Annotated in this window: 25 protein-coding genes; 13 read left to right on the top strand and 12 right to left on the bottom strand. The window is 46.7% G+C overall.

What is annotated here, in order from left to right:
* The 4 genes from DDR33_RS25945 to DDR33_RS18175 all read right to left on the bottom strand — a co-directional run.
* The coding region (locus DDR33_RS25945) for a TonB-dependent receptor plug domain-containing protein (RefSeq protein ID WP_158280802.1) at positions 1 to 845 on the bottom strand (845 nt) is incomplete at its 3' end.
* Positions 846 to 878: 33 nt separating this feature from the next.
* The gene (locus DDR33_RS18185; RefSeq protein WP_109417236.1) at positions 879 to 2,552 is read right to left on the bottom strand and encodes a RagB/SusD family nutrient uptake outer membrane protein; all 1,674 of its coding nucleotides are present in this window, start codon (positions 2,550 to 2,552) and stop codon (positions 879 to 881) included.
* A gap of 18 nt (positions 2,553 to 2,570) precedes the next feature.
* The gene (locus DDR33_RS18180; RefSeq protein ID WP_109417235.1) at positions 2,571 to 5,771 is read right to left on the bottom strand and encodes a SusC/RagA family TonB-linked outer membrane protein; all 3,201 of its coding nucleotides are present in this window, start codon (positions 5,769 to 5,771) and stop codon (positions 2,571 to 2,573) included.
* Between the two features lie 380 nt (positions 5,772 to 6,151).
* Entirely contained in the window at positions 6,152 to 10,237 is a 4,086-nt protein-coding gene (locus DDR33_RS18175; protein WP_109417234.1) for a hybrid sensor histidine kinase/response regulator, read from the bottom strand.
* A gap of 190 nt (positions 10,238 to 10,427) precedes the next feature.
* On the opposite strand from DDR33_RS18175, the gene DDR33_RS18170 reads away from it, so the two are divergent.
* Positions 10,428 to 11,348: a LysR family transcriptional regulator gene (locus DDR33_RS18170; RefSeq protein ID WP_109417233.1), complete on the top strand. Its 921-nt coding sequence runs from the start codon at positions 10,428 to 10,430 to the stop codon at positions 11,346 to 11,348.
* Between the two features lie 106 nt (positions 11,349 to 11,454).
* A complete protein-coding gene (locus DDR33_RS18165) occupies positions 11,455 to 12,417 on the top strand; it encodes a YeiH family protein (RefSeq protein WP_109417232.1) in 963 nt (320 codons plus the stop codon).
* A gap of 22 nt (positions 12,418 to 12,439) precedes the next feature.
* Here the strand turns inward: DDR33_RS18165 and DDR33_RS18160 are convergent, their stop codons facing one another.
* A complete protein-coding gene (locus DDR33_RS18160; RefSeq protein ID WP_109417231.1) occupies positions 12,440 to 13,876 on the bottom strand; it encodes an MATE family efflux transporter in 1,437 nt (478 codons plus the stop codon).
* A gap of 311 nt (positions 13,877 to 14,187) precedes the next feature.
* On the opposite strand from DDR33_RS18160, the gene DDR33_RS18155 reads away from it, so the two are divergent.
* From DDR33_RS18155 to DDR33_RS18145, 3 genes are all read left to right on the top strand, one after another.
* The gene (locus DDR33_RS18155) at positions 14,188 to 17,316 is read left to right on the top strand and encodes a beta strand repeat-containing protein (protein WP_109417230.1); all 3,129 of its coding nucleotides are present in this window, start codon (positions 14,188 to 14,190) and stop codon (positions 17,314 to 17,316) included.
* Between the two features lie 166 nt (positions 17,317 to 17,482).
* Positions 17,483 to 17,851, top strand: coding sequence for an RNA recognition motif domain-containing protein (locus DDR33_RS18150; protein ID WP_146198807.1), 369 nt, complete (start codon positions 17,483 to 17,485; stop codon positions 17,849 to 17,851).
* Positions 17,852 to 17,971: 120 nt separating this feature from the next.
* Positions 17,972 to 18,562 (top strand): acetate uptake transporter, encoded by a 591-nt coding sequence (locus DDR33_RS18145; protein WP_109417228.1) that lies wholly within the window; start codon positions 17,972 to 17,974, stop codon positions 18,560 to 18,562.
* 88 nt (positions 18,563 to 18,650) lie between these two features.
* On the opposite strand, the gene DDR33_RS18140 is transcribed toward DDR33_RS18145, so the two are convergent.
* A complete protein-coding gene (locus DDR33_RS18140; protein WP_109417227.1) occupies positions 18,651 to 19,040 on the bottom strand; it encodes a winged helix-turn-helix transcriptional regulator in 390 nt (129 codons plus the stop codon).
* Between the two features lie 80 nt (positions 19,041 to 19,120).
* Here DDR33_RS18140 and DDR33_RS18135 point away from each other — a divergent pair, with 80 nt between their 5' ends.
* Positions 19,121 to 19,924, top strand: a complete 804-nt coding sequence (locus tag DDR33_RS18135; protein WP_109417226.1) for an SDR family oxidoreductase — start codon at positions 19,121 to 19,123, stop codon at positions 19,922 to 19,924.
* 84 nt (positions 19,925 to 20,008) lie between these two features.
* Here the strand turns inward: DDR33_RS18135 and DDR33_RS18130 are convergent, their stop codons facing one another.
* Complete coding sequence (locus DDR33_RS18130) at positions 20,009 to 28,696, bottom strand: Ig-like domain-containing protein (RefSeq protein WP_158280801.1); 8,688 nt, start codon at positions 28,694 to 28,696, stop codon at positions 20,009 to 20,011.
* A gap of 174 nt (positions 28,697 to 28,870) precedes the next feature.
* On the opposite strand from DDR33_RS18130, the gene DDR33_RS18125 reads away from it, so the two are divergent.
* The 7 genes from DDR33_RS18125 (at position 28,871) to DDR33_RS18095 (ending at position 39,277) form a co-directional block, all read left to right on the top strand.
* Positions 28,871 to 29,452 carry an RNA polymerase sigma factor gene (locus tag DDR33_RS18125; RefSeq protein ID WP_109417224.1) on the top strand — a complete coding sequence of 194 codons (582 nt, stop codon included), beginning with the start codon at positions 28,871 to 28,873 and terminating at the stop codon, positions 29,450 to 29,452.
* A gap of 65 nt (positions 29,453 to 29,517) precedes the next feature.
* Entirely contained in the window at positions 29,518 to 30,678 is a 1,161-nt protein-coding gene (locus DDR33_RS18120) for a FecR family protein (RefSeq protein ID WP_109417223.1), read from the top strand.
* Positions 30,679 to 30,837: 159 nt separating this feature from the next.
* Positions 30,838 to 34,197 (top strand): SusC/RagA family TonB-linked outer membrane protein, encoded by a 3,360-nt coding sequence (locus tag DDR33_RS18115; RefSeq protein ID WP_238387853.1) that lies wholly within the window; start codon positions 30,838 to 30,840, stop codon positions 34,195 to 34,197.
* A gap of 15 nt (positions 34,198 to 34,212) precedes the next feature.
* On the top strand, positions 34,213 to 35,679 hold the full coding sequence (locus DDR33_RS18110) for a RagB/SusD family nutrient uptake outer membrane protein (RefSeq protein WP_109417222.1): 1,467 nt from the start codon (positions 34,213 to 34,215) through the stop codon (positions 35,677 to 35,679).
* A gap of 19 nt (positions 35,680 to 35,698) precedes the next feature.
* On the top strand, positions 35,699 to 36,553 hold the full coding sequence (locus tag DDR33_RS18105) for a DUF4843 domain-containing protein (protein WP_158280800.1): 855 nt from the start codon (positions 35,699 to 35,701) through the stop codon (positions 36,551 to 36,553).
* Between the two features lie 26 nt (positions 36,554 to 36,579).
* Entirely contained in the window at positions 36,580 to 38,127 is a 1,548-nt protein-coding gene (locus tag DDR33_RS18100; protein ID WP_109417220.1) for a PKD-like family lipoprotein, read from the top strand.
* A gap of 28 nt (positions 38,128 to 38,155) precedes the next feature.
* Positions 38,156 to 39,277 (top strand): TlpA disulfide reductase family protein, encoded by a 1,122-nt coding sequence (locus DDR33_RS18095; protein ID WP_109417219.1) that lies wholly within the window; start codon positions 38,156 to 38,158, stop codon positions 39,275 to 39,277.
* A 60-nt stretch (positions 39,278 to 39,337) separates the two neighbouring features.
* Here DDR33_RS18095 and DDR33_RS18090 read toward each other — a convergent pair whose 3' ends face one another.
* The 5 genes from DDR33_RS18090 to DDR33_RS27000 form a co-directional block, all read right to left on the bottom strand.
* Positions 39,338 to 40,063 carry a siderophore-interacting protein gene (locus DDR33_RS18090; RefSeq protein WP_109417218.1) on the bottom strand — a complete coding sequence of 242 codons (726 nt, stop codon included), beginning with the start codon at positions 40,061 to 40,063 and terminating at the stop codon, positions 39,338 to 39,340.
* Between the two features lie 74 nt (positions 40,064 to 40,137).
* Positions 40,138 to 40,989 carry an AraC family transcriptional regulator gene (locus tag DDR33_RS18085; RefSeq protein ID WP_109417217.1) on the bottom strand — a complete coding sequence of 284 codons (852 nt, stop codon included), beginning with the start codon at positions 40,987 to 40,989 and terminating at the stop codon, positions 40,138 to 40,140.
* Between the two features lie 71 nt (positions 40,990 to 41,060).
* The gene (locus DDR33_RS18080; protein ID WP_109417216.1) at positions 41,061 to 44,123 is read right to left on the bottom strand and encodes a beta-L-arabinofuranosidase domain-containing protein; all 3,063 of its coding nucleotides are present in this window, start codon (positions 44,121 to 44,123) and stop codon (positions 41,061 to 41,063) included.
* Between the two features lie 163 nt (positions 44,124 to 44,286).
* The gene (locus DDR33_RS18075; RefSeq protein ID WP_146198806.1) at positions 44,287 to 45,339 is read right to left on the bottom strand and encodes a hypothetical protein; all 1,053 of its coding nucleotides are present in this window, start codon (positions 45,337 to 45,339) and stop codon (positions 44,287 to 44,289) included.
* A 236-nt stretch (positions 45,340 to 45,575) separates the two neighbouring features.
* Positions 45,576 to 45,664: DUF2281 domain-containing protein (locus DDR33_RS27000; protein ID WP_202913786.1), on the bottom strand; the 89-nt coding region annotated here is incomplete at its 5' end.

The raw sequence follows: 45,664 nt of genomic DNA, 5'->3' as shown, positions 1-45,664 counted from the left end.
TCTTTAAATAGTCCGTCCTGGTTCACAAAACCTATCGTCGTATAATAGCGGATTCTTTCACCCCCTCCTCCAAGTGCCAGAGCGTAACGCTGGCCCGGTGCGCTGTTTCTTAAAAAGCGGCCTGTGTAATTGTTATCAGGGTAGAGATACGGATCGGTATGATCGCGATAAGCATCTAAAGCTGCTTGAGCATAGGCAGGCGACTGGCCGGCATTGCTCAGGCCCTGGTTATATAACGAAGCGAAATCATACGAATTTAAGGGCTTTATGACATTGTAAGCCTGCTGGAAACCCGCCTGAGCGGTGAAATCAATATAATTCTGATTCGCTTTTCCATGCCGGGTGGTTACCAGTATTGCACCGTTTCCAGCGTTTAATCCATACCAGTTAAGTGCTGCTGCGTCTTTTAAGACCGTGACACTTTCTATTTCGTTCGGATCTATGTTTGATAAATCGCGTTCTACGCCGTCTATCAGAACGACAGGGGAGGATCCCTGTGCGTAGGAAGACTTTCCCCGTACCTGCAATGCAGCATTGCCCGTGCCGGGCTTATTTCCGTTTTGCATAACCAGCAAACCACTTAAGCGTCCACCCAGCACAGAGACCATATTGGTTACCTGTGTTTTGGGAAGATCATCAGCCTTTATTGCACTGTAACCATAGTTTAACTGCCTCCTTGTGCGCTTTGCAAATGGAATATCGATATATTCATCAAAAACAGTGGTATCTTCCTTCATATCCGGAACAGCGCCACCGGATGTCTGGCGTATCTGAGCCTGGTCTTTGGTGCTTGTTAGCATGACAAAGCCGAGCAACACACCTAAACACTTTATATATTTTATCATTTTATTCAGATTTAAATGTAGAAACTATGAGATTTACCACCCCGGATTTTGCTGAAGCTTCCCGGCTGTTTTGTTCATTTCGTTCTGAGGAATGGGATAGAGGTACATCCTGTCAGTAAAAACTTTCTGATAGGCAGGCAGATCCGTTTGAGTATATGTAAAGCTGCCGTCGGCGTTTTTTACTACAAGTATGGCTTTCATGGGCTGAGCCACAATTTCAGGTCCTTTTTTCCAGCGCAGGATATCCCACCACCGCATATCTTCAAATGCAAATTCTACTGCACGTTCGTTCCTGATCCTGTCGCGCATTTGCGCCTGGCTGAGTCCTTCGGGAAGTTTTGGCATTCCGGCCCGTAGCCTGACCGCATCTACGGCATTATAAACTTCGGTGCCGGGACCCGTAGCTTCATTTTGTGATTCTGCAAAATTCAGCAGCACTTCAGCGTAACGATAAAAGACAAAATTCAATAAAGCACTTGCAGTGGAGCCAGCCTTAGCTGTTTCCGGCCATAGCCGTTTCAGGTAATAACTCGTTTTGGTGAATGTACTGGAGGCGTTAATGTCGGTGCCGTAGGTAACCGATCCTGAACTGTTGGGCGCAGTCTGCCAGGTTTGAACAGCACGTCCCTGCCAGGTGGCGCCATTATAGAGGATATTGACATAGAACCGCGGATCGCGGTTCGTGTATGGCTTTTGCGGATCATATCCCGATGCCGGATCGGTGATCGGCTTCCCATTGTTCATTTCATACAGATTGACGTGGTTTTGGGTGACGGACATGTTTGACTGGGCACCGCCATAACTTGTTGGAACCAGGAAGTCGCTGATGTAAGTCCCGATATAAGAACGCGGTGCACGCGGCCATATCCTGATATATTCGTTAGACGTAGAGACCTGCAGCACATTAGCATAACTGGGTTCAAGGGAGAATCTGTTCATATTCATAATCGCCCTGGCAGCGTCAGCGGCCTTCTGCCACCTGGAAACATCATTTGACGTGTTCCAGAGAGGGCTTGCTGCCAGCATGAGCATACGGGTTTTTAATGCAAGTGCTGCTGCACCGGTTGCCCTGTTGGCCTGGGCTGCAGGATTGGGCCAGTCGTTATTCGTTTGCGGCAGTAAAGTAATCGCTTCATCCAGATCGCTCAATATTCGGGCAAGGGTTTCATCAAATGAACTGCGTTCCGGATCACTTGCTGCTTCAGTAAAGCTTTGTGGTTCAGTAAGCAACACCACGCCTCCATAGCGTTTTATCAGTTCCGAATAGAAATAGGCACGGAGGTACAGTTGCTCACCCCGGATATAATTTGCGTTGTACTCTGAAGTCCAAGGTGTTTTATCGAGGTTGGCTAACACGACGTTGGCATTGCGGATACCTTTGTACATCTGCGTGTAAATACTGGTAACATCGGTGGCACCGGGATCGAGAAAGTTTCCCTGGTTCATCGGGGTGATTTCGGCCTGAATGGCATTCGTTATTGATTCATCTGTAAATTCCGATACCATGCCTTTATACCCGTTAAGACGGCCATAGTCATTGAGACTGAAAGTATATGTATTATCTGCGTAGCGTGATGCCTGAAGCGGATTCGCAAACACTTCATCGAGTGTCATTTGCACACCGACGTCGCGCTGAAGGAAATCCTTTTTGCACGCTGAAGCGCATAGTATACTGATGCAGAGGAGTAAAAGCTTAATTGTTTTCATATCAATTTTTTTAAAGCTTTAGAAAGAAAGATTTAAACCCAGATTAAATACCCTGGTTGTGGGCACCACCGTAGTATTGTAGTTATAGGTGCCGCCGGAAATGTTATTTTCCGGATCAACTCCATAGAATTTTGTCCATGTAATCAAGTTCTGCCCGCTTAGTATTAAAGAGAGATTGCTTATTTTATATTTACGAAGCAGTTTAGCGGGAACTGAATAGCTTAACTGTGCGTTGCGCAGCTTGACATACGACGCATCCTGCAGGAAAAAGTCGTTTACATTTTCATTAGGGTTGGGAGAAAGTGCCGGGCGCATGGCGGGCCAGGTCGGATTTGGATTATCCGGCGTCCATCTGCCCATCATCGGCGCGTAGTATTGATTTAAGCCGCCGCTGTAGAAAATGAGGTCAGAACTTACGTGATCAACGGCATTGAACAATACAGATAGCTGGAACCCTTTGTAACCCAGCTGCAGATTCAGTCCGAAATTATACTCTGGAATGTTGGAATATCCTATAGGCATCCTGTCGTTTGTCGTAATCTGCCCGTCTCCGTTAACGTCAGCGAATTTCAAATCGCCCGGAATTGACTTTACGCCCTTTAAGTTGTTAACCGGATTAGCATCAATGTCAGCCTGATCCTGGTAATAACCTAAAACATGATAGCCATAATAGGTACCGATGGGTGTTCCGGTCACCTTTAAATTAGATAATGTACCCGGCGCTTCATCCAGAACCTCGCGTTTATTCCGTGAAAAGCTCATATTTCCTGTAACGGAGTAGGTAAGCTTATGGTCCCGGTTCTGATATGTTGCCGTTGCCTCATAACCATGATTATAGTTTACGCCATAATTTACACTTGGCACTGAAGCTCCATAAGAGCTAAAGCTGGTATTTGAGCGGCTGGTCAGGATATCTGACCTGCGGTCGTCGAATATATCAGCCGTAACGGAAAGTTTATCTTTAAACATGGACAGGTCGAGGCCCAGGTTTCTTTTGAGTGAAGTCTCGAAAGAGACCATCGGGTTTCCATACTGAGTTTGTGTGTAAGTCGGAGCGCTGAAGCTGCTGTTTGGATTGCCGAAGGGGACATTTGAACCAGCACCAAATTTGTCCTGGTAATAGAAGCGCCCGGTGCCCGGACTCGGGATACCTACCCGGCCGACAGACCCTCTTACCTTCAGCATACTTAACCAGGTAACAGAGTTCATGAATTCTTCATTGGCGATATTATACCCGACAGAGAGAGATGGAAAAAAACCGTACCGGTAATCCTTCGCGTAGTTTTCAGAACCGTTATAGGTGGCGCTGCCTGTGAAGAAGTACTTATTGGCATAATTATACATCACCTGCGAAACGATGCCCTGGTTAGCAAACGGAGCGCTTGCATCGGTCGCCCCTCTCAGTTCGCGCTGCCCGATGATGTTGGCACTCACGTTATGCTTATCAAAGCTATGTGAGTAGTTGATGAATAACTGGAGGTTCGTTTTATTATAACCACTGCGTGTGTAGGCCGGATTGCCTAGATAGTCGTTGTATGTGGATGAATAGGGGCTCAGCTGCTTTGTAGAGCGGTCGAGGTTAAAAGAGCCAATGCTTCCGCGCTGGAGCTTGCCTGAAATAAAATTAGAATCATATCCAAACTGTCCTTTTACGGATAGGCCCGGCGTAATGAAGTCGAGTTTTTGATCCAGTGTAAAAACACTTTCCCCGATATTGGTATCGGTGAATGCATAACCGCCGTAGGTGATATAGGAGTATGGATTGTAGCTGTTTGTGCCCAGCAAGGCCATATTCACAATGTGATTATAAGTATTGTCGAGCGCTATAACAGCGGGATCTGTGGAGTTTGTATATTCAGGGAAAAAGGGGAGGCCCCATGCCGGTATCTTCAGCGAACGCCCTACAAGTCCTTCTATGCCGTTGCTGACCACACCGGCAGGATCGTTGTATTCGCTGTATCCCGAAAGACTGTACCTGTGCTCATTACGCCCGGCAAGATTGACCTCGAAATTCGTTGTTTTGCTGATATCAAAGCTCACTCTCGCCCTGAAATTATACCTGTTATAGCTGGGGGTAGTGCTATAATCCAGGGGCGTTTTAAACTCTTTGAAGTTCCCGTCTTCAAACTGATGGCCAAATGATGTAAAATATTTTATTCTGCCCGTACCCCCGGAAACAGTAACATTCTGCTGGTTTTGTGTCCAGCTGTCCCTCACCAGTGCCGAATACCAGTCAACGTTTGGGTATAATAGCGGATCTCCGGTGCCATCTTTAAATATTTGCAGATCCTCATCCGTAAAGTTGCGGGTTTCGCCGATATTTTTCTGACCCTCGGTATACAGCATGGCGCTCTCATAGGCGGGGAGAATGTCAGGCCTCTCAGTGGCGGTTAAGATGCCCTGGTTTATATTGAAGCTGACCCTGGCAGGCCCTTCTTTTCCTCTTTTTGTGGTAATGACAAATACCCCGTTTGCTCCCTTTAAACCATACAGAGCAGTTGAAGAAGCATCTTTCAATACGTTGATACTTTCTATTTCATTGGGGTCGATATCGCCGAAGCTGCTTCTCTCCACCCCGTCTACAATGATCAGGGCTGTAGCGGTCGGGGATACCCGTCCCCGAATATATAAGTTGGCAGAATTAATACCGGCCCGTCCCTGCGATTGCTGCACGATCAGCCCGGGGACAACTCCTGCCAGCGCCTGGGTCACGTTTGTAACGGGTGATTTTAACAGCTCTTTTCCTGAAACGGTACTGATAGCTGCTGTAACATTTGATCTCCGCTGAGATGTATAGCCGTTTACGACTACTTCCGTCAGGGAAGTTTGCAGCGCTTTTAATGTTACATTTATCGGCTGGTTGTCTCTTACCTGGACTTCTTTACTTTCGGAGCCGATAAAGGAGAAGACAAGTACCGCCCCTCTGTCTGCGGCTATTTTAAACTTACCGTTTACGTCTGTTACCGCGCCTGTGGTGGTTCCTTTAATTTTTACACTGGCGCCGGGTATCGGCTGCCCTGTTTCGTCTTTGACCATCCCGGTTATTTCCTCTTTTGCCAGGGATATTGAGAACGATTTTTTTACCCTAGAGAAGGTATCATTACCGGCGTAAAGCCCTGTCGTTGTATAAAGGACTAAAATCAATATAAGGCTTCCGGCCGGCAGGATGTCTTTATAATGGTTGGCCTTTCTACTTTTACTGTTCTGATATATTTCCATTGATATATACCTAAAAGATTAAATGAATGATAGGAGCATCAGAAGGGAATAAGCATATCCCTGCTAATAGCTCAATTGGTTAAATAGTTGTTCAAGAGCGAGAGAAACTGGATCGCTTATTGAAGAAAAGTGACAGATCGTTTGCTGCCTTTAGTAGACACCTCAGGTATCTGTAGATGGTGAAGGAAATTTTCTTTGTAAACCTTTATACATAATTTAGTTTTTAGTTGAAGCAAACATGGCTCTTAATTGCAAAAAAGGAGGGGTACAAATCAAGCAATTATAAGGTATTTTTTAAGCAAAAATACTGTAAAGCCCCGCTGAGGGCATATAAGCGGCTTTTCTCTGCTTTAATAATAACCTTTGTAACTGCCCTTTTTCTAAAGCTTTATGTTAATCCGTTTTTGAAATACAGGTTTATTACGGCGGGCAAAGTCAGAAGGATTGACACCAAACAATTTGACGAACTGGCTGCGGAAATATTTAATATTGTTAAACCCTGTTTCGAGGGCAACCTGGTTGATATTGTAATCTGTATTAATAAGCATCTCTGCTGCCTTTCGTAAACGGATAAGGCGAATAAATGCTGTAACGGTATACCCGGATAAAGACTTAACCTTGCGGTACAAATTTGAATGGCTCATGCCTATTTCTCTGGCCAGCACCTTGATATTAAACTGGGGGTCGGTTAAATGTGCTTCCACCACTTCCATGCATTTTTGCATGAAGGCTTTATACTCTTCGGAGATGGCGACGGAGTTTGTTTTAAGCGTAATTTCGTTGTAGAAGTAGCTGCGGAGGTTATTGCGGATATTTAAAAGGTTAGCTACCCGTGCCACCAGCAAATCTTTTTCAAATGGTTTGCCTATATAGTCATCCGCACCGCAGTCGATGCCTTTGAGCTTATTTTCCGAAGAGAGGCTCGCCGTCAGTAATATGACAGGAATATAGGCGTATGCCGGGTCATTTTTCAGCCAGCTGCACCACTCAATGCCACTCATGCGCGGCATCATGACGTCACAAATTACCAGGTCAGGAGTCTTTTCTTTCACCATTAACATGCCGGTTTCACCATCGCCTGCTTCGTACACGATATAGTCAGGCTGAAAGACTGTATTTATATACCGGCGTATGTCTTTGTCATCATCAATCACCAGTATCGTTTTCCGTTCCGTGAAAATATCATCCGCTTTAAACGTTTCGCCGACGGAACGTTCAGCGGCATCCATGTTACTGTCGTCGGCGAGAAGCTCCTCTAAAATGGGTGATTCTGTTATGGTATCTTCCGAAATCAGATCAGGGTCAAAGTGAGCTTTTCCTTTTTTCAGGGTTAGTGTAAACATTGTGCCCTTATCTACTTCGCTCTTATAATTCAGGCTTGCCTGATGTTTGTTTGCAAACAGGCGGGCGAGGTATAAGCCTACACCGAATCCCGCTTTTTCGGGCCTGCCCTTTGTTCCCGATTGATAGAATTTCTCAAAAATGCTCTCGCCTTCCCGGCCTGCAATTCCACAACCAGTATCCTGAACCTGTATGCTTACAGTGTTTGGCTTTTCAACCACACTCAGAGATACATTTCCTCCCGGCGGGGTAAACTTTATGGCGTTCGAGATAAGGTTAAAAAGGATAATTTCAAGCTTTTCGCGATCACCGAACACCAGGATGTTTTTATCCGTATTCACACGTTCGTAATTTATTCCGTTTGCTTTGGCCTGCTGGCTAAAACAGTGGAATACTTCGGTACAGAGCTCGGCAATGTTCAGGGCGGTCACTCTCATTTCTCCTGCTCCGGAGTCAGCTTTTCTGAATAGAAGGAGCTGGTCGACCAGGCTAAGCAAACGGCGGGCGTTACGGAAAACGATCTTCAGATCTTTATCATCATTATTCTGATCACGCATCATCATATCTTTAACCGGATTGATGATTAAAGAAAGCGGTGTACGGAACTCATGGGTGATGCTTGTGAAAAAGTCGAGCCTGTTATGATAGATCTCCCGTTCCTTTTCCTGCAGCGCTCTCTGTTTCTTTTCATTTTCTCGGGCAATCAGGATCTCATATTTCAGGCGGGTCTGGCGCACACGATAGGTGACATATCCGTAAAGGCAGGCAATAGCGGCAATAATGTAAATGAGATAAGCAAGCCAGCTTTGGTACCAGGGCGGGGAAACAATGATCCGGATAGAAATGCTCTTTTTTTCCCATTGGCCGTCTTTATTGGTGCAATTCACCTGGAAGTCATAGGTGCCCGGATCCAGGCGTGCATATGACACACTTCGTGCGCTACCCCCATTATTCCATTGGTGATCACGGTTCAGCAGCCTGTACCGGTAGTTAATATGTTCTGTATAAGGGAAATCAATCGCGGTAAAATTAAATGTAAAAATTGCCTGGTCGTGTGGTACCCTGATCTCTTTCACCGAGCTGCCGCTCGTTTCTGTGATATATCCGGATAATCCGGCAGGTGTATTATTTATAGACACACCTGTAAAAACAAGGTCGGGATTCGATCTCCTCTGGGATACTTTCTCAGGGTAAAACAGGGTCAGGCCTCTGACATTTCCGAATGCCAGTTCACCAGAAGATAAGGTTGCTGCAGCATTATAGTTGAATTCCTTTTCAGGTAATCCGTCGCCTGTTGAATAGGTTTTAAAAGTCTGACCGGGTATGTCAAACTTTGACAGCCCATTATAAGTGCTTAACCACAGATTGCCTGCCTTGTCGCCCAGGATGTTCATAATATGGTTGTTCGCAAGTCCATCATCGGAAGTATACCTTTTTAAAATCTTATTCTGTTTGCGGTCAAACAGCATCAAGCCACCCTCAGTACCTATCCAGAATCTTCCTTTTTTATCCTCAAAAACTGAGCGTACAGAGTAACCTGTTTTATAGCGTTTGTATTTTCTGGTGGCCGGGTTGATCCGAACGATCTCGTTCCATTCTCCCCCCCAGAGCTGTCCTTGTCCATCTTCATAAAGCACCAGGACATCCCGTAACTTTGAATCAAACAGCTCAAAACGATTCGTTTTCCTGTTAAAAAGGAACAGGCCGTACTGGAGATCGCCTGCCCAGAGGTTTCTTTTCCGGTCTTCATATATCAGCCAGAATGTTGCATTTGTCAGTTTCCTGGAGCCCGCATATGCATAATATCGTTCAAAGGACCTGGTAGTGGGGATGTATCTGCTAATGCACCCGTCGTAGGATGCAAGCCATATATTACCATTAGAATCTTTCCTGATGCCGGTGATCGAATTTCCACCGAGCGAGGCCTGGTTATCAGGCTGATGAACGAAATTTGTAAACAGGTTATCCTTCCTGTTTAAGAGGCTGACGCCGCCGCCGTCAGTACCTATCCATAAGTTTTCGGGATCCTGCTCGCATATTGACAGTACAAAGTTATTTGCCAGGCTGTTACGGTTACCCGTTTCATGTTTAATATTTACAAAGCCTGATTTGTAAGGGTCTATAATGTTCAGGCCGCCCCGGTAGGTTCCAATCCAGATGCGTGATCTCTTATCCTTGTAAAGAGCCAGTACAGCATTGCTGGCTATTGAACGCTTTCCGTCTCCGCTGTTGATATAGCTGAACTTGCTTGTCTTTTCGTTTAAAATATTAATCCCCCCGCCATCTGTCGCAATCCATAGTTCATCGTTGTTTCCGGTCATGATGGCCGAGACACGTGTTGAAGAAAGCATACTTTCAGTTTTGCCGTAGTGCCGGTCGTACACATTTTCAGCAATGTTATACCTTTCAATGCCTGCAGAGGTACTCATCCAGAGAAAGTTGTTGTGAAACAGGAGCTTGGATGCACTCTGGTGTGTATTATTCACAACCTGTAATTGTTTCTTTTTCCGGTCATACCTGCAAAGACCTTTCCCTTCCACAAAAGCCCAGACGGACTGGTCGGCTGTAATACAAATAGCCTGCAAATTATAGTTATGCCCGGTGTTTTTTAGCGGAATAATCCTGCCGCTCCGGTAATCGTTATTCTCAAACAGAACAAGACATTCACCTGTCACCCGGAGAAACGCATTCCCGCTTTTATCAAATTTGATATCCTCCGTATTCTTCACCAGCTTTTTAGGGTCAGAGCCTTTCGCCTGGTAGTAAACGGGAGAGAAATGGCCGGTCAGACCATTGTAAATGCTCACTCCGCCATGTGTCCCGATCCAGAGGCGTTGTTCTTTATCCTCAGCAATAACATTGATCCAGTTTTGTATGATACTGGTGGTATCTCCATCGCTGCTTCTGAAAATCCTGAACTCATAACCGTCATAGCGGTTAAGTCCATCGTTTGTTCCGATCCACATAAAGCCATTGCTGTCCTGGAAGAAGCTCCGCACAGCGCTGTTGGATAAGCCGTTTTCGATGCCAAGATGATCAACGGCCTCAGATCTCTGTCCCAGTAAAAGCGGAGATCTGAACAGAAAAATAAACAATAAGAAAACATGGGCTTTCAGTAGCTTCATAACGGGAGGCAGCAGGAATTACTATAGTTGTTAATTGGCCGGCTTATCAATCAAAAATACACAAATTAGTAGTAAACGGCGTAATATTATACAATTTGCGTCTGGCAACATCCCTGTCAATTGTACGCTTATCCATTTTAATAGTATCCCTGAACAGAGGAGAACCATCAGCTTTCTTTACCTTAGCAAAATGTTCGATTTCAGACTGAAAGTATTCTATACCGTCGCTCAAAGGCTGAGTTTTACCAGGGCTGCATCTGAGCTGTTTATCAGCCAGCCTGCCGTTACCAAACATATCAGGGAACTGGAGGACTTTTATAAATCTCCGCTGTTTGAACGCAGCGGCAATAGTAAAGTGAGTATCACACCCGCTGGTATGCTGCTCCTGAAATACGCCGAGCAGATATTAAGTCTTTCAAGGGACCTGGAATATGATATGAGTATGCTGAGGGACAAATATTCGGGGACATTACGGATCGGGGCCAGCACAACTATCGCTCAGTACCTGCTGCCGTCGCTGCTGGCGGGCTTTCATAAAAAGTTCCGGGATATAAGGGTCAGTATGATCAGCGGAAATACAGAAGAGATCGAACAGGCATTGATAAACAAACAGATAGAAGTAGGTTTTATCGAAGGACTTTCTAAAAAACCACGGATCCATTATTCCGGGTACCTGAACGATGAAATAGTCCTGGTATGCCCCAGTCATTTTCATGCCTTTAAAAAAGATACACTAAGCATTGATGAACTGACCCGTTATCCCTTGCTGATGCGCGAGCCGGGATCAGGAACGCTGGAAGTAATAGCCCACGCCCTGAAGCCTTTTGGTCTCAGGCTGAATGACCTGAATATTGAGATGCAGCTGGGCAGTACGGAAGGCATTAAAAGCTATTTAGCCAAAAGCGATTGCCTGGCATTTATCTCCGTACACGCTATTTTTAAAGAACTTAAGCACCGGGAGCTGCGGGTTATTGATGTCGAATCCCTGAACATTGAACGCCCGCTGCAGATTGCTGTTCAGCATGGGCAGCCTTCAAAGCTTGCTGACCTTTTTATTGAGTTTGTTCATAAGAACTCATCTGACTGGTATAATGATCATAAGATCACCTGAGATCTGCCTCTGATTCCCGTTTAATAATTTTTGGTTATCAACTATTCAGATTGATGATGAAAATCCAGTCTTTAAAAGCCCCAGTTTTGGGCTTAAAATAAATTCTATGGATACCCATCATACACGCGATCATCTTGTTGTTATGAAGCCAGGGATGCAGAAAGTCGTTTTTATTCTCTGTATCCTGTTGTCTTTAATGCCATTTGCAGGGCCGGCATTTGCACTTTTTCTGGGAATTGCTGTTGCCCAGATCTCCGGGCACCCTTATTCTCATCTCAATCAGAAAGCTACTCACTTTCTCCTGCAGCTGTCGGTAGTAGGCCTTGGTTTTGGTATGAATATTCACCATGCCATAAAAGCCGGTGGAGAGGGCTTGTTGTTTACTATCGGCTCGATTACAGTTACACTGATTATCGGATACCTGGCCGGGAAATTTTTCAAAGTAGGAAAGAAGACTTCTTATCTGATTTCAAACGGTACGGCAATATGCGGGGGAAGCGCCATTGCAGCTATTTCTCCTGTTATCAAAGCAAGAGAAAAAGATATTTCTGTTGCACTTGGATGCGTTTTCACGCTTAATTCTATCGCTCTTCTTGTCTTTCCTGCCATTGGCCATTATTTTCATCTGTCTCAAACCCAGTTCGGTTTATGGTGCGCTATTGCCATCCATGACACCAGTTCGGTGGTAGGGGCAGCTTCAAAGTACGGAGCCCAGGCACTTGAGATAGCTACCAGTGTGAAGCTGGCCCGGGCTCTCTGGATAATCCCGGTTGCACTTCTTTCGAACTATTTTTTTAAGACATCTTCCCAAAAAGTGAAGATCCCGTATTTTATCCTGTTGTTTGTTTTAGCTATGGCTGCGAATACATATATCCGGTCCCTGGATATTATATACCCTTACCTTGTACAGATTGCGAAAATGGGTCTTACTCTCACCCTGTTTCTGATCGGTTCCGGACTTTCAAGACGTACTTTTCTCTCCGTTGGAGTCAGGCCTTTTCTGCAGGGAACCTTTTTATGGTTGGCAATGGCAAGTCTCGAGTTTTACATTATTCTTAATTTCATCTGATGCGGGAAGTGGCGATGGCATTCTATACCCGGGTCTCTTTCCACCTGCCTCTTCTGAAAAGCAGCAATGTGAATATCCCGACGGAAGTTTCTGAGAAAAATACAGCCCAGAATACTCCCAGTTCCTCCATATCCTGATGGATGGCCAGGAAGTAAGAGAGCGGAATCTGTATGAGCCAGAAAAATACCAGGTTGATCAAGGTGGGTGTTTTGGTGTCACCGGAGCCATTAAAGGCCGAGGTGGAAACCATCCACCATCCATACACAAAATAAGAGAAGGAGAGTATACGAAGCCACTCAGCACCGACAGCGATCACCTGCTTTTCTTTTGTAAATACCTGCATGAGATTTTCATTAAAGAAAAAATACACCAGAGACACTCCCAGCAGGAAAATCATGTTATAGAAGCCTGTTTTCCAAACAGCCGATTCTGCGCGGTCAGGGTTGCCGGCGCCGAGGTTCTGACCCACCAGTGTTGCTGCAGCGTTGGCCATTCCCCATGCAGGCATCATAGTGAACATCATGATACGCATGGCGATGGTTGCCCCGGCCACCGCTGTGCTTCCTACTTCTGCCAGTATGCGCATCAGGAATATCCAGGAAGTCATCGCAATGATCATCTGTCCCATACCACCCAGACCTGTGCGCAGAATGCCTGTAAAAACTGAACCGTCCCAGCGGATCTGGCTGCGGCTGACCCGGATATGTTTTCCTCCCCTGAACAGCAGCCAGAATTGTACCAGTACTCCTGTACCACGGCCGATGGTAGTAGCGATTGCTGCACCTTCTATTCCCATTGCAGGTACAGGTCCCCAGCCCATGATCAGCAAAGGGCACAACAGCATATTGATCCCATTTGAGATCCAGAGTATACGCATGGATACAGCGGGGTCACCGGCTCCGCGGAAAACTGCGTTGATCATAAAAAGCAATACAATGACGATATTACTTCCCAGCATCCATTGAGTATACCGGTAGCCATTTTCAATGGCCCACTGATCGGCCCCCATAAAAGCGAGGAGTTCCTTGCTGAAAAAGATACCTGCCACAGCAAAAGGCACCGATGCAAAGAAAGCCAGGAAAATGGCCTGAACCGCCGCTACTGCTGCTGCCTCGGGTTTCTTTTCTCCTATACGCCTCGATACGATCGCCATTACTGCTGTCGAGAGGCCCATCGCAATCGAATACAAAAGGAACAGGTAAGTTTCAGTCAATCCCACTGTCGCTACTGCTGAAGCTCCCAGTTTTCCGACAAAATAGATGTCGACTACGGCAAAGGCCGATTCCATTACCAGTTCAAGTATCATGGGAACAGCTAATAAAAAGATGGCCCGTTTCAGATGTATGGTGGTATAATCTGCCTCAATTCCGATGATGGCGTTCTTAAGCTCCTGCCATAGCAAAGGTTTGTTAAGAGCCGGGGTTTGCACGGCATGGGTGTCTGTCTTCCTTTCTTCCATTGGTTTTGTCAATCGTGTATGTTTGTTTGTTCATGCTGTAAAGAGGGCAGATGAATGCTTCGCTGCTTCGCATATTGAACTTTACAAAAATACCGCTAAGCTTTAGAATCAGTGAGTATAATAGCGACATCTGAAGGGCTAAATGCGACAGGTTGCAACCTGCATCAAATGAGTTGATTACGGGCAAATACAGGTAGTTTTCAACCGCAAGATTTTCTTAAAAACACGCTCAGTATGCTTAAAACGCATTTTTTTCGTAACTCCAGTTAATCGAACCCGTAAACAGGCACCAGCAACAAATTTACCCACGAGTGAAGAATTCAATAAAATTTTATAAGTGCGGCGTTGCAGCCGCCATGCTTTTTTGTAGTAACGTTCTGTTCGCGCAGCAAAAATACGGGGACAACCTTGGCTCACACCAGGCGACCCGTGATTTGAACATGAACTCACACCGGATCGACAGTGTGAGCGTACTCAATGCCCAGGGGGCAGTTATAGGTACAGCAGCAGCTGTAAATAACCATTCTGTCGCCCTGCAGGTCAACGGCAATGACAAAGCTATTCTGATTCCGCGCGTAGCAAACCTGCTGGATGCAGCAAACCCAGCCATCGTTAATGCAGTAGAGGGAATGATTGTTTACGACCTGACCACAGGGAAGTTTTACGTTCGTAATAACTTCACCTGGGTGACTTTTGCCTATACCAATTTGGCTGATGGCAAGATACTGGTAGGAGATGCAACAGGTACTGCTGCTGCCGTCACATTATCCGGGGATATTACGCTTGACCGGACTGGTCTTGTAAGTATAGTAAACGGAAAGGTGACAACCAGTAAGCTGGCTGATCAGGCGGTAACGGCGGTAAAAGCAGGTTTGGGGGCTGGTAATAACAAGGTGCTTACGACAGATGCAACCGGGGCCAGTGTATGGATAGACCGTTCGCAGTTTGTCAGCTCTTCCCTTAGCAGCGGACAAATCGTGCTGGGAGATGCCAGCAATAGAGCACAAACTGTAACTCTTTCGGGCGATGTGACACTCAATTCAAGCGGCGTCACGGCTATCGGGGCCTCTAAAGTGGTGAATAGTATGCTTGCCGATAACGCAGTAAGTACAGGGAAACTGGCTGATGGCAGTATCACATCCAGTAAAGTCGTTGATGGCAGCATTACATCAGTAAAGCTTTCTTCTGACGCTGCTAATGACGCTAATCGTGCTGTAACGACGAATCACATCCGGAATAATGCGGTTACCTCATCCAAGCTTGCTTCCGATGCCAGTACAGATGCCAACAGGGCTGTAACCACTGATCATATCAGGGACAATGCTGTTGTTGCCGCTAAGATTGCCGACAATGCGGTTACTGTGAACAAGATTGCCGATGCTAATGTAACCGTAGCGAAACTCGCGACAGGCGGAACAGATGATGCTAATAAGGTGTATATCACAGATGCATTTGGAACGCCAGTGCTGATAAACCGCTCGGAGTTTGTTACCAGCGCGCTGCCAAGTGCCTATATCACAGTAGGAAATGCCTCCGGAGTGGCTACTGCAACTGCTTTAACGGGAGATGCAAAGATCTCCAATGCGGGAGCCCTCACTATCGGCAACAATGCAATCACTTCGCTTAAACTTGCTTCTGATGCCAGTACTGACGCTAACCGTGCTGTATCGGTCAATCACATCAAAAACAACGCTGTAACTTCGGCTAAACTCTCCTCTGACGCTAATACGGATGCAAATCGTGCCGTGACCACCAACCACATCCGGGATAACGCTGTTACTTCAGCCAAACTTGCATCAGACGCCAGCACCGACGCCAACAGGGCCGTTGGTACAGACCACATAAAGGACCAGGCTGTTTCTGCTGCAAAATTAGCAGATGCGGCTATTACAACGGTTAAGATCGCCAATGCCAATGTAACGATGGCGAAGCTGGCGACAGCCGGTGCAAGTGATGGTAATAAAGTATATACCACAGATGAGTCGGGAACACCCGTGCTGGCAAACCGTTCAGAGTTTGGTACCAGCACCCTTCCAAGTGCCCAGATCTTTGTAGGAAACGCTTCAGGAGTGGCAACGGCCATGCCTATGAGCGGGGACGCCGGGATTTCCAATACGGGCGAACTGGCTATAGGAAGTAATGCTGTTACTTCAAGCAAACTTGCTTCGGATGCCAGTATTGATGCCAACAGGGCGGTGACTACTCAACATATCCGGAATAATGCCGTCACATCATCCAAACTTTCCTCCGATGCCAGCATAGATGCTTACCGTGCTGTCAGCACCAATCATATTAAGGATAATGCCGTGACTTCCGACAAACTGGCCGCAGACGGAAGCGTGGATGCGAACCGTGCAGTGACAGCTAACCACATTCGGAATAATGCTGTGAGCTCGGCGAAGCTCTCATCAGATGCCAGTGTCGATGCTTATCGCGCCGTCACCACTAATCACGTGAGGGATAAAGCTATTACATCCGCCAAGCTTGCCTGGGACGGAAGTGTGGATGCAAACCGGGCGGTGACGACCGATCACATCCGGGATAATGCAGTGACAACTGTTAAGATCGCAGATCAGAATGTAACGACACCTAAAATTTCTGATGTCGCTGTCACAACAGCGAAGATTGCTGATGCTGCTGTAACAACAGTTAAGATTGCCGATGCCAATGTAACACTGGCAAAGCTGGGAACTGAAGGCCTGGCGGATGCGAATAAGGTTTATATGACCGATGCCAGCGGGAAAGCAGCGTTGTCTTCAACGATTGATGCCGCAAGGGTAGCAAACGGTTCTGTTACTAATACAGAATTTCAGTCATTGAGTGGAATAACCAGGAATATCCAGGAGCAGATGAATGCCCTTACTGTTGGCCTGGTCCCGGTCGGCTCTGTAGTGGCCTGGTTCCCTAACCTCCTGAGCAGTGCTACGCTATCGCCAAATTTCGTAGAATGTAACGGGCAGGTTTTAAATGATACACAAAGCGTTCTGAACGGAATTACGATTCCTAATCTGAACAGCGGATCTTACCTGACGGGCTCCAGTACTGGTACTGGTGGTACCGTTGGGAATAATTCGACAACTCTCACTGCATCTAATCTTCCGGGCACATCTCTTCCGTTTACAACCTCGGCGACGACTGCCGGAACTCCTAGTGGTACGATCTCCGTATCCGGAGCTGGAGAACACTCGCATAGTATATCAGATGTCATGGCCTTCTCGCTGGAAGGCTGGAGTGGTAAGAATAACGGCGGTGATGGTGAAGGCTGGCCAATTAACCAGACTTCTTCAGCCGGATATCATACTCACAATGCTTATTTCTACGGATCGCAAATGGCACCGCATTCACACACGGGGTCAGTCAACCTGAACAGTGGTACACAAACTGCCATAGACAATCGTCCGCAGTCATTCACTGTACGCTGGATTATGCGTGTTAAATAAAACTTTTTCGTTTGCGTACCGTATAAAATCACGTGCCGGAAACATATAGAATGTCTCCTGGAAAAAGCATAAATTAATAAAATCCGGATCAGCCGCTTGAGCAAAATATAGTTGCTGACTTTGCATCAGGAGCCTGGTCCGGTTGATAATAAGAAACAAAACTGAAATGAGTGTACTCTTTATAGGGGGAATCCCCCTGGATATGGACGAGGTGGAATTGAAGGAAATTTTCAGCGAATACGGGACTGTTGTTGCAGCAAAGGTTTTGCGCAACAGAAGAACGCAGATCAGCAGGAGGTTTGGTTTCGTTGAAATGGCAACTGAGCAGGAGGCTGAGAGAGTGATCGGCCTGCTTGACGGGGGGAGTATTGATGACGCGGAAATCAGTGTTAAACGGGAGGTACCGGTAGTGAGAGAAATACCGGAGGCTGAACGTAAGAGGGAATCTGAGATGTTACAGAACATCTTTACTGCGATTGCCAAGAAAGTAGCACCCCGTGCCGGAAAGCGTCCCCGGATCAAGAAGCCCTGGTAAAGAAGGCTGGCTGCGGTTATTTTTTTACTGTTGTATCAATTTTCCTTCAATTCGTGATTCAGATCCTTTTTTTCTTCTCCCGGAACATCTACTTTCGCGCCGGAAAAATCATAAAATTAAATGAAAGAAGAAAGAGAAGTAATTCTGAGAGATTCTTATGCAAATCCGGCACCGCTCGGCCTTTTTGCGTTTGGTATGACCACTGTTTTGTTAAATATTCACAATGCTGGTTTCTTTGAGCTGAATTCAATGATCCTGGCCATGGGGATCTTCTATGGTGGTATTGCGCAGGTCATAGCCGGTATCGTCGAAGCTAAAAAGAACAACACATTCGGGTTTACTGCTTTTACTTCGTACGGCTTTTTCTGGCTGACATTTGTGGGGCTGCTGGTTCTTCCGAAGCTGGGATGGGCAGAGCCTGTATCTGTTACCGGCCTGGTAGCATACCTTGTGATGTGGGGATTATTTACATTTCTCCTCTTCCTTGCAACTTTGAAGCAAAGCGTCGCCCTTCAGCTGGTGTTCGGGTCGCTCACCCTGCTGTTTATCCTGCTGGCAGTTGGCGATTATACGGAAAGTGCCGGAATTAAGATGTTCGCCGGTTATGAAGGCATTCTTTGTGGCGGGATAGCGATCTATACAGCGATTGCACAGGTTCTCAACGAGGTGTCCGGCAGAGTTGTTCTTCCTTTAGGCCCGGTGAAGAAATAAATGGCTATTCAAGTAAGCAGGAAAAGAGCTTTTAATAAAATGGATGTTGTCCCGAAAATGGAAGGGACAGCTTCCATTCTGAATACTCTTAGTGCAGCTGGCGGCAATCCGGGTACTCATTTTGCCGGAACTTAACTTTGTTTACTAATCTCTTTTTGTGATCTATGCCCCATTCCTCCATTGGCTTTGCTATCTTATCTATGCTCAGACAATACTCTGTCAGCGCATATTCGATCCTAACGGGGTATTCACTGACGACTGTTCTGCTAATCAATAAATTTTCCTCCAGATGCTTTAGCTCTTTGGATAGTACCCGGTTTGTAATCCTTGGGATAGAAGCCAGGATATCATTGAAACGCCTGTTGCCGCAGTAAATTGAAAGAATAACAGGGATTTTCCATTTTCCACCTATTACAAACATCGTGTCCTGTATTGCACGGATCTTTGCCTGAAATCTTTTTTCGTCCTCTGCTGTCATTTTAAGTATCCTTTTGTATACAGGTATCAAATGTATACTTTCTCGGGATTACTTTTGCTCTTCACAAATAAATTAAATTTATGAAAACGATCTTCATTACCGGGGCTTCTTCCGGAATTGGAAAGGCAACAGCAAAGCTCTTTCAGGCAAAAGGCTGGAATGTCATTGCCACCATGCGCAGACCGGAAAACGAAACGGAACTGTCGCAACTGGAAAATGTCACACTTCTGCCGCTGGATGTTACCAACCAGGAACAAATAAAATCAACTGTCCGAAAAGCGGCATCGTTATCCAATATTGACGTGGTGGTTAATAATGCGGGATATGGACTGATGGGCGCCTTAGAGGCTTTTACTGATGAAAATATTGTGCGTCAGGTGGAAACTAACTTTCTTGGAACTGTACGTGTAAGCCGGGAGTTTATCCCTTATTTCAGGGAAGCAAACAGTGGCTTGTTTATCAATGTTACTTCCATTGCCGGACATACCAGCTTCCCCTTTACAAGCGTTTATAATGGTACAAAATGGGCGGTAGAAGGCTGGAGTGAATGTTTATCGATCGAATTGTCCATGTTTAATGTAGCAGTTAAAACCGTCTCGCCAAGTGCTACGAAGACAGAATTATTCAGCCACAACGCGGACGTGACGTCGCTTCCTTATTACGCTGAGGTTGAAAGGAAAATGCTGGGCATGATTAACCCGGATTCCACACCTGAGGAGATTGCTGACGTCATCTATGAAGCAGCTACGGATAACAAGGACCAGCTGCGCTATTTCGCCGGGAAAGAGTCAAAGGCTATCTATGACAGGCGACAGGAAACAGGTGCTGAAGCTTCCAGAAAAGAACTGAAGAAAATGTATTTTGATGGCTTAGGTGCTTTATAATGTGGCCATCCTTAATAAAAAGGAAGCCGCCTCATAATTGATTTATGAGACGGCTTTCTTTTTACAGGTTTCCCTGTTTCCGGATCAGTACTTCAGAACAATGTAGCCTGTCATCAGTTTTGAAACTCCATCTTTCTTGTACTCGAACGTATAGAAGTACGTTCCTGCCGGCAGGTACCCGGTATGATACAGTTGACCGGCAAAAGACCTTCCGTGAGGAATATAGATATCGCCTGTAGGGTACGTTTTGCTGTCGAACATCCTGGTGCCGTTGCGGTTGAAGAGCACCAGGCGGTGTTCCGTCACATTGCTGAGGCCTTCGATATACAATTCATCATTTATTCCGTCGCCGTTAGGGGTGATGATCTTGTTGATCCGGATCTCTTCACCCACAGGATCGAATACCTTCAGTTCCGTTTCGGCGGTAGCCGGAAGATAATCTTCATTTCCAGGGTGAGATGCAATGATTCTTGCCGTTCCGATACCCAGAGGACTCAGGCTGGTACCCGAAATACCTGCTACAAGCGGGTTTGAGCTGATCACTTCAACCGGCAGGCCGGAAGAAGAGCTCACCGTCAGCGAATAAGGAGCCCCATGCCTTTCCATTTCCGGCAGAGGCATCAGGGTGATCCGCTGACCCGCTTTAGCGATCACCAGCTCAACCGATACGGTCGCCGGATCAAACCCGGTTGCAGAAGCCTGCGAAATGGTCAGCGTAGTAGTCCCTGCGTGATAGATTTCCACGATCCCGTTTTCGTTAATAGCAGCTACCTGCTTGTTGCTGCTCCAGTAGGTGAATCGTGCAGGGCTGTTGCTTGTTGCTTCCAGTTTAAAGGCAGCGTCACCGTAAGTTTTGGCAGGGATAGCAGCAGGCTGTATGGTCGTATTCCCTTTAGGAACGGCAACGTTGATAATGACAGCATTTGCCCTTTCGCTCCTGTTTCCGGCAGCATCTACTATCACCACGCGGATGGTATGTTCGCCTTCTGTAATAGGCTCTGTGAACGTGTATTCCCATTTGCCATCGGCTCCTACCTTTGCTTCGCCCACTTTCTTCCCGTCAACATAGATCTCTACTGTAGTACCAGGCTCTGCAGTACCTGTCAGGGTGGGAGTATTGGTTTCAACTTTCCCGTTATTGCTGCCTGTTACTTCCGGTGTTTTGGGTTTCTCCGGAACCTTTGTATCTACGATAATCTTAACCGGAGCAGAAGGCTCGCCTGTATTGCCAGCCTCATCACGTATGCGGATGGTCACCTCGTGTTCTCCCTGTGCCAGTGCCGGATTGAATGTATATTGCCATTTCCCGTTTTCATCTGACCTGGTTTCGCCCACTTTCACGCCGTCTATATAAATCTCTACAATTACGTTAGGTGCAACCACCCCGTTGATAGTCGGAGTATCGGTATTTACATGTCCGTTGTTGCCAGGTATACCCGGAGGCTCGGGCTGATCCGGAATATCAATATCCACGATAATGATGACCGGAGAAGAAGGTTCCCCTTTGTTCCCTGCTTCATCCCGGATCCGGATACGTATTTCATGTTCCCCTTCAGAAAGCGGCGGGTTGAACGTGTATTGCCATTTTCCGTTTGCATCTGCTTTCGCTTCGCCAACCTTCACCCCGTCTACATACACCTCTACGATCGCATTCGGTTCAGCGGTTCCGCTGATGGTCGGGGTGGCGGTATTCACATGTCCGTTATTCCCCGGTTTATCCGGAGGCATTGGCTGAACCGGAGGCTCGGTATCTACATAGACCACGACAGGAGGTGCCGGATCGCTGACAGTACCTGCGCTGTTCCGTATCCGGATAACGATCTCGTGCCTGCCTTCGCTAAGCGGCGGGTTAAAGGTATATTGCCAGTTGCCATTAGCGTCTGCTTTAGCTTCACCTACTTTCACTCCGTCAACATAGATCTCTACCGTAGCATTCGGCTCCGTTACTCCGCTGATCGTCGGAGTGGAGGTATCGACATGCCCGTCATTGCCTGGTTTCCCGGGAGGTTCGGGTTTGCCGGGAACGCTGGTGTCGAGTGTGACTTTACTGCCGTCAGTAGTGGATGACCGTGAAACCCCGGTGTTGCCTGCCGGGTCACTGTATCCGTCTATTGCAATTTTAATGTTTCCGCTGGCGTCTGCTGCTTCCGATTTGTTCATGGAAGCTTCTGCTTTATACCAGAATGCAGTCGGGGTGGAACGGGCAGCATCGGCTTTTACCGTTACCATCTGGCTGCCGATCTGTATCTTATAACCTCCTGTAATATTCAGTTTTAGTTCTTCACTGGCCAGGAAGGAAACGGTCACCATGTCGCCTTCTTTTGCCATGCTTGTATTTGTATTGGCCGATGCAATACTGATCGTGCTGATCACAGGTTTTACCTGGTCGACCGTGTAAGCCTCCCCTGAGGTATACCCGCCTGCTATTGCGTTTCCGGTAGCATCGGAAATGCCCGTGCCAGAAGTATTCAGGTCCATGCGGATGGTGCCGCTTCCTGTCACGGGTACTGTTACCATGTATTCGGCTGCCGTTGATCCCGGATTCACCGAAATGGTGCCTGCAGTAAGACCGGTGACAGATGCACTGAAGTCGCTGGCATCTACGCCCGATACATTTTTGCTGAAGGTAATTTTATAAGTTACCGAAGCCGCATTCGTAAGGGCTGCCGCAGGGCTTTGTCTCACGATACCGGTGACTGCCGGGAGTGCCTGATCAATCGTGTAGACCTGACCTGAAGTGTAGCCTCCCATGATGGCATTGCCACCGGCATCGGCGATTCCTGTACCGCCGGACTTTAGGTCCAGGCGAAGGGTGCCGCTTCCTGTCACCGGCACTGTCACCAGGTATTCAGCAGCAGTTGCCCCCTGAATAATGGAAATAGTACCTGCTGTAAGACCAGTACCTGCGGTAGTGTAAAAATCAGTTACATCCACACCCAGCACCGGTTCGCTAAACGTAACTTTGTATGTGACGCTGGCCGCGTTGACATTAGCAGCCAGAGGATTTTCCCTTAAAATACTGCCAACTGAAGGTTTTACCTGGTCGATCGTATACACTTCACCGGAAGTAAACGCCCCTGCGACCGCATTCCCTGAAGCATCATAGATACCCGTTCCACTGGCCTTCAGATCCAGACGGAGGGTGCCATTTCCTGCTACCGGCATGGAAACCAGGTATTCAGCTGCGGTAGCGCCCGGAGTTACCGTTAAGGTACCGGTAACAACACCAGTGCTGGCTGTTGCGGTAAAGTCTGGAGCATTTACCCCCGAGACATTTTCGCTGAATGTCACCTTGTATGTTACTGAGGAGGCATTTGTAACTCCAGTTGATGGTGTTTGACGCGCGATGTTGCTGATCAGAGGACGGGTTTGGTCAATGGTATAGACTTCACCCGAGTTATATCCTTCCTGTACCGCATTGCCGACCGGATCGGCGATCCCTGTGCCGGAATCTTTGAGGTCGAGCCGGATGGTTCCGTTGCCGGTCACCGGTACGGTTACCAGATATTCGGCGGCTGATGAACCCGGGCTAACCGAGATGGTACCGGCTGTCAGGCCAGCGGCAGTAACTGCCGTGAAATCGGCGGCATCCACGCCGGATACATTTTTGCTGAAGAGAACTTTATAAATTACTGAAGTGGCGTTGTTATTTGCCGCCGACGGCATTTGCCTGGTGATACCGGCCACAACAGGGTATGTCTGATCAATGGTGTAGCTCTCCCCGGTCGTGTATCCGGAAGAAATCATGTTGCCTGCGGGATCCGAAATTCCTGTTCCCGATGCCTTCAGGTCGAGACGAAGAGTTCCATTGCCTGTTACCGGCACACTCACCAGGTATTCAGCAGCAGAAGAGCCTTCCGTTACCGAGAGGGTCCCGGCAGTAAGACCGGTGCCCGCTACCGTGCTGAAGTCAGCGGCGTCCACGCCCGATACAATTTCGCTGAAAGTAACTTTATAGGTAACTGAAACCGCATTGGCCTTCGCTGTAGAGGGCGTTAACCTGGTAATGCTGGTTGCAGCTGGGGTTATCTGATCGATGGTATAGATTTCGCCGGAGGAATATCCGCCTGAGACCGTGTTACCTGATCCGTCTGTAATGCCCGTTCCGGAAGATTTCAGGTTAAGCCGGAGGGTACCGTTTCCTGTAACCGGTATGGTAACAGTATATTCAGCTGCGGAAGCACCAGCAGTAACCGACAGAGCACCGGCTGTCAGGCCGCTTCCAGCTGTTGTGCTGAAATCAGCAGCGTCTACACCCGATACATTTTCACTAAAGGTGACTTTGTAAGTAACCGAAGCAGCATTGGTAACAGCAGCTGCCGGTATTTGTCTCAGTATACTGCTGACAGCAGGCAGCGCCTGGTCAATGGTATACATCTCACCGGAAGTAAAGCCTCCGGGGATGGCATTGCCCGCAGCATCCGTGATGCCCGTTCCGCTTGCCTTCAGGTCAAGGCGGAGTGTTCCGTTGCCGGTTACCGGGACTGTTACCAGGTATTCAGCGGCATTAGAGCCGTTTACGACAGTAATTGTTCCTGCAGTAAGGCCGCTGCCTGCGGCAGCACTGAAATCCGGCGCATTTACGCCGGTTACATTTTCACTGAAGGTCACTTTATAGGTAACCGAAGCGGCATTGGTGTTAGCCGCCAGCGGCGTCTGCCTCGCAATGCTAGTCAGGACAGGCTTTGTCTGATCAATAGTATAGACCTCGCCTGAAGTATATCCGCCTGCAATTGCATTTCCTGTAGCATCTGAAATACCCGTTCCGCTGGCTTTCAGGTCAAGGCGAAGTGTTCCGTTGCCGGTGGCAGGGATGCTCACCAGGTACTGAGCTGCATTGGCTCCATTGCTGACCGAGATGGTCCCTGTAGTAAGACCAGTCCCTGCGGCCGCTATGAAGTCAGGTGCGTCTACACCTGTTACATTTTTATTGAAAGTAACTTTATAAACAACCGGCGAAGCATTAGTAGCAGCTGTCGCAGGTGTTTGTCTGACGATTGAACTGACAGCAGGTACGTCCTGGTCGATCGTGTAAATTTCTCCTAAAGAATACCCTCCCAGGATCGTATTCCCCACAAGGTCGGCAATGGCTGTACCCGAAGATTTCACATCCAGGCGCAAGCTGCCGCTTCCCGACACCGGTATACTCACCATATATTCTGCTGCTGTAGAGCCCTGCGAGACTGTAAGCGTTCCGGCAGTAAGGCCGGGGCCTGCCGTCGCGTTGAATGCAGTTGCATCCACACCATTTACATTTTCGCTAAAGGTTACTTTGTAAGTAACCGACGCTGCATTTGTAGTGGCAGTAGCAGGCGAATACCGAACGATGCCTGTAGTTTGAGGTTTGGCCTGGTCAATGGTATAGAATTCGCCGGAAGTATATGCGCCCGCAACCGTGTTGCCTGCCGCATCGCTGATCACAGACCCGGCTTTCAGATCCAGGCGTACGGCACCGCTTCCGGTTACCGGTACACTCACAAGATATTCTGCATCCGTAGAGCCGGCTGTAAGCGTGACCGTTCCGGCTGTAAGTCCGCCGCTTGTTGTCGCATTGAAGTGAGCTGCCTTTACACCTGTTACATTTTCAGTGAAGGTAACTTTATACGTCACGGAGGAAGCGTTGGTATTCGCCGCAGCAGGAGATTGTTTCACAATGCTGCTGACAGCGGGTACCACCTGGTCTATGGTATAAACTTCACCCGCAGTATAAGCCGGAGCTGCATTTCCAAAGTCGTCGTAAATATCGGTACCCGGTTTCAGATCAAGCCGGAGAGTACCGTTTCCGCTTAAGGATGGCAGGGTTACATCGTAAATGGCTGGTGAAACAGCCGCAACTGTTATGGAGCCTTTACCGATGTTACCTGAAACGACTATAGCTGCGAAGTCTGAGGCATCGACGTTATTCACTTTTTTCGAGAAAGTGACGCGGTAAGTAACCGAAGTGACGTTAATATTTTCTGTGGACGGCGTTTGTCTTACAATGCTGACAGACGGCGGAGTCTGATCGATCGAATAGGCCTCTCCCGAATTATATCCTCCTGAGACAGGGTTGCTTACCCAGTCGATAATTCCGGTTCCCGAAGCGTTCAGGTCAAGACGGAGGTCTCCTGTTCCGCTAACTGACGCTACCGTAACATCGAATTCCCGTCCGGAGAGTACCTTAAGAGTTAACCCGCCGGTACTGACTCCTCCGGAAGTTACAGCGGAGAAGTCTGTTGCATCTACTCCCGACACGGGTTCTGAAAAAGTCACCCTGTAGGTAAGCGATGTTGCATTGGTATTGGAGTTTAAAGGAGCCATTCGTACAATACTGCTTACAGCAGGTTTGGTCTGATCAACAGTATATTCTTCACCGGAAGTATAGCCTCCCGGAATCGCATTAGATGCAAGATCGGCAATACCCGTGCCTGTATCTTTCAGATTGAGCTTCAAGGTGCCGTTTCCGGTTACCGGAACTGTTACCTTATATTCTGCTGCTGTAGATCCGTTAGTTACGGTAATTGTTCCGGCGGTAAGTCCGCTGCCGGCAACAGTACTGAAATCAGGCGCATTTACACCTGTTACGTTTTCGCTGAAGGTGACTTTATAAATCACAGACGTTGCATTGGTATTAGCCGATGCAGGAGTCAGCCTGGTAATGCTGCTGACGACCGGTTTCGTCTGATCGATGGTGTATACCTGTCCCGGGGGGTAAGCTCCCGTTGTTTCATTTCCTGCCGGATCGGTAATCCCGTTTCCTGATGTTTTCAGATCAAGCTGAAGATTTCCGTCTCCGGTAACGGGAATGGTTACATTATATTCTGCTGCCGTGGTACCCTGAGCCATCGTCATAGTTCCGGTAGTAAGGGTGCTGGCTGCTGTTATATTGAGGTCTGTCAGATCCAGGCCTGTTATGTTTTCACTGAATGTTATTTTATAAACCACACTTGTTGCTTTCGTTAGTGAGGCAGTGGGTGTGGCTCTCGTTATACCTATTAAAGAGGGGCTGGTACTATCATAGGTGATGCCGCCGGGGGATGATGTAGTGCCTGTATTGCCTAAATTGTCGCTGGCACTGATGCTGTAGCCGAATGTTCCCTCTGTGTCAGAGCTGGTCATCGTGTATACTGCTTTCCAGGCGTTTGTGCCGGTGCTGGTTACAGTTGCGGTTTTGCCTCCGATAGTGACAGAAGGTGTGCTCACGCTCTCGCTTGTTGAAAACGTAAGAGAGATAATATTTCCGTTTTTAGCCAGAGAAGGATTGCTGTTATTACTGGCGAAGGTGATGCCGTTGAAAGAAGGGGCCTGGCGGTCGACGGTATTTTGAGGACTGGTTATTGAGTTTATGATCGCTGCGCTTCCGCCGTTTCCCGTTTGTGTTACAAAAGATAGAACATCTGTTACGTTATCAGGAACGGAAACGGAGATCTTCCACTGTGTATTGCTAGTTCCTGCTACCGGGGTTGCGCTTGTTAAAGCGGATTTCTGACTGGTAAGGTTAAAATATTTCGTGTAATTGGTTTCCAATCCTGTAATCGCCGCATTAAATGAGACTATGAAGTCCTGGCTGGCGCTGTTGTTATTCGCGCTTTGTCCGGATACACGGCTGATGCCTGTACACGTCACACCCTTTCTTACAGCGAAAGTTGAACCTCCCCATGCCAGATTTGTATAGACAGAAACATAACTGGAACCTCCATCCACCAAGGCAGGAGTTGAACTGCCCCAGGTACCTCCATTTCCTTGTTCACCCGACATATTCTCGCCCCATCCCCATAGTGATCCATTTGTTTGTATGCCCATAGAATAATATGAACTAGAGGAGACGGATGCCCAGGTGCTTCCGGGCATTACTTCCGTGGGTGTCAGGATCTTCGTGAGTGACGTAACACCTGCCTGCCCGCTTCCATTGGATCCCCATACCCATAGTTTTCCGTTATTTTGGATGGCGAATGCCGTACTTCCATGGGAGCTGATCTGCGTTATATTAGCGAGTGAGGGAACTTGTTGAGGACTCAAGCGGTTTGTCGTGGTTCCATCTCCTAAATTCCCTGAAAGATTATTTCCCCAGGCAAACACTGTTCCGTTTTGCTTTAAGCCGATACCTGTTTCCTGTCCGGCCTGTATATCAACCCAGTCGTTATCATTTCCTGCCAATACCCAGCTAAGACGTCTGCTTGTCGAACCATCGCCTAACTGGCCTTTAGCATTACCTCCGCAGGCAAATAGATTCCCGGCAGTTGAGATAGCATAGCTGTAAGGAATTGTCCCATTATTTGAAGGGCCCGCTGCGATTTTTTTAACATTGTAAAGCACAAGCCGCCTGTTGGCAAACTGACTTCGTTCTGCGGTGGTTCCGTCTCCCAGGTTTCCGTAGTTATATCCCCACGTCCAGAGTTCTCCATTTGTTTTTAGCGCTAAAACGTGAGCCCAGCTGACTGCAACAGCAGCCCAGTCGCTTTCGTTTCCCAATTGTAGAATATCGAATTTATCAGTTGCTGAATTGTAGGTATTTACGGTCCATGAATTGTTCCCAACCCCCCAAAGCGTACCGTCCTGCTTAATAAAAACGGTAAAGTCGTCTCCCGCTGCTACAGCTTTCCAAGCTGGGTTGGCCACTAATTTGGGTACATAGCTAGTGTTAGAAGTTCCATCCACGAGAATGCCTCTGAAATTACTTCCCCACGAAAATTGTGTATTTACCTGTGCCTGAGTTGTTTTAAGTCCGCATATTGTCAAAAGAAGCAAAGCAACAGCAGAAGATGTTTTGAAGTTTTTAAAAGTAGTTATCATTTCATAGTTAAAATAAACCGGTCCGGAAACCGTCATCCATTACCTGATGCTTTTTTACGGGAGGGGATTTTTATGGTTACGGTTTTTTGCCGGCGGGGTAAAGTGAAGCGTATTGACCAAAAACCTGCTTCCTCAAAGAGCTGAAAAATATATATTTGTAAAGCGGGGATATAAATGACGGAATATAAACTATACGATGATCAGCATCTGGTTCAACTCATGCGGAGTGATGAACGTGCGTTCGCAGAGATTTATGACCGGTACTGGGATAAAATGCTTGGAGTTGCCTATAATCGTTTAGGAAACCTGGAGGAGGCTGAAGAATGTGTCCAGGACGTCTTGTATAAATTGTGGAAGCTAAGGGAAGACCTTGATCTGGTGAGTCTCGAACTACGGAGCTACCTTGCAAGGGCTATCCGCAACCAGGCATTTAATATTCTTGACCGCCGGTATCGCGAACGCGTAAAACACGGAAATTATACTCCAACTGAGGATATCTATCTCCTCTCTCCCGAGCGGGAACTGATTATACGTGAGTTGCAGCAGCAAATTGACGATTCTATTAACGCTTTACCCCCGCAGTGTCAGCTTGTGTTTAAACTTAGCCGTCAGCAAGGTCTTTCCAATAAAGAAATTGCAGAAACATTGAATTTGTCTGAAAATACTGTCAAGTCACATTTGAAAAAGGCAAATAAAGATATTCAGGGGAATATAAAATTGCTGACGACCCTGGTTTTTTTCTATACTTTTTTGTAAAAATAAATTTTCCCACTCACCCTTCGTTTGATTTTGTCTGTCTATAGAGGCAGAACACCAGCAGAATGTCCGACAGGTACGAATATATAGAGCAATTAGTATTTAAGTTCAATACCGGTAATATCAGCCAGGAAGAATTTCAGGTTTTACTGGATTGGTATAACGAACACGACGATCAGGAGGTTGTCATCCGGTTAAGGAAACACGATTCTTATGAGACGTTGAAATCACGAATGTTCACCAACCTTATGGACAGGATCAGGGATGAGCGTCCTAAGCCATCCCGTCGGTTTCTCCGGCTGAAATGGATTGCCTCAGCAGCAGCTATTCTTCTCGTGGCGGCAGGCTTATGGATAACCTTTGAATATAAAGCCGCTAAGTCCGGCGGCGATTCAGCCGCAGGCATAGAGCCAGGAGGGAATAAAGCCACCCTCACGCTTTCGGATGGCAGAAGAATAGCACTGAGCAGTTCGCAGCCCGGAATCGTATCGGGAAACCGGATCACGTATACAAACGGGGCACCTGTAGAAAATGCTTTGCCGGACCATTCGCAAGGTACCCGGCAAAGCATGATCTTACAAACTCCCCGGGGCGGGACCTATAAACTTGTACTGCCAGATGGAAGTGAGGTTTGGCTGAATGCTGCATCAACACTAAAATATCCTTCGCAATTTGAGGCGGATAAACGCATTGTTGAGCTGGAAGGGGAAGCTTATTTTCATGTAAAACCGATGTTCCGGAAACACGGGGAGAATATTCCTTTTAAGGTCATCAGCAACCGGCAGGTTGTAGATGTTCTTGGTACGCAGTTTAACATCAGTGCCTATCCCGGAAGTGACGCTGTGAAAACAACGCTCGTGGAAGGGAAAGTTGCGGTGACCTCTCCAAAAAAACGTTTTATTCTTACTCCTAATGAGCAGGCTGTCACTACAGCTGCTACGACCACAGTCAGCCTCGTTAACGCGGGTAATTATACAGCCTGGCGCGATGGCAAATTCAGCTTCGACAATAAGACTTTTAAAGAGACTATGGACGAAATAGGGCGCTGGTATGACCTCGACGTTGATTATGAAAACGGGATACCGGATGAAGAACTTGCCGGTGATGCTTACCGGAGTCAGAATATCCATTTTGTTCTCCGCCTGCTTGATGTAGCAGAGATCGAATACAGGCTGGATGTGACGCATCGTAAATTAACTATCAAAGGAAAAAAGAACAGATTTTAAACACCCTTAGATCAATGATGATATGAAATAAACTTTACTATAAAAAAGACTGCCCTTATGCCAAAAAAGGGAAGGGACCGCCATCCCTTCACCTTAAAGATCTGAATGGCAGCAGTCAATCTGGTTGAACAAGCAGACATTCCATCCAAATTAAAATTAATGAATATTTACTACTTAACAAGAGTGATGAAGATCATCATGTTATTTCTTTTAGCGGGCTTTCTAACGGTAAGCGCTTCCGGTTTTTCGCAGCAGATTACTCTTAAAGGAAAGAACATTCCGTTTTCAGCGGTGGTGGATGCCATTCGCAAACAAACAGGATATACGGTATTTGGTACAAAAAAGACACTGGAAAGTGTGGGGGCATTGACGCTGGACGTTGAAAATATGCCTCTGGCGCAGTTCATGGAAAAGATTACCAGTGATCAGCCTGTCAGTTATGAGATAGAAGACAAGGTTATTTCAATTTCCGGAAAGGCTAAAACAGAGGCGACCTCTGCACCCGTTGTTGTCTCCTGGCAGCAGCAAACCGTTTCGGGGGTAGTACGTCAGGCTGATACCAAAGAGCTTTTGCCGGGGGTGAGTGTGCAGATTAAAGGTACGAGTACCGGAACCAGGACAAACGGAAAGGGAGAGTACAGGCTGATTATTCCTGTGTCTGATAAAAAGCAGGTATTAATTTTCTCGTTTATAGGGATGAAGAAGCTTGAGGTGCCTTATCAGAAGCAGGAAAAACTTAATATAGAACTGGAGACCGACGAGCAGGCCATGAACGAAGTGGTTATCACAGGGATCTATCAGAGGGAACGGGAGAGTTTCACGGGTTCTTCTGCCAGGTTTTCAGCAAAAGATTTACAGGTCGTAGGTAACCAGGGGATTCTTCAAAGCCTGAAAACGCTGGATCCTTCTTTTGCCATTGTAGAAAACAATACCTTCGGTTCGGATCCAAACCGTTTACCGGATATTGAGATACGCGGCAAAAGCAGTGTCATCGGGTTAACAGATGAATTCAGTACAAATCCAAATCAACCTCTTTTCATATTAGATGGCTTTGAGAGTACACTGGCAATTATCAGTGATCTCAGTATGGACCGGGTGGAGAGCATTACCCTTCTGAAAGACGCCAGTTCCACCGCAATATATGGTTCAAAGGCTGCTAATGGCGTAGTCGTTATAGAAACAAAACGTCCAAAAGCAGGACAGCTCCGCATAAACTACAGTCTGAACAGTTCGGTCAGTTTCGCAGATCTGACGGATTACAACCTGATGAATGCCGAAGAGAAATTACAGTTCGAATATCTTTCCGGTTTCTACGGAAAGCTAAACGAAGAAGGAAATTTCATAGTCGGTCCGGGTAACGAAGCCTCCCAGGCGAATTATTACAACCGTCTTAAGGAAGTTCGCAGAGGAGTGAACACTTATTGGGCAAATGAGCCCCTCCGGACTGCACTGAGCCAGCGGCACACACTTTTTGCCGAGGGCGGAGACGCCAGCCTGAGGTATAGTGTTTCATTCAGCTATGGCGATAACCAGGGGGTGATGGAAGGTTCGGACAGGAAGACAACTAACGGAAACGTTCGGCTGATGTACAGAAGAGGGAATGTGTCGGTGAACAACTCTCTTAGTATTGACCATGTACGAGCCGATCATGAGACCCTGAGCTTCTCCGATTTTTCAAGGGCTAATCCATATTACCGGAAATATGATGCAACGGGTAATATCAATAAGCTGCTTGAATCCTATACATATTCCGACGAAAACCTGGTTCCGCATACTGTCAATATTTATAGTCCGTTTTACGATAAGAACAACCTGAATATCGACCGCGATGAATCTGAAGGCTTTACCAACAACTTAGAAATGGAGTGGCGGATCATTGAACCGCTCCGTGTGCGTGGCCGCCTGGGTATCCGCAGTACTACAACGCGTGATGTATTATTCCGCTCTCCCTTCAATACTGAGTTCGAGGGTACTGATCCTCTTCAGAAAGGAAAATACAATGAAGCCAACGGCAAAAATCTTACCTATGACAGTGACCTCGCCCTGACTTTCGGAAAGCTGTTTGCCGAAAAGCATATGGTGAATGCCGTGGCTGGTACACGCTTTGAGCAAACCAGCAGGCGCCTGGGGGCCAACCAGGTACAGGGTTTCATTGACGATGAATTTGCTAATCCTAATTTCGCCCTCGGTTATGAGGCCGGTACGCGGACTGGCTACCAGGAGTCAAAGCGGCGTGCGGCCAGTTTTTTCATGAACCTGGGATATTCATATGATCAGCGGTACCTGGTTGATGCCACTGTAAGGTCTGATGGTTCTTCCATTTATGGTTCCAGCAGGCAGTTTTCTACTATATGGTCATTCGGGTTGGGCTGGAACATACATAATGAGCCCTTTTTTGCAAATAGTGCGTCTGAATGGTTCAGCCAGCTCCGTCTTCGCGGATCCATAGGAAATCCCGGTAATCAGAATTTTGATGACTATATTTCCATGCGGATCTACCGCTATAATACAGAAAAGCGCAATCCGTTCGGAGCGAGTGCCATCATCAGCAATATGGGAAATCGTGGTCTGCGCTGGCAAACCACTCTCGACCGAAATATTGGCGTCGATCTGACCACTTTGCACAGCCGTCTGCGTTTCACCATTGATTATTTTGTAAAGAATACCGATCCGCTGTTGGTTTTGGTTTCGCTTCCATCCTCTACTGGTGTCACCACCGTTGCCCAGAATATCGGCGAACAGTCAACGCGTGGTTTCACTCTTACTACAGATTACACACTTCTGAAGAGAAAGCAACTCAACTGGAGGGTCAATCTCAATATGCGCCAGATAAAAGCAGAGTACAGCGATATGGGTAACAAGCTCAGCAATTTTAACGAAACAAATAAGAGCCGTAATCTCGTCCGGTATTACAACGGAGGCAGCCCATCGGATCTCTGGGCAGTTCGTTCCCTTGGAATTGATCCTGCGACCGGGCGTGAGATCTTTCTGAACAAAAATAATGAGCAGACCTTCGTTCATAACTACGATGATGAAGTGGTGGTTGGCAATAGCGAACCAGATCTCGAAGGTATCATCGGAACAAGTTTTACATACAAAGGATTCATGGCTTCCATCAACCTGCGTTACCGCATCGGGGGGCAGGCGTTTATGCAAACCCTATATGAAAAGGTGGAAAATATCTCATCTGCAAAGGTTGCCCTTAACCAGGACCGGCGGGCATTATACGACCGGTGGAAGCAACCCGGTGACAATGCCCGGTTTAAAGCAATCTCGAGTACAGAGTATACTCCGATATCTTCCCGTTTTGTAGCAGACAATAATGCACTGATCGGCGAGGCCTTTTCATTAGGATACGAGAATACCACGGCTAGCTGGCTTAAGTCTGTCAGGGCCTCTTCCATTACACTGAGGGCTTATATGAACGATATCTTCTATATCTCAACGATTAAGAATGAGCGGGGTATTGATTACCCCTTTGCAAGATCAGTTTCTTTCTCAGCGGCGGTCCGCTTTTAACAGAATTAAGTAAATATGAAAATAGTATATAAACTGTCTCTCTGTCTTTTTCTAAGCATGCTTTCATTTTCCTGCAAAAAATGGATCGACGTTCAGCCTACCGACAGGCTTGGCGAAGATCAGTTGTTTATCAGTAAGGAAGGCTACATGAAGGCACTCAACGGCGTATATGTAGAAATGGCCAATAATGCTCTGTACGGTAAGGAGATGACGGCCGGAGCAATGGATGTACTGGCCCAGTATTATTACATGACGCTTACGACACATAGTTATTACGAGTATACAACTTTTGTTTATACCAGTGAGCGTACCAAAAAAACATTTGACAACGCCTGGCGCAAATCATACGAACTGATTGCCAACTGCAATGTCATCATTGAAAAATGCGGAGATGCCCCCGGCCGCACCTTGCCGCAACCGTATTACGGGATTATAAAGGGTGAAGCTCTTGCACTCCGTGCTTTTCTGCACCTGGATATGCTTCGCTTGTTCGGTCCTATATATACGGAGGATAATAAAACCAGGCCAGCTATTCCATACATATCGAAAACCGGATTTGAGATTGCTCCGATGCTTAGTTCAGAAGAAGTCATGCAGCATGTTACGGATGATCTCAAGAGCGCTTTATCATTGATGGAAGATACCGATCCGATCCGTACAGAGGGTGTTCGTCATGGAAGTAATCCGGCGGGATCTAACGATCTTTATTACCGGCAATACCGGCTGAATTTTTATGCTGCTAAAGCTCTTCTGGCGAGAGCTTATTTATGGCAGGCCAATAAAAGTGAAGCCCTGGCACAGGCTCAGGAATTGTTAAGTGAGATCCAGTCGTCAGACAGGACAGTCTTTCCTTACGTTACGTTCGCGAACGCAACGCATGCAGAACGCCCTGATCGCGTGTTTTCTACCGAAGTGATGTTTTCGTTATATGACAATGACCGGTTGAAAATGTACTCCAGCCTTTTCGACGTCAACCTTCAGGCTGGCAGTAAATTGTCTTTTAACGGAGGAGGCACCGACGAATCCCGGGTGAAGAACCTATATGATGACGACAACGACTACCGGCGCCGTATCTGGCAGATAGTATCCTCCGGAACTGTTACTGCGCTTACCAATCTCAAATACCAGGACGTGACCGATGCTCCCGGGCGGTATATGATCCCGCTGATCCGCCAGAGTGAGGTACTGCTTATTGCTGCCGAATGCAGCCCCGACCTGGCCAGCGGCATCGTCTACCTGAATAAGGTGAGGGCCAGCCGTAACGCTGTCAGCTTAAATCCTGCAACGGAAACCGCTTTAAAAACCGCGATCACCAATGAATTCAGAAAAGAGATGATAGGGGAGGGGCAACAGTTTTTTTATTATAAGAGAAATGCGATGCAGACTATCCCCAGTCATTCGTCATTGGCAGGCACTAAAACTATGGTCCTCAATAACTATGTCGTTCCCCTGCCCGATAGCGAAATATCACAAAGAAATTGAAAGAATAAAAGAAAATATCATGAATAAAAATCAATTGATAGCTCTTCTGTGTGTTTTGTCCTCTTTTTTATGGAGTTGTGAAAAGGAAATCATGGAATACAAAGGCAGGGAAGGCGTATATTTTGCAGTACAGCATGGTTCGTCATCACTAAGTATCAGCCAATGGCCGTACCAGCCCTACAGCAATGTTGAATTTCTTCGTCTTACCGGGGATGACGTGCTGTTTCCTATGAAGGTGATGATCACTGGTCCGGTAAAACAATATGACCGTACTTTCCGGGTAGAGGTAAATCCCGATTCCACTACGGCAATTCAAGGTGTGCATTACGAAGCTATACAGGAAGAGTGGACCATTCCTGCCAATGCTGTTTTTACTACGATTCAGGTTCGTTTAAAACGGACTCCGGATCTGCGTGATACGGAAAGAACCCTTGGATTGCGGCTTGTTGCGACTAGTGATTTTGCTTTGTCGTTCCCTGAATGGGATGCTATCCCTTCTCTGACCGGGGGATCGATTGTTCCGGAATTTGATGCCAGCCTGCATACGCTGAGGATCAATGACATTATGGTACAACCGTCTGTCTGGAGAGGGTCAATACAATCCGGGAACCGCGAATCGGGACTATGGGGAGCATTCAGCAGAAAAAAAATGGAGTTTTTAATGGAAAACCTTGGCCTCTCTTACCAGGATTTTGCATCCGAACAGATGATGCCGCTGGCCCGTTCGATGCAGGTCAAATCTGATGCAGCAGCCATCCTGATTGCGCGGTACAATGCAAAAACACCCGTATTGGAAGATGACGGACGTTTAATGTATATCGAGTCTGTTCCATGGACTTCCTATATCGGGGTGCCCTGGGTTCCGGAGCAATAGTATTCACTTAATATCGAAAGAAATTCATGAAAATTTATCAATATACGATCGTTTTTCTGTTCGTTTTGCTTGGTTCATGCAGTAAAGACCTTGGCAATTATGACTATACAGATATCAATGAACTGGCCATTACAGGTATTCAAAGTAATTATACAGTACTCCGGAATGTCGATACGCTGCGTATCAAACCGGTCATTTCGGCAACTATGGACGGTGGAGATCAATCGCGTTATGAATACCTGTGGATTTTAACGGCAGGTAAAGACATGACGGATACGATTAGCCGGGAACGCGATCTGGAGTATCCCATTTTATTAAATCCGGTTCCTTACAGCCTCTATTATCATGTTCTGGATAAACAAACCGGGGTAGTCTGGCGCTTTAATTCAAGGTTGACAGTCAATACACCTTTTTCCCGTGGTTTATTGCTGATGGGAGAAGATGAGGAAGGATATGCTGAAGCCGAAATGCTCTCTATGCTGAACGATACCATTCAGATGAAACATTTATTATCAGAGAGCGGACTCCCGCGCCTGCGTGAGCCGGTGAGCTTCCTGCACACCGGCGGGATCTCTGACTCCTACAATAAGCTGTGGGTACTCACCGGTTCGGGATCATATTATCTCAACCGTATTACTATGAAAACGAAGACGGACAGCAGTATGAAGCGCTTGTTGTTTATCTCAGATCAGATCAGTCCGGAAACATTGCATCCCGTTGTTATTGCTCCCCAAATCCGGACAGCAGCAGGAGCCACTGGTAACAGCTATAACCGCGCAATACTGACAAAAGGAGGAGATATCTTCGCCTCCCAGATGCTGATCACAGGTGGGGATTATTATAACAATCCCGTTAACCGCGTTGCCACAGCCCAGGAAGAGCGGCTTGCCGCCGCACCCTACCTGCTTTATGCGATTGGAAATATGACGTCAGTGATCTGGTACGATACGAAGAATCAGCGCTTTTTGAATTATTCATCCTTTGGGCTGGCGACAAATTCGGCTGTGCTCAGTGATGCTGCAGGAAGTGCTTTTCCCTGGAACCAGGCGGGGACGGGCCGCACGCTTGTCTATGCCGAAAACACACGGAATACAGACGGAGGCTCAACTAACGGTAACTCATTTGCCATTATGAAGGACGCTGCAAATGTTCACTATATATATAAATTCTATGCAAATGGCGGGAGTCCGGTGAAAAGGGCTTCATATACTATAAAGCCAATAGCTGATGATTTCGCCAACGCTGACTTTTATGCATTTTCATCTAACCGGACCGTGGTATTTTATTCTGTTCACAACAAGCTCTATGCATATGATTATAATCCCGGGAACGAAAAGATTTACTCTTTAGCTGAAACGGGAGCAGACGAAATCACAATGCTTAAGTTTGACACCCAGATCGACTATCTGACCAACAGCCTGTATATCGCCACTTACAATCCTGCAACAAAGGGAACATTACGCCGCTTTATTGTCGGAAGTAATCCCGATTTTGTCAATTTATTGCCTGCAGAGAATTCAACATGGCAGGGGCTGATCAAAGTAAAAGACATCAACTGGCGTGCAGTCAATTAAAGACGGGGTATAAATCAGAGAAGATATCATGATGAACATAAGAACGATAAAAGTGATCCTTTCGCTGTCCGTAAGTCCTCTCCTGGCTTTTTCCCAATCGGGTACCTTTGCCATCGGGGGAAAAGTGCCTCAACGGTATAACGGACAATTTGTAAAAATCTATTATGTAAATGGTGAAGCCAAAGTTGCAGACAGCAGCATGGTAAAAAAGGGGGCATTTACCTTAAAAGGAGACCTGGTTGCACCTGTGCTTGGCAAGTTAAGTTTCGGTAACTCAGAAGCCGGTGACCGTATTGACGTGTTTCTGTCTGCCGGAACCATTCGCGTTTCGGCTAAAGATTCGATCCGGCATGCAACTGTAAAAGGTAACGAACTTACGGAAGTGCATGAACGCCTGGCCAGGCAGCTCAGGCTGGCTGATGATAAAATATACGACCAGTTCAACATGTATAAAAATATGCCTGAAGGCGAGGCGAAAAAAGCGTACATAGCCAGGCTCATGAAAGAGCTCAGCAGCTATTCCGTTCAAAGGAGGGAAGCCATCCATAAATTCGTTACAGAGAATCCGGCTTCGTACGTGTCACTTTATTATCTGGACAAGAGTGCACCGGCAAGCGTTGTGAACTATGAAACCACCTATCCCTATTTTGATAAGTTAAGTGCCGGATTGAAAGCTACACCACTCGGCAAACAGTTGGAAGCAAGATTGCTGGCTGCAAAGAATAAGCTGAACGGTCAACCGTATAAAGATTTCGTATCCATCACACCGGAAGGTAAGTCGCTCAGTCTGAAAGAGGTAGTCGGCAAAAACAAATACACCCTGTTAGATTTCTGGGCAAGCTGGTGCGGACCCTGCCGGAAGGAAAATCCCAACGTAGTCAAAACGTTCAATGCTTTTAAGGATAAAGGGTTTACGGTACTGAGTGTATCACTCGACAATGATTCTGCCAAATGGAAACAGGCTATTGAGAAAGATGGAATGCCGTGGTACCACGTCTCCAGTTTAATGGGCTGGAAGGAACCTGCCGCTGTGCTTTATGGTATCCGGGCTATTCCGCAGAACTTATTGATTGATGATCAGGGCCGGATCGTAGCAAGTAATTTAAGGGAAGAAACGCTGTATAATAAGGTGAGGGAATTGTTAAAATAAAAAGTTGCGTCAATATATTGCAGCCGTTCTGAGTAAATCAGAACGGCTGTTAGGTTTTTTTTACAGCCCTATTTTCCCTTCCACCCAATAAGGTTGTGTCCTGATATTCCTGCTGTTCACTCCCTTTTCTTTCAGGGCTTTTCTGAAGTTTTGGATCGACCGGCCGTTTCCCATTAGGTAGAATGAGCCGTTCTGCCATAATTCCCATACGCGGTCGGGCAGGTTTTGTAAAAATGAGATGGCATTTTGGGCCTTATTGATTGATGAAGAAACGATATCAAGGCCATATCTTGTCTTAAGCTCATAATGCATGGTATCCTCATTGAGCTCCAGGATCCCGATATAGTTCTGCCCGTTCTCTTCAATTACCTGCTTCAGGCTTTTAAATAACCCGATAGTGGTTTCATCCCCAAAGAAGAAATGATATTCGTACTCTTTTTTATATAGATCCAGTCCGCGTGGAAGCACGATATTAACGAGGTCATCTAACTCCAGTCCGTCGATGTAGCTGCTGCCTGGCCCGTTGCCGTGCAGATGGAAAATTACCTCGAATACCCCGTTTTCACTATCCCAGAATGAAGGAGTATAATTACGGAAGTTTGTTTCATTCACCCTGATGGAAATGGCTTGTCCGGGTTTAAAGTTTACTCCGGAAAGATCTCCTCTGAATTTTATAGTCTTGATAAAGGGATGCAGGTGATTGATTTCAGCAACTATCACTTTCCTGTTAAACCCGCTAAAGACATTTTCCAGTACGTCTGCAACCCATTTTGGAACTTTTGGCATAACCTAATCTTTTGACTGCAAAGTACCGCAATACCGGAGGTTAAAAGATTATATAAAAACAGGCAGTCATTGGACTATTCGCGGAATCTTTTCCTGAATCCAAGCGGTGTTTCGTTCGTGAGCTTTTTAAATAAACGGGAAAAGTAGGTATGATCTTCAAAGCCAAGATCAAATGCGATTTTCTTTACGTCATCATTAGTATAGTATAGGTTTCTTTTTGCTTCTAAGAGCATCGTCTGTTGGAGGAACTGGGTAACAGACAGACCGGTAGTAACTTTAACACAATCGTTCAGGTGCGAGGTAGTGATGTGCAGTCTTTCTGCAAAAAAAGAAGCGGTATGAAGGAACGAATGTCCTCTGACTAGTTCTTTAAATTTTTGAGTAATTCTAAAGGATTGAGTCTTATTATGTGCGTTCTTTTGGCCGGATATCAAAAAATGAGAAGCGGCATTAATGATGAGCGCATTCAGCAGATTTGTCGTGATCTCAGTTTTGAAGATATTGTCTGCGACGAATGAATTGTACAACATCTCAGCCATTTTAATAATGCCGTTCATATCCGCAGGCAGCAGTTTAATACATTGCCCCTCCACTGTAGTATTCTCAAAGATATCCCTGCAAAATTCCGGCACGAGAAACGGTGCTATACTCATAAAATAGGCATCGGCATCGTGGCCGGTCGAATCGGCCGAATGAACCTGGTAGGGCTTCATCAGGAATATACTTTGGGATTGGATACTTATAGTGCCCATGTCGCATTTCATCTTGCCGCTTCCTTTAATCACGACAGCAAGGATATAATATTCATCCCGATGTTCCTCCGGCAGGTCGGTATACTCTTCCTGGTTATGGAAATGAGTGATATCGAGGCCTCCGACAGCAGTTGTCTTTTGCTGGTGGACCGGGATTTTAGCTGATGCAGGCATGATACAAATGTATCATTTCTAAATATTATTATTCAGTCCCGTATCTTTCATGAGGTCCTCAGAAAGGCCTGTTATTTCAGCTGAACATTGAGATAGACAGAATGGCGACCGTACGTGTCGTAAAATGGTTTAAAAACAACATCATCAATTGTGAACTGCAACTGCTGAGGATCACCTTTGATGGATTTGCTGATATCCTGAGCGTCGAGGGTTATTTTACGCCAGTCTTTGCGGGCTTCCGGTTCCTGGGCCGCCAGTAATACCGGGCCGTAAAACAAACTGGCTATGTTGGGCTGGTCCATAACCGGATCCAGGTGAAACTGGAAGGGCATTTTCAGATCTATCACATCGCCGTCTTTCCACTTGCGGTCTATTTCCAGGTAAGTGCCAGGTTTTGCAACCAGTTTTTGTTCTTTGCCGTTAATCTTTACAGAAAAACCTTTAGTGGCCCAGCCCGGTACGCGTACATGGACCGCAAATTTACCGCTGCCGTTGATGGTCAGGCGTGTTTGATCTTCCTTAGGGAAGCTTGTCGTTTGTTTTACCGTTACCTTGCGTTCTTTCCATTGCAGAACCGAAGGGATATACAAGTTGACATAAAGCGCCTGGTCATCCTTACTTTTAAAGTAAATGGAGTTTTGCAGTTTGGTGCTGCTCTCAATCGCTGTACCGTTGCAGCATGTGAAACCCGTCATATCCGGATTACCGAATTGTTTGACAGAACCGGGCCTGAGCGGTACGTGGTAGGTATTAGCGGGACTGTTTTCTGCTACAGAAGCCAGGATATGGTTATATAATCCACGTTCGTAATAGTCCATTAACTCCCCACGCTGGTCGAACTGAAAAAGGTCGCTGGTCAGTTTCAGCATATTATAGGTTGCGCAGGTTTCATTCTGCCCCCCGGCTGAGAAGCCGTTTTCGTACAAGGTTGCAGGCTGGCTGATGAAGCATTCCGCATTAGCGGGGTTACGCGCGCCGGCCACGCCTCCGATGCTGTACATATAGTCATTTACTGCTTTATACCAAAAGTTATCGGCTACCCGGTAATATTCAGGGAGGTGGGAGACTTCGTACATTTCGATGCTTCCTACAATTTGCGGTATATGCTGGTTAGCATGCAGGCCGCGGAAAGTATCGACGTTTTTGGCGAGACCATGCGAATGTTCCGCATCGCCAAAAAACACTTTGATATTATCGAACAGCTGTGCTGTTTGCAGATACTGCGGTTTACTGGTGATCCGGTACATGCGGGCCATCACTTCATTCATCCCCCCGAACTCTCCGGCGATGTACGTATTCCACATCCTTATAAGCGTTGCACGGGGCAGCTGGCTCAAGCGTGCATATACCCAGTCACTCATGCCTGTTGCTATTTCAAGAGCCTTTTTATTGCCGCTCACTTCGTAAACATCCAGTAAACCAGCCAGAATTTTATGCAGGGTATAATATGGAGCCCAAACCTGGTTATTCTGACCTCCGTATTTGGCGCCTTTCTCCAGCATGATGAACTGGTCCGGAGGGTAGGCACTGATAAATCCTTCACCCCAGTTCCAATAATCTGTGCGGATGCCTGTGTCGCTGAGATCCGAGTCGTAATCCGATTTTCCGGAACCGGGAGGTACCGCCCTGGGATCAGATACATGAGCACCGCCAGTTTCTTTCGCCTTTCCGGATAATTTTGACAGTTCGTAAAGGCTGTTCACCATATATGTCATTTTCGCGGAGAAATTCTCCTGAAGAGACTTGTCATACCCCGTGCTGGCGTAAGCCTGTGCGATTGCCGTCAGATAATGCCCTGTGGCATGCCCCCTTAATTTGGTGTCCTGACTATCCCATACCCCCAAAGGTTTCGCGCCCTCAGGCTGTGTCTGGCCAAAAGCCTGGCGAAACATATAGAGAAAGGAGTTAGGGTCTGTCTTTGATAATGTTGTGATAAACTTATCCCGGTTTTCTATGAATTTCGTTGTGTGGCCATCAACATCCGTTTCCAGTGAAACTTGTCCCAGACTGAATGTTGTCAATTTCGAATCCGGTGTTTGGGTTTTTCCTGGCTCTTTTACAGTGATAATTGCCTTAGGCTGAAAATCCGTCCCTGCAACGCGCCCGGTAATGTTGTAGTGCCCTGGCTGAAGAACTTCGCTATTGTCGGCAGGAGCAGGCCACAGTACCCGAACTTTCGGACCCTCGATTCCATCTTTGTAAATGCCCTCTACGTAACCAGGCAGACGGGGTAAATCCCCAGCTTCAGTTTCCACTTCCACATCCGGTACTTTTACTAAATACGCATTGTAGAGCTGTGTTTCAGTTTTGGTGAACTGCTGGAGATTGTCTTCAGGTTTTCCTGTATTGACCGCATTTTCCTGGGCGCTTCTCAATGCATTGTAATAGATTCCGGCAACCTGTCTTCTTGTAAGCGGCACACGGTAGATCCGGAAATCGTGTATCATCGCATTGAGATAAGGGTCTTCCGGGGACAGCGATTTTCCTATATAAAGCAATTTCTTTTCTCCTGCCTGCTGAATGAACATGGCGGCTAACTCTGCCGGAATATTCTTTGCTTCACCTGCAGGCTTACTGTCAATATAGGTAGTCAGCGTTCTGGATGGAACATCTATTACGATAGCCAGGTGATGCCATTTATTCATCTCTATAGCCGGTGAAACCGCTCTGCTTTCCTTTCCCTTTGCCGTAATGAACGCCTGATATTCTTCCTGTCCTTTCGTACCGGCAGGAGCAGCAGAAAAGTGAGCGGTCATGTCCTTCCCGAAATCAAAAAAACGCTGTCCGGGCTGCTTTGAGCGCAGGTAAATCCATCCGGATATACTAATCGATTCGATATCTGTCAAAGCATCTCCAGGGATTGTAATAAACGTGTTTTTATCCCCGGGGAGGGACAGTACCTTCCCGAATCGTTCATCCTGAATGAATTTCACTCCAGTGCCCTGAGCCTTTGCATGCAAATTATTCCGTGACCAGTCTTTCGTGTCACCGTTAAAGACATAACGGGCAATCATTCCGGTTTCTCCAATTCCATCTAATATCTGATCTCCGCTCTGAGCCCGGACTGAGTTAACGGCCTGGATTAAAATAGCAACAGAAAGAATGGTGCGCAGGAATACCTTGTACATTTTCATGCTTAAAAGTATTAAGAAACCTGGTGTTCCTGTAAGTATATTTTAGCTAAGAAACGTAAGATATTAACAGGTTAGTAATGGGTTGTGCGGGGAAGGGAACAAGAGGGCCGCCAGATCTGTTACAGACAGGCGGCCCGGTTCAACATCCAGAAAAAAAAGATTTTTAAAAATAAACGTTCATATATTCGACGATGGCTTCTGCAATCGAATCAGCATATCCGGGCCTGGTATTGTCATCAAAGCGAACATCCTGGTTAAATTCAAGCTGGATTGCCGAAACTGTTCCTCCCTGCCTGGACCCATGTCTTGCAGTGTTGTATCCTCCATCGAAGTATTTTCCGTCTGTGAATACCGAAGTATCTCCGGGTTCGGGATAAAGCTTGCTGGGCGTAACAATGAACGGAAAATGATTCATCATCAGAGTGCCCAGAGCATTGTTTCCGCGTATCAGTGACGTCATTGTCACACTTCCCGGCTTCACCATGTACTTAATGCTGCTCTTCCATGTTAAATTGCCAAGTGTAGAATAATAAGTAGTGAAATCGTTCTTAGCAAGCAGGTAGCCAGCTTCTGTTCTTTGAGGGGTATGAGCGTTGCCATGAATATCCAGTAAAAGCACTTCTCCGTTAGCAGAAGCGGTCGTTTTTGCATCTTCGATGAAATCATGAAACGCAGTCCATGCATTTATCGCATTCTGGTCGCCCTGCGCCGCCACTTCAACCCGCCGGTTCGCATCCAGCTTAGCCCTGTGCAGGTAGTTGAGGATCACATGAGGCCTCAGTCCCGTCTGCGCTTGAATAGCTGCCGCTATTTCCTGTGCCAGTTCTTTGGTCTTGCTGTCGGGAGTGTCCGAGAAAGTCATGTCGTTATTGTAAGGATCAGCAGGAAGTGTGGGATAAGAATAAGTGTCAGTACGGGTATGCATGTAAGCGGGTCTGGTGGTGCCTCCATGCGGGGCTGTCAGGATCAGCTGAGAACCGGGGTCTCCGGCAATATATTCAATTGCCAGGAATGAACTTGCTTCTCCGTTGGGATCAGTAACCCTGAATGAATACTTCTGACCAGGGACATAGGTGGCAGAATCTGAAGTTTTGGCAACGGCCTTCGAACTGACTGTGTTTTCTTCAGAAGCCGGACTTTGCAGATTCTTTTCGCAGGATGAGGCTACAAACAGATAGCAGATCATCGCCACATGGGCAAGTTTAAATAGTTTCATAAGATTTGTTTAATTAAGATGTTTTAAGGAATAGAGTGTTTTTCTTGCCGGAAGGACCGTTTTAATTTGTTAAGAAAGGTAGTCTACCAGATTATTCTAACAGGATAGTGGTGGAAAAATTGATCCCGGGTTAATCACATTCTCGGCTTCAATAGCCTGTCTTGCAGTGCCAGATAAAGAATCGTCTCCGGAAATGAACCAGATAAAGGTATGTGTGTCAAGTAAATTATCAGACATCACATGTAATCCTTAAAATCCTCAATAGGATCGTCGAAATCATCGTGCATTATAAACATTCCCCTGGCACTTCCAAACTGGGGTTTGG

This window comes from Pararcticibacter amylolyticus (genome assembly GCF_003130405.1).
Lineage (GTDB): Bacteria > Bacteroidota > Bacteroidia > Sphingobacteriales > Sphingobacteriaceae > Arcticibacter > Arcticibacter amylolyticus.
The sequence above is the reverse complement of the archived record's forward strand: the minus strand, read 5'-3'. Positions and strand labels throughout refer to the sequence as shown.

Excerpts from the sequence above, each read along its gene's own strand:
- DDR33_RS18185 (WP_109417236.1), bottom strand. The coding sequence starts at position 2,552 with ATGAAAACAATTAAGCTTTTACTCCTCTGCATCAGTATACTATGCGCT.
- DDR33_RS18180 (WP_109417235.1), bottom strand. The coding sequence starts at position 5,771 with ATGGAAATATATCAGAACAGTAAAAGTAGAAAGGCCAACCATTATAAA.
- DDR33_RS18175 (WP_109417234.1), bottom strand. The coding sequence starts at position 10,237 with ATGAAGCTACTGAAAGCCCATGTTTTCTTATTGTTTATTTTTCTGTTC.
- DDR33_RS18170 (WP_109417233.1), top strand. The coding sequence starts at position 10,428 with ATGTTCGATTTCAGACTGAAAGTATTCTATACCGTCGCTCAAAGGCTG.
- DDR33_RS18165 (WP_109417232.1), top strand. The coding sequence starts at position 11,455 with ATGGATACCCATCATACACGCGATCATCTTGTTGTTATGAAGCCAGGG.
- DDR33_RS18160 (WP_109417231.1), bottom strand. The coding sequence starts at position 13,876 with ATGGAAGAAAGGAAGACAGACACCCATGCCGTGCAAACCCCGGCTCTT.
- DDR33_RS18150 (WP_146198807.1), top strand. The coding sequence starts at position 17,483 with ATGAGTGTACTCTTTATAGGGGGAATCCCCCTGGATATGGACGAGGTG.
- DDR33_RS18145 (WP_109417228.1), top strand. The coding sequence starts at position 17,972 with ATGAAAGAAGAAAGAGAAGTAATTCTGAGAGATTCTTATGCAAATCCG.
- DDR33_RS18140 (WP_109417227.1), bottom strand. The coding sequence starts at position 19,040 with ATGACAGCAGAGGACGAAAAAAGATTTCAGGCAAAGATCCGTGCAATA.
- DDR33_RS18135 (WP_109417226.1), top strand. The coding sequence starts at position 19,121 with ATGAAAACGATCTTCATTACCGGGGCTTCTTCCGGAATTGGAAAGGCA.
- DDR33_RS18130 (WP_158280801.1), bottom strand. The coding sequence starts at position 28,696 with ATGATAACTACTTTTAAAAACTTCAAAACATCTTCTGCTGTTGCTTTG.
- DDR33_RS18125 (WP_109417224.1), top strand. The coding sequence starts at position 28,871 with ATGACGGAATATAAACTATACGATGATCAGCATCTGGTTCAACTCATG.
- DDR33_RS18120 (WP_109417223.1), top strand. The coding sequence starts at position 29,518 with ATGTCCGACAGGTACGAATATATAGAGCAATTAGTATTTAAGTTCAAT.
- DDR33_RS18115 (WP_238387853.1), top strand. The coding sequence starts at position 30,838 with ATGAATATTTACTACTTAACAAGAGTGATGAAGATCATCATGTTATTT.
- DDR33_RS18110 (WP_109417222.1), top strand. The coding sequence starts at position 34,213 with ATGAAAATAGTATATAAACTGTCTCTCTGTCTTTTTCTAAGCATGCTT.
- DDR33_RS18105 (WP_158280800.1), top strand. The coding sequence starts at position 35,699 with ATGAATAAAAATCAATTGATAGCTCTTCTGTGTGTTTTGTCCTCTTTT.
- DDR33_RS18100 (WP_109417220.1), top strand. The coding sequence starts at position 36,580 with ATGAAAATTTATCAATATACGATCGTTTTTCTGTTCGTTTTGCTTGGT.
- DDR33_RS18095 (WP_109417219.1), top strand. The coding sequence starts at position 38,156 with ATGATGAACATAAGAACGATAAAAGTGATCCTTTCGCTGTCCGTAAGT.
- DDR33_RS18090 (WP_109417218.1), bottom strand. The coding sequence starts at position 40,063 with ATGCCAAAAGTTCCAAAATGGGTTGCAGACGTACTGGAAAATGTCTTT.
- DDR33_RS18085 (WP_109417217.1), bottom strand. The coding sequence starts at position 40,989 with ATGCCTGCATCAGCTAAAATCCCGGTCCACCAGCAAAAGACAACTGCT.
- DDR33_RS18080 (WP_109417216.1), bottom strand. The coding sequence starts at position 44,123 with ATGAAAATGTACAAGGTATTCCTGCGCACCATTCTTTCTGTTGCTATT.
- DDR33_RS18075 (WP_146198806.1), bottom strand. The coding sequence starts at position 45,339 with ATGAAACTATTTAAACTTGCCCATGTGGCGATGATCTGCTATCTGTTT.